Source organism: Gammaproteobacteria bacterium (assembly GCA_041395725.1).
In the GTDB taxonomy this organism is placed as follows: domain Bacteria; phylum Pseudomonadota; class Gammaproteobacteria; order Pseudomonadales; family Pseudohongiellaceae; genus NORP240.
In genome coordinates this window covers 403,700-460,468 of the sequence record JAWKZW010000001.1, presented here as the reverse complement: position 1 = coordinate 460,468, position 56,769 = coordinate 403,700, and the positions used below count along the sequence as shown (strand labels likewise).

Sequence of the window (56,769 nt, the reverse complement as noted above, 5' to 3'; positions counted from 1 at the left end):
TCCGATAGCACCGGTAAGTGCTGTGCGGGTGAGTGCGCTCAATGTCCTTTAGCCACTCCTCGATCAACTCTCGAATCGTTATCTGGGAATAGGCATGACCAAAGAGGCGGGCCCGCTTGGATTCCGGAAAGTATTCCTCGTATTTGAATGTCTGTCTGGCAATGGCGCCTTCGACTTCGGCCTTCAAATTGATGGCGTAGCGCTGATCGCTTTTCTTGGATGGGTCCAGTGAGGACAGGGTTTCCTTGCATTGCACACCGCGATACTGGAATTGTATCTCGATAGTCTGCGTGCCACTGGCGTAGGTGCGTACCCTTACGCCTTGCGCGAGCTTAACAGACCGTTCTCTACCCATTTCTCAACTGCCTCGACATTGATCCACAACGTGTGATTCCTCACCTGACAATGAACGCCATCCAACCAGAGCCCTTTTTTGCGGCGGGCATGAACCGCATTGGCGGTGTCACCGCTCAATTCGCAATATTTGGGTAGCTTTACCCATTTCATGATTCGGGTCCCTATGGTCGTTTACGACCCGGGGCCATCTTCCCGTTGTGCTAATGGTGAAGCTTTGGCCAGCCTGGTCTGGATGATCAAAACATTAGCACTGAGCTAATTATAACTTCAAGGGAAAAGGCTGGCTATCTTTTTATCAGGCAGCTAAATAGCGGGTCGTATCAGTTCACACCACTTCGCCCTTGAACACGATGACGCCGCAAATCGTCGCTTCTTCATCCACCTCGATGATCCGGTTCGGCCAGTCAGGATTGAGCGCTTTCAGGTACTGCTTACCTTCCTCGATGATGAGCTGCTTAAACGTTGCTTCGTTGGATTGTTCGAGGCGCACGACCACAAATTTGCCGTGATCCGGTGTGACACTGGGGTCGACAAAAATCAGGTCGCCTTCATGGAATTTCGGTTCCATGCTGCTCCCGCGAACCCTGAGCACGTAGGAATCCGGGCTGCACTTCACAGGGCAGGGTAAGAGTTCCGAGCCGTAAGCAGGTGCGAAACTTTCAGAGATCTCGTACCACTTACCGGCCTGCACCCAGGAGATCAGCGGGTGAAGGCCTCGTAAATCCGGACCTGCATGGGCGTTGTGCTCCTCAGCCTGCCCCGACTTCTCCGTATGTGGTGTATCCATCCATCCCTGGGGTTTCTTCATGGCCTTTTCCAGCTTTTCAGCCAGTTCGTCTCCAATCGAACGAGGCGTGCCCTTCTTGGTAGGCAGTTGGTTCCGCACCTGGCTCAAGTAGGAGCTATTAGTTCCGGCTGCGCGAGCCAGCTTGGCAGCTGACCCAGCCTCGCTAATCAGAATCTCAAGGTTGCTGAGCCGAACCTGGTTAAGTTTTAGCGTCATGCGAAACACTTTAGCAGAAAATTTAGCAGAATGATAAACAAAAAGCGGACTTCGCTCGTTGATGGCCTGTTTGCACGGTGCTAATGTTTCTAAGCATGGAGCTAAAGGAATTTCTAAAAATTGCAAGCAAACGGGAACGGGCCGATGTCGCTGCGGCGTGCAACGATTCGGTGTCTTACCTGTATCAGATTGCCGGCCAACATCGCTACGCCAGTCCGCTGATGGCGACCCAGATCGAGCGCTATACCCGCATCGTGGCAGGGCTGTCCGACGGTCGACTGGAAACGGTGCCCCGGGCCACGATGGTTCGTCACCCGGAAATTTTTTACGACGTGTCGCCAGCAGATGACGCGCAAGGTGCAGGTGGCGACGATGTCTGCGGTTGAGCAAACACCCACCACCGACAAGGTGGCACGCGTGGAGGTGAGCCGCATTCATCACTACGCCCGTAACCCGCGTCGCCAGCCAAACCCGGAGTACGCGCGGATCAAAGCGTCCATTCAGGCGGAAGGGTTGGATCAGCCGCTGGTGTTGTCGAAGAAGCCCGGAGAATCGGAGTACATCCTCCACAGTGGCGGCAACACGCGACTGAAAATCCTCAAAGAGCTGTGGGAGGAAACCGGGGAGGAGCGGTTCCGTTGGGTGGACTGTGTCATCAGAACCTGGTCGCAGGAATCCAAAGTGTTGTTTGCACACCTTCGCGAAAACGAATTGCGCGGAGGCCTGCCTTTTATCGACAAAGCTCTGGCCGTATTTGAAGCGAAGAACTTGTTGGAGCAGGAGCTGGCCGTCGACAGCTTGTCCCAGCGACAGTTGGAAGAGCTATTCAAAGAACGTGGTTTCGGTCTCAGCCACAGCATGATTTCCAAAATGGGTTATGCCGTTGACGTCCTGTGGCCATTGATGCCGAAAGCGTTGGCCGCTGGGTTGGGCCGACCCCAGGTGGAGAGAATTCGTGCCCTGCAGCGCGCGGCCCAGGCCATCTGGAATCGACGCGGATTGGGTGATGACGCCGACTTCGAAGGTGTCTTTGCCGAGTTGTGTCGTCGCCACGATGGTGCCGAGTGGGATATCCAGCCGCTGCACGATGCACTGGTTAACGAAATTGCAGTGGAATCCGAACAAAACCGGCAAGTAATTCATCTGGAGATGGATGCCTGCCTGGCCGGTCGGCCCTTCGACTTTCCTGATAACACCCTCGACGACCAGGACGATGGGCGAATGGAGGAAGTCGAGTCTGAGGCTTCCGCTGATAATGAGCAAAAAGCCGGCGAGGACATGCCAGCACAGGCTCCCGCTGCTGCGGACTCAACGGCTACACCTAACCGTACCGGTCAGTTCAAGGATATTGGTGCCCTGCGGGATCAGCTATGCCTTCAGGCTGCGGCATTGGCCGCTGCCCACGGGTTGAGTGCAGCACTCAAACCGCTTCCCGATCAGGGGTTGGGATTTTTGCTGATCGATGTACCACCACAGGAATTGCGTGATGTGCTTGATCCCGATGCCTTGGGCCTGGTGTCTGCACTCTGGTGGCAGCTGGCCGCCAGTTCGGAGTTGACCTCGGCACCGGTCGATTGTGTGCTGGCGCATCTCGATCAGGATTCGACGCTCTACCAGGCGTTGGCATCCCATGACGCCGAGCTTCTCTTTGGTAGCGTCTGGACACCGGATCCGGGCCACCTCAGTAGCCAGTTATGGCAGCAGCTCAATCCGCCGGACTGGCAGAGTCTGCTGCAAATGATGGAAGCCTACCGCTCACTCAAACGACTCGCCTTCGATACCGGCATCGAGCTATGGGAAAACGCAGAGACTGAATGCGATGTCGTCGAATAAGGAAGCCGACCTCACGACAGCCGTGCTGCTCTACGCCATGCGCTGTCTGGCAGAAGGCGATCAGCAGGCATTGCGTGCCATGAACTTTGGTCCCAAAGAGTTGGACGCCCTCAAGGAAATGAACCTCGCCGATCTGTATCGGGCCGATACGCTCCGAGTGCATTGTCTGAAGATTGCGCTTGATCGAACGGTTTTCTGGCCGATGCTCGATAATTTGCGTCATCAGCGGGAATCCGATGATCTGCAGCGTGAACTGTTGGTCGCCGATGCTCCCCTGGAGATGATGCAACAGTTGTTCGGTTGGAGCTCGCGGGAATACACGCGTTGGCGCCGACTGCTGACGTTGGCACCGTCTGTGGGTAGGCCCCCCGAGCTGAATGAAGCCGATACCCACGCACTCTGGTATGCGTGGCAGGGGCGGATCGAGGCACGAGAACAAAACGCCTTATCTGCTACTGACTATCTCGACCTACAGCAACAGACCGGCATCGGATTACGTTCGATCTGGGCGTTGGTGCAGCGTTGGGACGCCTACGGCGAAGGCCTCAGTGCCACTCCGCCCGACCGGGTTGCCGAGCATGGCGCATGACGAAGATGCGCTACGACCGGAGACGCTGGCGCTAGACGCACTGATCAAAGCGACCGTCGCCAAGGTCCGTGACCAGGGTGATCCATCGCTGCCGGATGCCATGTTGTTCATGGGTAATTGGCACCAGGCCGTGCCCGCCCTGGTCATTCAGGACCCGGTTCTGGAACCTGTCGATAAACTGGTGTGGATGGTCATCATGCTTCACGCCAGAGAGACCGGTGGGCGGACGGCGTTCCCCGATTACGACACCATCGCTGCGAAAACCAATGTGGCGTCCACCTCGACGATTTCCCGGGCCATTGCGATTCTGCGGCTGACGCGTTGGTTGACCTTGTGCGCGAGAGTCCGGCAGAAAAGCGGCCGCTTTACTGGCAACGTCTACAGCCTTCACGATGAACCCTTGCCGCTGGCCGATGCGCTTTTCCTGGACGAGGGTTACATGGCGTTCGTCACCCAGGCTCAGGACCACCACCATGCTCGCGTGCAGCGAGTGGCGCAGGCCGTACTCGCAAGTTTGGACAAAGACATACAGTCGGGAGATCTGGGCCGACAGGAATCGATCATCGAGCGCCGCTTACAGGCGGCGCAACATCTGTCAGGATCCAGCAGAAATCAAAACAAGGGCGGTCGCTATTTTACATTTCACGCCGCAAGCCTCGACCAACTGAAAAAGCCGGCTGACAGCCGGGTGGCTGAACCGCCGAGCCAGCACCAAATTTCAAAGGCGGAAGCAGAAAGACACTACAGTAGTGGTTGTAGTAGTGATTATAAAAAAACAACTACAACAACCTCTACAACAAATACCTACGTTGATAAGAAAGCATTTTCAGAATCGAGTTCACCAGGATCGCTGCCAGCGGATCAAGCACTGATTTACCCGCCGCGGTTGTCTGACAACCAGAAGCTCTTGGCTGATCGCTACCTGGCGATGATCAACGCCGAAGATCGGCAATTGGTGTTGGATGAATTGCAGGGGCGCCTGTCCTCTGAGCAGAAGGGCATGAAGCCCGTCTATGACGAGCTGCGGTTCCTGCACTCACTGTGCAAAGCCGCCCAGAAGGGCGAGTTCGTTCCCAACTTGGGGATCAAGGTCGTCGAAGCCCGACAGGAGCGAGCCTCCCATGTTCGGCCGCCGGAAGATGAAGCGCAGAAAGCCAAAACCGCCGAAGAGCGGGAACGCTCACAGGCCTATGGGCGCGAACAGTTGGCCAAGTTGCGGGCCTCGTTGAACCTGGACAAGTAACCCCATCCCCTCGATTGCCATCCTGGCATTCGCGAGACCGCTGCACTGTTTCCAGTGGAACCACTCGATTGCACTCCCCGGAAAACGACGGCCAAAACGAAAACAGTGCCCGGCTGAATATACCGTGGTTCGGTTCGACCGTTTGTGGATTCATAGACCCTGGCAAATAAACTCCAGGGGAGCGATATCCATGCAATCAACTGCTGAAACCTCTCTTCAATCAGCCGATTCGAATCACCGTGAGAGCGGACCTGGCGCCCTGCAGGGCGAAGTCTGGTTGACGATTCAAACGTATCAGGCACAGAGCCTCATCCGGGGTCGGCGAGCAGGAGAGGGTAAGGCCGCCATCATCGGCCTGATCGGCTTTGCCGATCGACTGAAGTCGCTCTGGCAGGCCATACGCTTTGACGATCCCTACGCGGACTGGTGGCTGCTCAAAGTGGAAGAGGGTATCGCCGATGTCCGCACACAGCTTCGCGAATTACAGCACCGCCTGGATGCATTGATGGCGCCGGCCAACAGCGCACTGGAATTTTCGGTAGCGCAATCCAGTCGTCCGCAGCGTGTATCACTGCAGTTCGCCAATCCCTACGCTTTTCGTGCAGCCCAGTTGCTGGGCGAATACGACCAGCTGATGTGCGCCGACTTGACGTTGCATCACCTGGGTCTCGACATCGGCAATGATCTCACCGAACAGCTATCGGGTAGCGGGCGCTGGGTTCGCCGGGTATTTGCGTTGCCCCAGGGGTACCACAGCCTGGATATTCGTCGTGCCGACATCCGACAAGGATCGCCAGCGGCGCTCAAAGCCATCGAACGGATGGGCGAGATTCCTCTGGATATTCTGACCGGTGACAGGCTACCCTCCTTGCGTCCCGTGGCATTTCAACCGACTGAGGAAAGCGTCCCTGCATTCACAGGTGATGCTTAATCGCCATGACCGCCAATGCGCTGCAGCAGATCAGCGTTTTGCTGGATACGCGTATTCCGCTGGAAGCGATGGTGCTCCAGCGTCTGTACCGGTTACCCAAAGACCGGCAAAGCGAGTGGTTGCGGCAGCTGGTGTTGACTGCGTTTCGCAGCGAATGTCAGGTCCTCAAATCCGAACCACCATTGTCAGCGGGTGCCTCGCTCAGGCGTCCCCCGGATCTGAACAGCCCCCGGCCAGGCAAACGTGCGTCTGACCAGACCAGTCAGCAAACCAGTAAGACCGTTGCCAGCTCGTCCTATGACTCACATAGCAGCACGCATCGCCTGGATAACACCAGTCCCACATCGATGGCCGATACCGCCAAACCCTTCACGCACCTGAGGCGAGTGATCGGTGAGTAAAACACAAACCTGGAATCACACGACATGACCGAATTGACTGACGAAAAATTTGCCGATACCGATGGGCCTTCCCCGTCGGCCCATGCCATGGAAGTGGGGCAGGCGGGCCTGGATGATGGCTACGCCTATACCAAAGTGGCTTTACCGGACGGACGCCTCGTTGCGGTCCCGTCACGGGCGCGCATGGGGTCGGCTGGCGTCACCTGGATTCGTGACGGCGAACAAAAGATTTTCGAGTACGAAACGGGCGGCACCGTCTATTCCGTCGGCGCCGTGGATGGCGAACCCACACAGTTCGATGAATACCCGGGCTCGGCACTGAATCGCGTGATCGTTCAGCATGCATTGCAGCAGGCAGGCTTTTCGGGTCGATCCGTCCATGTGGTGACGGGACTGCCGGTCTCTGCGTTTTACCGCAACGATGGCGAGCAGCGTCGACAGGTGATCCAGGCGAAAACGAATAGTCTGAAACTGACGGTCGAACCCGTTGTGTCTCACAAAGCAGCGCATCAAATGCGCAAGGTGAGTATTGCGTTTCACGAAGTCATTCCGGAAGCCCTGGCTGCCTGGTACGACTTCGTCATCGTCATGACCGACGATGGCGTGACCCTGGATGCGGATCGCGTCAACGCGCCCATTGCCATCGTCGATATCGGCGGGCGCACGACCGATTATGTCGTCGTTCAGGATCAGGGTATTGTTCACGGATCCTCGGGCTCGCTCAATTGTGGCATGTTGAATGTCAAACAGAGTGTGGCCAATGGCATACAGCAACGGTTCGAACTCGGCGAGCTGGGTGAGCAGAGCATCAGTCGCGCGGTCGAGACGAATCGATTGCGACTGCATGGCAAAGATCACGATGTCTCAATGATGGTGGCGGACGCCAAGCGCGAGTTGGTCGAGCGGCTCTATACCGAAACCCGCCGCAAACTCGGCCTTGGCGTGGAGCTCGATCGCGTGCTGTTTGTGGGAGGCGGTAGTGCCGCCCTGGCCGCCGATATCGCCAACTGGTTCCCCAACCAAACCATTGCCGACCATGCGGCCTTTGCCAATGCCCGGGGAATGCTCAAGTACCTGCAATTCGTTTGCGACAGCCCGGTAAAGGCGGGTTAACGACTTTGTACGTGGCCACTGCGGTCTCAGTGGCAAAGAAGATGTCTTCGGATTGTGCAATCGACATCGCGGGTCTTCCGTCAATCCAACGTCAGGGCTTGCCCTGATTTTACTCACCCTGCCGGGAACACGATCCCGCCAGGGTATCGCGGTCTCCGGCATTTCATTCTGTTCAAGGAGATTGTGTTATGACCAGTAGACAAACTACCCCTGAAAAATCGAAGTATTTCGATCTTGATATCCACGGCATCGGATACCTCAACCGGGTTCGTGAAGTGACGCCCGAGAATGGTTTCCCCTTTCTCAGTGTCACGATCGCGGCGCTACGAGGATCCGCCGATAACGTCCAGCACACTCATTTCGAGTGTGTCGTGGTCGGTGAAGAGGCGAAGGATCTGGTACGCCAGCTGATGCCCGCGGTGGAAGCTGACTTCAAAGTACTGGTGGGTTTCCACCTCAGTGATTTGCAGGTCGAATCGTTCACTTTCAAGAACGGGGATCGAGCCGGTACGACAGGCATCAGCCTAAAGTCCCGGTTACTCCGGTTCCACTGGATCAAGGTCGAAGGCCAGCCATTTCCGGCGCCCTCGTCTGAGAGCCGCGACGCTGTCGCCTGACGGCAACACCTGACCGCATCCACCGATGCGGTCAATCTTTCAACCCAGCGAGGGACACTCTCCCTTGCCGGGCGGGTTTCCTCGACTCTTCAAGGAGACCGCCCATGGCTTCCAAATCCTCACTGTCAAAAGTGAATCCTAAAAACCGTTTTACGGCCATTCGCGTGGCGTCGTTGAACGATCCTGAAAAACGATCGCTGCTGGAGCTGGCTTTTGCGGTACTGCAAGACCTGCACCAGCCGGGTGTAGAGCTGCCAAGTCCCAAACACACGCGTGATTATTTGCGGATGTTGTTGGCAGAACGCAAAGCAGAGGTCTTTGGTTGTTTGTTCCTGGATAACCGGCATCGCGTCATAGAGGCCGCCGAGTTGTTTCAGGGAACCATCGATGGTGCTGCGGTGTACCCCCGTGTGGTGGTGCAACAGGCGCTGAGCCTCAACGCAGCTGCGGTGATGTTTTTTCATAATCACCCGAGTGGCGTCGCCGAGCCCAGTCATGCGGACGAAGCGATCACCCGACGGCTGAAAGACGCGTTGGCGACTGTCGACATCCGAGTACTGGACCACTTTGTGGTCACCGTAGGCGAGTCGGTTTCGTTTGCAGAACGTGGATTGCTGTAGAGCTTTTCACTCAACCCATTGGGGAGTCCCTCTTCCCCAATGGGTAGGAGGTGCTCCCCGAACTTTGTTATTCATTTCTCCAGGGAGAACCCTTATGAACAATTCAGAAACTCAATCGTTGGAAGACGTCTTTGGTCCTGTGATCGCGAGCTACAGCCGTGCACAGGCGATCGATGACGGTGTGCTGATCGATGTCACACCTATGGCGCGAGAAGCCGGATTCAAGTGGCCAGTCGCACTCACGCACACTGCGTGGTGTGATTGTGTTGCCTGGACTGAGCGGGATAACCGCTCTCAGGTTTACCAGGATGAGTCCGGCCGGTTGTGGGATGTGCTGTTCATGGCGTTCTACGCCATTCGAACAGCGACGACGCCGGGTGATCGGCTGCGATTCTCGTTGTATCGCGTGCCGAAAGACGGGCGATCCACGGAAGCCCAGGAGTTGAGCTTGAAACTGATGGTCGGCCCCGGCGACGCCGGCGAACCGGTCGTCACGATCATGCTACCCAATGAAGATTGATATCGCCGACGAGAATCGGCTCCTTGCCCTGGCCACTTGGGATAAAGTGGCACCTCCCCCGCATCAGCTTGTCTGTTTCCTTGATCGCGCTTCCCGTTTGAAGTGCCAACGCTTTTCTTACTCCTCGTTTTGGCTATGGTTCCACTGTAACCAAGGCTCGAACCACTCTGTCTCCTCGACGGTCATGACAGGTTGCAGACCTGGCGTGGGCGTTGATGCGCACGAAGCCCTCGTCACTGCTGAGCGAAGCGGAGTAGTGACGAGGGCGGCGGAGCCCGGAAAGACAACGGCTTGCGCTCGAATTGATGCGTTCAGCGCGAATTCTGTCTGGCTATACTGGCGGCCATGCATCACAGAGAGCTTCATACGCGGCCACGGCGGTAACGTGGATGGGGGAAGTTGCCCTCGCCATCCAAAATGGCAAAAACAACAACAGCGTCGTCAGAGCTTCAACGGCGCACAGCCTCGGCTGCAGCTCATCTTCAACGCTTCTTCAATTGCAGGACGTTGTCCTCGCTTCAACCTGGCTATCGCCACGTCAAATCCGGCTGGCAATCAGCCGACTTTCAGCACGCCGTTACATCGACGGTTTCTTTCAACCTGCGGACCGATGGTTCCGCCCATTAAACAGGAGGTGAAACGCTCACCATCAACGACGGCTCTTCGAGCCCTTGGTTTACCCGGCACCATCTTCAACAGAAGAGCAGCCAGGTTGCCTGCGACCAGGCTTATCAGGTCGAACGGGGAGTAGTGTCCCTTGACCCTTCCGCCTCGGCGGACCCTGTCAGGCTACGTGCCTGCGGTTGGTCATAAACACTTACCAGTTTTGGAAGTACACGATGAGAGACCTGAACTACCAATTGAAACAATTGTGCAAACGCAACCGCGATGGCAGCTACAGCACGCAAGCCAACCGTGCGCGTATGCTCAACCAGATCGCGAATCAGTTGCAGGAGATGGGGTATCGGCGGATGACCACCCGATCGCTGAAGCCAAAGCATGTGGATGCCCTCGTAAAACGCTGGCTCGGTGAGGGCATGGCGGCCGGTACCATCAAGAACCGCATGAACTGCTTGCGGTGGTGGGCAGCGAAAGTGGATCGGCGCAATGTCATTGCCCGCTCGAACGAGTTCTACGGCATCCCCGACCGGCAATTCGTCAGTAACGAGTCTAAGGCGGTCGCAGTCGATAGCCAGGCACTGTCGAGTATCCAGGATGACCACGTACGTATGAGCCTGGAGCTGCAGCGCGCCTTCGGTTTGCGAAGAGAGGAGGCAATCAAATTCATGCCCGGTTTCGCCGATCAGGGCGATCATATCCGGCTCAAGGCGTCCTGGACCAAGGGCGGCAAGACGCGCGTCGTGCCGATCCTCCGTCAGGACCAGCGAGCCGTGCTGGATCGTGCGCACCGATTGGCCGGGAATGGATCCCTGATTCCTTTCGAGAAGAGCTACATCCAGCAGTTGAGAACCTACGAGCGCCATACCACACAAGCGGGTCTGTCGAAGCTGCATGGCCTGCGCCATGCCTACGCCCAGGCACGCTTTGAGCAATTGACCGGCTGGGCCTGTCCGGCCGCGGGTGGGCCGAGCGCTGTCAGTCTCAGCACCGACCAACGCAAGCTGGATCTCCAGGCACGACTCATTATCAGTCGCGAACTCGGCCATGCCCGCGAGCAGATCAGTGCTGTATATTTGGGAAGATAATTGGTTGCCTCATAGAGCCCAATCGAGAGAGCCCATCATATAAAGGAGTGCCGCAATTGCTAAGGTCAAGACTGGTGGAAATAGCGCTCCTTTGGCAGGAACGATATGGAGTCTCACCACAAATCACCACGCCGATTTCAGAGCTCGATGCATCAAGGTTGGTGGGGATGCCAGAGTCAGAGTACTCCGACTGCATGCAGGATAAAACTGCGGTCGCAAAAGGCGCAGATTTCGAGTGCCGCAAGATTCGATACCAGGTGAAAGCGAATCGTCCAAGTGGGAAACCGGGTAGTCGCGTCACCATGGTTCCTAAGGCGACAAACTATGACTGGGATCGTTTGATCTGGATTCTATACGACGAGAAGTTCAACATGTTGGAGGCATGGGAATGGGAGGTCGAAGAATATCGAAGGGCGTTTCACGATATAAAAAGGCTTTCGCCAAACCATTACCGCAAGGGTCGTCGGTTGTTCCCGTACCAGGCTTCAAATACGTAGGGTGACGGAGTAACTCGCTGTGGTGGATGAGAATATTGTTTGTGAATGTGCCCACGTACTATCTCGGTCCTCGTCTGTTCTGGTCATTACTGGAGCGGGTATTTCTGCGGAAAGCGGCGTTCAGACATATCGGGGGGCGAACGGTCTCTTCGAAAATACACCTTCTCTTACGTATACGCTGACCAAAAAGAATCTGGAGGGCAACGCTGATAGCGTTTGGAAGTACATTGACCAAATACGTATTCGCCTTAAATCGTGTGAGCCGAACGTTGCGCATCGTACCCTCGCAAAATGGGAGTCAGAGCGTCGGTTCGAGCGATTCTTGATCGCCACTCAAAATACCGATGGATTGCACCTGGAAGCGGGTAGCAAAGCGGTGACTCAGATACATGGTAGCGTGTGGCAGCTTGCCCGCCCCAAGCGCGTTGCTTATACAGAGGATGAGCAATTTTCGTCTGATTTTTCTGCTGCATTGTGCGACAGAAATAACGAGGAGCTACTGAAGCGGTGGAGCGAAGAGGACAACCGAGAAGTTTGGGAAGATAGAACAGTCCCGTTTCAGAGTATCCCGTTGTATTTGGACCCAGCTGTGCGCCCGAATGTATTGTTCTTTGGTGAACTCTACGGCAATCGCCTGCTCTGGGTTGAGCAATTTATCAAACGGCCTGTGGATTGTGTTCTGGTCATTGGTTGCTCCGGTGGCGTAGACATTTTGGAGCGTTTGATTTTTCAATGTCGATTAGGAAATGCAGGCTGTTCGATCATCAACGTCAATCCGTCCGATGATTGCATTACGAAGGAACATCTGTACCTGAGGTCAACAGCAGGAGCAGCTCTGTTATCAATCGATAAGGAACTAAGTCGTCGTTAGATTCAACGGCAAACAGACGGTGATATTGGTGCTTAGGAGAAAACCCGACACCCACGGAACGGATTGATCGTTCACGGGTGAGGATCGGTTGGCGATCATGACGACCATCATCATGATCGAGAGCCAAATATGTCTTCGTCCAAGCATTCCGTAATCCCGCGTCGCCTATCGATATGGTTGTGCTGCACTGGCGCGGCCATCGCGGGCCACTCCGCATGGGCAGAACAGCAACTGAGCTCAGCGATGAACACGCAAACTCAGATTGGCCGCTATTCCGTCATTGCTGTCGCGCCGACGACCGGACAGCAAGACCTTCTGTCGGTCACCCAGTCGATCACCATTCCGAACGACATCACTACTGTCGGTGATGCCTTGAACTGGTTGTTGCGCGATTCCGGTTATCGCCTGGCAGATCATGCCGTTCTGTCGGAGGAAACCATCGACATGCTCGATCTGCCGTTGCCAAATGCGCATCGCGCTTTCGAGCCGATGCCACTCAACGTGGTGATCGGGCTGATAGTGGGGCCTGCGTTTTACCTGGTCCAGGATTCCGTGCATCGCCTCATTGGCTTCGAGCGTTGTGCCGATGCATTGAACCCCACATCGACCGGAGGTACACACTAATGGAAGGGCTCTTTCTGATTATTGTGTTGGTCACTGCATTGCTGGTCGGCGTCGAGTCTGAGCGGCCTGATCAGGAGCAGCGTTCTGTCCATAAGGCTACGCTGACGAGCGAGCCGGGCGTCACCGGTCAATCCCCAGTACAACTTTGCGACCCGACGCATCGGACCATTGTTCAACGCGATCTGACCGTAACGGTCAATCAACAGGTCAACGACCATGACCACTGAGCGCAGAGTGCGACCCTCGCGCATCGGGATTCTCGGATTTTGGCTGTGCATCACATTGCCGATCAACGCAGACACGGGTCCGGGTTCGGACACTTCGAAGCTCCAGGCTGTCGAGCAGTCGACGACCCAACAGATCGAATCCCAGACTTACCGTGCAGAGCAGTGGGGTTTGGATGCCACCGAGTGGCAACGGTATGAATCCCTGATGCAGGGGATTCGCGGCAGTGTGAGCCCGGCGACCTTGTCACCTCTGGAGGTCCTGGGTATTCATGCACGCACTGACGACGAGCGTCGTCGCTACGCCGAACAGTGGGCCGTGATGATGCGTGACGACGCCGAGCGGATCCTGGCGTTCCAACGTGCTTACGACGATGCCCAGCAGCGCCTGTTCCCCAATGGCTTGCTGATCGATGCCAATGCCCTAGCCTCAGCCGCACCAAATCAAACGGCAACCGAAAAATTGACGTGGCGACCCGATGATCGGGTGTTGTTCTTTACCGAGACGCAGTGCCCGCGCTGCGACGCCGTATTGGAGAGACTGGTCAGTCAGATCAAACAATTTGCCGGCATCGATTTGTATCTGATCGATGTGTCGGTCGGCGAGGAATCCCGCATACGAGACTGGGCGGCAGCGAAACAGATCGATCCGCAGTGGGTCAGCGACCACCGAATGACGCTGAACATCGATGCCGGCGCGTTCGACCAGGTCGCTGGCCACACGGGCCAGCAGGGTCAGGATCTGCCGGTCCTGATACTGCGCCGGGAGGGCCAGTTGGCACCCCTGCCAGTATCGCGGTTTTGACGAGCGCCGGCCATGGCAAGTCGCTCGATCATCTTCTGTGCGGTCGGCCTACTGTGTGGGCCAATGATTGCGCAGTCGCAACCGGTACCTGCCGGGTATCAGCTGGTCGCCAGTGAATACGGTCTGCCGCCAGTGCTGCTCTATGCGGTAGCCCTCACCGAGAGCGGTCAAAGTTCACTGAGTCGTGGAGAGTTTCGCCCCTGGCCGTGGGCGCTGAATATCGACGGCAAGGGGCACTATTTTCCATCTCGCCAGAGCGCGTGGCAGGCCTTGCAGACGGCATTGGCGGAAACCGATGCGTCCGTGGATATCGGGCTGATGCAGGTCAGCTGGCGCTATCACCAGTCATCCCTGGGTTCATCCTGGCAGGCGCTCGATCCCTACCACAATATGCGGGTGGCGGCCGCGCTGTTGCGCGATTGCTTAATTGAACACCGTACCTGGATCGAGAGCGCCGGTTGTTACCACGCACCCAATGATCCAGCCCGCGCAAACCGCTATGGCCGCCGTGTACAGGAGCGCTGGGCGCAAGTGCTCGATGCGACCGAGGAGGTTCCCGATGATGCTCAGTAATCGATCGCTGTTGCTTATCTATGGGCTGGTACTGTCACTCTCGCTCGGCGTGAGTGCCAACGCATTCGCCGAGTTGACGCTCATTTACGACAACGGTCAAACGCGGCCGCTGGCACCATTGCTTGAGCCACTCCTGGCGGATGACTCGCCATCGTCCGGGCCAACCTTAAGCTCCACCCTCGATCCCTCGTCCAATCCCTTGTCCAGTGATGGCCCGGCGGACTTTCGCAATCTGTTGCCAGTACGCTCACCCGGTCTAACAGTCGGCGATATCGCTGAAAGTGCCTTGCGTCCCGAGGTGCTGGCGCGGCTGGCTCAAGGCAATCCACGGCCTTTTTTTCTGATCGGATCGGATGCCATGTCGTTGCAGTGGTTGGCCTCGCACCGAGACGTCCTGAAAGATCTTGGTGCCGTGGGCATGCTGATCCAAGCCGAGTCCGAGACGGATGTGCGACGGGTCGCGGAGGTGGCACAAGGCTTGTCTATCACCCTGGGATCCGGGAGTGACCTGGCCGCAGCTCTGGCCATCGATCGTTACCCGGTGTTGATCACCCCTGACGGTATCCGGCAGTGAGCACGCATCCGATGGAGGCTTTGTTGCGGCCTCCCGTCGAGTTGTGGTCCACCGCCACCGCATTTGCGGCGGGCACTCTGGCCTGGTTGGCACCCTGGGCTCTGATGATGCCACCGGGTATCGCGGCGGCCACCGGGTTGACCTTCTTCGGGTTTGGCGTGTGGCGGGGCCGTCAGGCCTGGCGCGTACTGCGCTACCAACATCACATGAAGCGGCTGCCGGAGTATCGCGTGCGGGCAGCGCAGATTCCCGTCAGTCGGCATAAGCTGTTTTTGGGCAAAGGCTTTCGCTGGACACAACAACATACGCAGCGGCTGCGCGATACGCTGAAGCCCGAGGTGCGGCGTTACGTGCAACCGGGCAGGCTCTATCAGTGGGCAAGACAAAAGGAGGTGGCCTGGGAGTCGATCCCCATACTCTCGGTTCTGGCCAAAGGCTTGCGCAGCCGTTCCCGCTGGAACCCATTGGCGCCGCTACCCGCGGTCGGCGGCAAGCCGGCGCTGCATGCCGTTGAACCCCTTGAGCAATCCGTGTGGATGGATCTCGGGGAACGCGTCGGGCACACACTGGTGCTCGGCACCACCCGCGTCGGCAAGACACGCTTGGCCGAACTGCTGATCACCCAGGACATTCGCCGGGGTGATGTCGTCATCGTCTTCGACCCCAAGGGCGATGCCGACCTGTTGCGCCGCATCTACGCCGAAGCCAAGCGCGCCGGCCGGCTGGACGACTTCTATCTGTTCCATCTCGGCTTCCCCGAACTGTCGGCGCGCTATAACGCCATTGGCAACTTCTCGCGCATCACCGAAGTCGCCACCCGTATCGCCAATCAGTTACCGAACGAGGGGAACTCGGCGGCCTTCAAGGAATTCGCCTGGCGCTTCGTCAATATCATTGCGCGTGCTCTGGTGGCCTTGAAGCGTAGACCGGACTATCAACAGATTCGCCGCTACATCAACGACATCGAACCCCTGTTTGTCGAATACGCCGGCCATTGCGCCGAGGTGGCCGGTATCGAAGCCTGGGCCTCGCTGGTGGAGGAGCGCGCCGCGGATATCAAAGAGCGCAACCTGCCCAATGCACTGCGTGGCCGGTCGATGGAAGCCATCGCCTGTATGCGCTTTCTACAGGAAAGGGCCATTTACGACCCCGTTCTGGATGGCCTGATTTCGGCGTTCAAATACGACAAGACCTATTTCGATAAGATCGTCAGCTCTGTCGGCCCACTGATGGAAAAGCTGACGACCGGCACCATCGCCGCGCTGATCTCGCCGGATTACCAGGACGAGCAGGATGCGAGGCCGATCTTCGAATGGATGGAAGTGGTGCGGCGCAAGGGTATCGTGTATGTCGGGCTCGATGCCCTCACAGACACCACGGTCGCCAGTGCCGTGGGCAACTCCATGTTCGCGGACCTGGTATCCGTCGCGGGCACGATCTATAAGCACGGTGTCGTGGCGCCGGGTTCCGATACGTCACTCCCGGAAAGCGCGCGACAGACGCTGCCCACCATCTCGTTGCACGCGGACGAGTTTAACGAGCTGATCGGGGACGAGTTCGTACCTCTGTTGAACAAGGCCGGTGGTGCCGGCTTCCAGGTCACGGCCTATACCCAGACCTGGTCCGATGTGGAAGCGCGGATCGGCAGTCGCGCCAAAGCCGGGCAAGTTGCGGGTAACTTCAATACGATGCTGATGCTGCGGGTGAAAGAACTGGATACAGCCGAGATGCTGACCGAGCAGTTGCCCCGTGTGGAGGTCTTCACCCTGATGAGCGTCTCCGGTGTCGATGATTCCTCGGATCCCGGTTCGGGCGTTGATTTCAAATCCCGCAATGAGGACCGGATCAGCGTCTCGGAAGTGCCGATGCTGACCGCGGCGGATATGGTCACGTTGCCCAAGGGACAGGCTTTCGCGTTACTGGAAGGGGGGCAGCTCTGGAAAATTCGTATTCCGTTGCCGGATGATCGCGCCGATGCCGCCATGCCAGGAAATTTTGAGGAAATGGCCGAGGCCATGCGACGCAGCTACATCACCAACGATCACTGGTATCGGGTGACTGAGCACTGGTGGCACAGCGTCTCTGAGGCGCCGGTTGAGCCTGCAGAATCGAGTGACTCAGTCTGAGCATGGCGGAACCGACCGATCCTCGCCGAACCGTTGCCCGTCCGGGAGCGATCTCCCTGGTATTGACGGGGTTCGCCCAGTGCCTCAAATGGCTGATCCTCTCCCTGGTCTTTTCCATCCTGATCGAATGGATCGGGATGGCATTCTGGTGGGAGGAGCAGGGCGTGGCGCACAGCCGACAGATGCTGGTGAATGAGCTGCAGTTCCTCGGGGCAGATTTTCATCGCAGTTGGTTGACCGCGCAGCCCATGCAGTTCGCCAGTGATTTGTCGGAACGCTTCTACACCATCGCCTTCGAGTGGACCGGCCTTGTCGATCTCATTCAGTGGGTCACGCCGGTTCCCTCCACCGAAGAGTCCGGTGTGCGCCCCCTGCTGCACCGGCTTTATCGGCCTGTGTCTGACTATGTGTTGGCCGGCATGCAGATCACCCAAGTATTTGCGGTGAGACTGGCCATTCTGGCCCTGGCCACCCCGGTATTTGGGCTTTTCACTCTGGTGGCACTGGTGGATGGTCTGGTGCGACGGGATTTACGGCGCTGGGGCGGGGGCCGGGAGAGCTCTTTTGTCTATCACTACGCCAAGAAAGCCGCTATTCCGCTGATCATCATGGCCTGGGTACTCTACCTGGCGCTGCCATTCAGCCTTCATCCGTCCTGGATCATCCTGCCGTTCGCTCTGGCCTTTGCCTTTGCCGTCACCATCACGGCCAGCACCTTCAAAAAGTATCTCTGATACACTTGACTGTACTATTACAGCTTGCTAGGCTGCATCAAAGCACTGTAAAGATACAGTACGGAGTTAAGCATGATCGCACAAGCCGAACAATTACTGCAGCGTGGTTCCAGTGTCACCAGTTCACTGCTGCCGGCGATTTTCGCTATTTTCAGCCAGTGGCGCCTGACCGGCGCTCAGCAGATGACTCTGTTGGGGCTCAGCAATGAGAAGACCCTCTACAACTGGAAGAGCCAGCCCGAAAAGGCCAAGCTGACCCGGGACTTGCTGGAGCGGGCGAGCTATATCCTGGGGATCTACAAATCTCTGCAGATTCTATTGCCCGACCAGGCATTGGCCGATCAGTGGCTGGCTACCCCCAATGACAATCCGCTGTTCAACGGCACGGCACCGCTGGATCGCATACTTGCCGGTCAGGTCGTGGACCTGGCTGTAGTCAGGAACTTCCTTGATGCGGAGCGGGGTGGCTGGTGATCGATATCACAACGCTACCCAGCAGCGAGGTCAATGAACCGGTTTACCGGATCATCCTCTCGCGCTACCCACAGATCCACCTGTTCGAGCGCGTCTCCAATCCCCAGGATTGGGATGTGTTGTACGCCGTGGAGTCACTGACCAATCCCAGGTTGCGCGATGAAGTGGGTGATATTCGCCTGGTGCCTCCGGAAGACCGTGTCTATGGTGATGGCGCCTCCTGGATCATGGCGGCATTTACCCACCCGCCTGTTGATGGTCGTGGGGGGCGCTTCAACCGGGACTTCGGTATCTATTACTGCGCCGCTGACGAGTCGATCGCTGTGGCCGAGTCCTCGTTTCATCGCGCACGATTCCTGAGAGAGTCTCGAATCGACAAGACCACCCAGGAAATGCGCGTTATCCGTGCACAACTGGGGCCGGCTACCCTGCACGATATACGACACCTGGTCGGTGAGGCGATTTACGATCCCGATGACTACCGCGAGGCACAGCAGCTCGGCTACAACTTGCGCGATGCAAACAGTTACGGTGTTCACTTTCGGAGCGTGAGAGCAGCGGGTGACTGCTTAGGCGTCATGCGTCCCAGGGTACTGTCGGATGCCATCCATTGGCGCTACCTGCGGTACCACTATGACCAGGGATCGATAGTCCAGGTTGAATCCCTCGATGGCAGCAGTAGACGGTGATGGCGATGTACAACGAACTGCTGTGGATATTCACACAACTCCCTGACGATTATATCGTCCTCGATACAGAGACCACGGGACTGCCGGACGAAAACGGCTTGCCTGATATTGTCACGCTCGGCATCACCGTGGTTAGGAATAGAGAGATCGCGGAAACCATCGAGTTCAAGACACAACCGCAAAAACGAATTTCAGAAGAAGCGCAGTCGATACACGGCATTACCAACGAACAGGCCGCCGCGTTCGAGTCCTTCGATTCGCAGTGGCAACGGATTGCTGGCTACCTGAAGGATCAGCTCATTGTCATTCACAACGCCAGTTTCGACTGGCCGATTCTCCTTGATCACGTTGAGCGATACGCATTGGTAATGCCACAGATTCAAGGGGTGTTCTGCAGTCAGAAAGCGGCCATCCCATGGGCGCAGGCAATGAATTTGCCATGCAGCAACCGGGGTCCATCATTGGATATTTTAACTAAAGTGCTTGGAGTAAATGATTCTAGGGCCGAGTCTGGTGGACATCATGGAGCGATGGTTGACAGCCTGCAAACGGCCAAAGTGGTTGGCATGATTAGAAAACAGAGAGTGCATAAATGAGCTTCCATGATGGAATTGTGCAGGATGATTCTTCTATCAATATGGGAGAAGGCCATATCAAAACAGACGAATTAATGTGTTGGTTTTCGCCTAATCGGACAATGATTAATCGCGTGAGGTTTTAGAAATGCGTCGTGTCACCTGGCTGCACATTTCAGACTTTCATTTGCGGGACAGCCATGCTTGGGCGCAGGACGTTGTACTTTCGTCAATGTGCAAGGATATCGAACGCTGTCGTCGAGAATTCGGTACGATCGATTTTGTACTTGTAACAGGTGATATTGCCTTCGCCGGAAAGCCTCACGAGTACGATATAGCAGCTGCTTTCTTTGAAGAGATTGTAAAGGTAACTGGCGTCCCTCGCGAACGAATTTTCTGCATACCTGGCAACCATGATGTAGACCGCGATCGACAACGAATGTGCTTCTTAGGTGCACGTCAGACACTTCAGAGCCAGAATGCCATAGATTCCTTTCTTGCAGCTCCAGAAGAATTAAAAACGCTACTCCAACGGCAAGAATCGTATCGAGAGTTTCAGGAGAGTTTCTTTGCTGAGCAGCAGAAAAAATGGACAGACGACATGCTGGGGTACGTTTCACTGATTAATGTCGAAAATCTATCCATTGCAATAGCAGGAATCAATACCGCATGGCTCTCTGAAGGCGGAGCATCAGATCATGGAAAACTGTTGGCCGGTGAAAGGCAGGTAATCAATGCACTTAGAATTGCTGTGGAGTCTGATGCTCACTTTGTTATCGCTATGGGGCATCACCCTTTCCATCTGCTCAACGATTTTGATCGTCGATCTGTTCAATGGCGTATTGAAGAATCTTGCCACTTCTACCACTGTGGACACTTACATGATCCTGAAACGAGAAATACTGTGAATTCAGGAGGACATTGCCTCTCAGTTGCTACTGGTGCAGCGTTTGAGTCGAGGCATTCACACAATGCCTTTTGTGTGGTGAGCCTGGATGTCATGCAGGCACAGCAATCTATTACGACATTTCAGTACAAGCCATCTGACGGTGCTTTTTCCTACGAGAAAAATAGTCTTCTGCCTTTTACGATCAATGCCACTGAGCTTTGCAAGGTCGCTGATCTTGGCAGTGCGATAGTAAATTTCAGTAACGAGTTATCGCCAGTTGCGTACTACCTGGCTGCGCTATTGACTGAAGTGCAATCTGAGATGCCTATTGAAGTAGGTAATGCGCATGTCTTCGGATCGTTCGATCTTTTGAGTAATCAATCGGAAAATCAACTCAAAACTGCGTCTATAGCATTTATGGCAGTGAGAAATCCAATGAGGTTGTTTGCAGGTCGAATGCCTCTAGCAGAATTCCTGACGTGCTACGGTGAGGCGGTGTTGCGGTACGGATTAATTTTGAAGGAACTGGGTGACGCACATCCGGAATTACGTGAAAAGTTAGCAGAAAGAGAATCTGATGCACAGATACTTTCCGGAGTCGAACCCTGCCAGCCATTTTCTCATACGTTGAAACTGTTGCGAGAACTGGCCGCAGATCACGATTGGGATGCCTTACGCTCACAGGCTGAGCGACATCTTGATTCGCCAGTGACGACTATTGCGATGGAGGCGCGCAGGATGCTGGCGCTGTCGCTTAGCCAATCCCCTGACAACGTAGAAAAAACGCGGGCGGTGGAGATATATAACCGGTTGGTAGAAGGAGAAGCAGCGAACGCTGCTGACTACGCACACCTTGCTTCATTGCTGATCGACAAAATCGACTACGAAGCGGCAAAGGTTGCCCTTTTCGATGGGATAAAAAAGTTTCCTGAAAATGAAAGGGCGTATCTTCAGATTGGTCAGGCAATTGTTGAAGCCACCGGTGATCGTAAATTGAGGGATGAATTGATTTCTCTGGGCAGAGGGAGGAGGGAAAAGTGAGCGGCAATTCATCATTCAAAGTTGGAATCGAATTCGAGAGCGTCTTGCGCGCAATCTCTAAGCAAATTTATGAAACACCAATGGCCTTCGTTCGGGAAAATGTACAGAATGCCGTCGACGCTATCCGGATTCAGGCATTGCGTGAAGGAGTGGATCCGAAGAATACGAATTATAAAATTAACGTCAGTGTTGATGATCGAAAGTTGGTCGTACAAGACAATGGGATTGGCATGTCGGAAACCGACCTACAGAATTTTTTTTGGACTATTGGGGCAAGTGGTAAACGAACGGGAGAAGCCCTAGAAGCAGGTTGTGTAGGTATGTTCGGAATCGGTGGGTTCGCCAATTTTGGTGTTTGCGACAAGTTAGAAGTTATATCGCAAACCCATGATGCCGAGCACGGAACTTATACATGCCTTTCCCAAGATGACATTAGAGCCGCTGGTATTGCCATTCCCTCCGTTACGCTCAGTCAAAGCGATGATGCCAAACCTCGCGGCACCATCGTAGTAGGTTACCTTCGTGAGGCTCCAAGTATTGAAGCCTTGCGGAATTATCTCAGAGATTTTGTACGTTTTGTGCCGATCTCAATTTCCTTTAACGGAGAGAAGATCTCGCAAGGTCAATTTTCCAACGTAGAAGATAAGGGCAACTTAACTGAAATTAGCAAAGGTACGCAGACATGGCGTGAAGGTAATCTCACCATTGATGGTCGCCTATATCAGGACAGGGGCCATTCACTTATTGCGGGAATTGAAGGGCTGAATGTTGGCGATGAAGCAATAGCTCTAACGGGGCAACTCAGATTTGAAAACGGTGCGATTGACGTTTTCAAGCGAGGTTTTAAGCTTTGCGCCACTCAGATTGGCAGCACAATTGGGGTGTCAGGGCGCCTTGACTGCGATCGCTTCGTTCCGACCGCGGGACGCGACTCACTTGATGGGACAACAACAAGCTTGTTGGGGCAGATTGTGGCCCTGTTAGAAAAAGTCGCTGTCGACGCTGTGCTGGAGTCCCCGGATCGCATTTCACAGCACACTCGGATTTTTAGGTATGTCGTAAAACGAGGCATGATCAGCAATCTTGACAATGTCCGAGTACGGCTTGCCGATGCGAACGAGATTACTCTTGGCGACATAAAACGTCGAGCAACGCTGGGCAATGTAAGTGTGTATTTCGGTATGGCGCAAAAACAAGCACTGAATCAGATCATGCAGGCTCGCGGGCATGTTGTCGTACTATTGTCGTCTGATCAGCATCGAAGAGATGCCGAACAAAAGTATCTTCAGCAGTTATGCGGCGCAAAGCCCTTCGATGGAATTATTGATTGCATTGAGCACTACGACGTTCTGACGCGTTTCGAGCGCGTATTCCTGAGCGAGCTAGAAATGACCATTGGAAAATCATACGAGGTCCATAACTTTCGTCTCGTGCCGGGAAAACTAACGGAGGACATCCCCGTATTCGTCAAAGAGCATAGTGGTGGTCAGATGATCGACATTTATGTCGATGTACGTCACCAAGAAGTTACCAAACTCGCGGACATCGGATTCAACCAGCTCTTATACTCCCTGATCGCATCTTTTTGCCGCGAATATTTAGGTTCCTCCCTCAAGAAATGGAGTCCGCGCTTCTTCGGTGATGGCGCAATCAATTTAGAGATGCTTGCCAAGCGTCGATCGGAACTATGGATTTTGCTCAAGGATGACATTGGTACTGTAAGAAAAGGCGGACGGCGACAAGTAGTGACTCGTTCGGACGTGCGGGTGGTCAATGTTGCCGGTAATGGAGTCACGGCTCAAACTGACGATCAGCCAGCTGGAAACGAGAAACCACGGATTTTGCAGATTATTGACGATACAGGGCAGACGGGGCTTGCGGGCTTTTATATTCGCCTGCCGGAATCAGCATATAAAGCCTATGGTGATCTACTGCCGGAATGTGAAAGTAGAGGCATAGTTTGGGCGGGAAACAAGATTCTTTATGTCGCTTCGGACACTGTTAGCGCTTCATTTCAGTATGAAATCCGTCTTGATGAAATAGTGAGCGCACAAGTGGATGGCGCGCCACGTGCGGAGGGAGCTCTGCCTCTGAACCGTCCATTTCAAGAAATGTATGGAGGAGCCTACTTTCCGATTCCCAATCAGCTCGAGCCGTATTTGGTGCCGGTTGGTAGCGGTGAAATAAGGGTTGAACTTCATTGTGATTGGATCGATATGCGTACATCTAAACACTGGGAGCCAAAAGATTCCGATGCAGTGGACGCTTAATAAGCTGAATTCTTTCATGAATCCTACGTGATAGACGACATTCATCCGATGATGCGGGGAATAATAGAAGAGCTATAGGATTCGAGATGTCCATATTCTGGATCGCTTCGTCGTCTAATAGCCTTTACACTTCAAGCGGAAAGCCCCAAAACCACCCCACCCACCGAATAGATTTCCCATCGTTCCTCGCCCCTGATTCTCGCACTATGCCCCGTAACAACACACGGGAGCAGCAGTGCCATGCAACGCCATCTCTGGCTACCTTCTTTTCTGATCGTCGGCTCGTTCATCACACCGGTGGCCTTTGCCGATGCAGATGCCGAGCGCGATGCGCTGGCAAAGATCATCCATGAACTGAATGCCCTTGAACCCCTGATCAAGCAGGCCGAGGCAAATGCCGATGAGGATGCCCGTGTTCGTTTTCGTTTTGACTGGCTGCGCCAGGACCTGAAGCAAATTAGGGACGGCGTTCAGTCACACATTGATGCACCTCGCGCTCAACCACGTTCCTTCCCGCCCCTGCGCGGCGATTACCGTCGCTAGGTTGAGCGATGACAGGGGCACAACAAGCAGCTTTCCAAGCCGGTTCCGGTATTACCCCAGCCACGATGCTGACCGCGGTCGCGTCGATGGTTCTGGTGCTGGCGTTTGTGTGGGTGATCTGGGTTGCCATCGGCACCTTTCGGGCTTGGCAGGAAGGTCAGGCCACGGTCTTCGACCTGACCTGGAGCACGTTGAGGGCAAGCATTGTGTTGATGGTGTTGGGTTTCTATTTGCGGTGAGTCAATCGAGTTGAGACCGAGAAAGCCCGGTAAGGGCAAGCGGAGGCGCATCGCGGTGGGATGCGGGGATAGGCCCCATTTTTATCAGCGTTACAGAAGAGGACATTTCCTATGGGTACATCAACTACAGAAAACAGGTTCAGCAAAACGTCCGTTGCCATTCGCAGGCCGCTATTGGCAACGGCCGCGGTGTTTTTTCCATTGCCGCTCTGGGCGGCATTGCCGACGCCGGTCGCGCCGAGTACCGCTCCGGGGGCGGGTGACTGGATCGGACTGATCCAGGGCTACATCAAGGACGGTGGTCTGGTGCTCGGACTCGCCATTGCGGTTCTGGGCTTTCTCTGGATCGCCTATCTGGGCTTCGCCAAATTCAATGAAGCCCGCCAGGGCAAAGCGGAATGGGCTGAAGTGGGCGTCTTGGGCATCGTTGGCGCCATCGTACTGATCTTCGCCAGCTATCTGCTGACCGAAGCAGCCGGTGTCATCTGATAGATACCTGACATCAATCACAGCACGTAGCAGGGGGTGTGAATGTCGAAAGGCCATGAAATCCTGGCGGACCGGCTCAATGCCGAGCCCGTCATCTTTAAAGGTTGCTCATCTTCAGAGCTCGGTATGATTGTGGGGTTGGCCATAGTGATCTGGCTGCCCCTCAGTCTGCTCCTGGCCTGGTTGCTCGGCGCCATCACCATGGGTTTCGGTATCGCCGGTGTCGGTGTGGTCGCCACCGTCGTGGTAATGGCGACCGTATTTCAGCGCATCAAGCGCGGGCGGCCTGACGGGTACTACCAGCAATGGTTGCGCGACCGCCTGCAGTCGACGGGTCTCTATCGGGCGCCCTGGGTATTGCGTTCGGGCGCCTGGGACATCGGGAGGACGCCGCATGCGCCGCTACCGTCTCGAAATCGATAACGTGCGCGCCCATTTGCGTTCCTTGTGGATCGTCATTGGTCTGCAAGGGCTGATCATCCTCGCGCTCTGGATCGGCTGGAGTCAGGCGCCCAAGCAATTGCGAGTCTACGTGCCGCCGGATCTGCGCTCCGGTGCGGTCCTTGCGGCTGAGGAAGTGCCTCCGGCCAATGTCTACGCCTTCGCGTTCTACATTTTCCAGCAACTCAATCGTTGGCCAGACAACGGCGCAACGGACTACGGCAGCGCGATTTTCCGCATCTCACCCTACCTGACACCGCGCTATCGCAATGACCTGATCGCTGACATGGAACTCAAAGCTCGCCGCGGCGAATTGACCTACCGGGTGCGCGGTGTTCATGAAGTGCCAGGGCATGGTTATGAAGAACGTCGCGTCGATGTGCTGTCACCCGATGTCTGGGTCGTCTGGCTGGATCTCGACCTGTTGGAGTCTGTAAAAGGCATGACAGTGAAGCAAACCACGATTCGCTACCCAATTCGCGTGGTGCGCCAGGCCATCGATCCGGAATCGAATCCCTGGGGCCTGGCGCTCGACGGCTACGCCAGTGATGGCCCGCGTCGATTGACCGATGCCGAGCTGACTGAACCCGGTGTGAACAGCGCCACTACAAATCAGGAAGCCTCCCAATGAATTCCCGCTTTTTTCTTGCGCCAGTTAGGTGGATCGCCTTGCTCGGTTTCTGTATTCCGCTGCTGTCCTTTGCACAAGTCGATGCAGTGTCAAATGCGCCTGAACGTGTTGTCTGGAACAAAACGCCCATCGCGATTCCGTTGGTCGTCGGCGAAGAACGTCTGGTGCATTTCCCGGATTCGGTGAGTATCGGCCTGCCGCAGTCACTGACAGTGCAGCTGCGCAGCCAAAGCATCAACGGCACCCTATACCTGTTGGCCAGAGAGCCATTCGAAACCACCCGCATCATGGTGCGATCGGAAACCGAGGGGCCGATGTATGTCCTCGATGTGTCAGCAGAACCTTCCGAGGCCGACAGCTACACGTTACCCGATGTGCAAATACTGCTGGATTCGGAACCGTACACGAATGCTGCCGAATCGCTATCTAACACCCAATCGCTGTCCTGGGGGTATGCCGCACTCACTCGCTATGCCGCGCAACAACTCTACGCACCCGCACGACTGATTCCTCGTCAGCCGGGTGTAGTCGCCATTCCCGTCAGCGCCGAACCGGTCGAGCTGGTGCATGGCGCACGGATCGAAGCGGTCCCCGTCGCCGCCTGGAAGGCGGGTTTACGTTATGTCACCGCCGTCAAGTTGACCAATCGAACCCAAAGGCCGGTGGTGCTGGATCCGCGTGAACTTCGCGGGGCCTGGTTAGCAGCAACGTTTCAGCACAACCGCTTGCTACCTGCGGGCGATGAAGCCGATACCACCGCGGTCTATCTGATCTCGGATCGGCCATTCGATGTGGCGCTTTGAGAGAGGAGTGGAATCTACCCCATGTCGATGGTCACCAGTAATCGCTTATTACCTCTACTTGCCGGCTCCGTTGTCTTGATGGCGGCGCTGGTTACCGTGAAGTCCTGCTCGCCGGATGAAGAGCAGGCTCAAGTTTTGGAGGCGGTGCCGCAGGCGCCGAAACCGGATGCCGATTCACCGGCAGACACCATCAAGACGCTGACCGCCAATGTCAGCGCCATGACCTCGGAGCTGAATGCCCTGCGTCGGGATAACACGGCGCTCAAACAAGAAAACCGCGAGTTGATCGAGGACCGCAAACAGATCGAAAACAATGTACTGACCCGAGTGCAGCAATCCCTGGCAGCCAAACGGAGCGACACCGCGTCACCGGAGACGAGCTCGGCCATTGCGGCCTTGACGGCCAGGGTGGACTCCCTGTCCAACCGCTACGGCCAGTCGGCAAAACCTTCATCGGCTGCGGGTTCTGACATTCCCGTCGGGCTCGGGCTAGATGGTGTCAGCGCACCCACTGCGAATTCGGAGTCGCTGGTTTGGGTCAATCCTTTGGAGCTCTCGCCATCGACCGGCGAGGATAAAGAGACGCTACTCAATCGATTCAGTCGCACCGGTCGTAGCGCGCTCGACAGCGCGGGTCCGCCGGTGCAATCGCTGGTTACCAAAGGCTCTGATGCCCTCAACAGCACTGTGCCGGTCTACACGGTGCCTCGCAATGCCACCCTGATTGGCTCCACCGGCATGACTGCCCTGGTCGGCAGGGTGCCTATTCAGGGGCAGGTGCGCGACCCCATGCCATTCAAGGTGATTACCGGTAAGGAAAACCTGGCAGCCAATGGCCTGCGCATTCCGGGCATCGAAGGCATGATCTGGAGTGGCACCGCGATCGGCGACTGGACCCTCTCCTGTGTGACCGGAAAATTGGAATCGGTGACCTTCGTGTTCGAGGACGGCACCATTCAGACCCTCGCTAGTGACGACAATCAACGGAGTGGTTCCAGTGGAAACAGCGCAGGGGGAGGCAACAACCGACCGCTGGGCTGGATTTCGGATGCGCGCGGTATTCCCTGTATCACAGGTGAGCGCAAGACCAACGCGCCTGCCTTCCTCACTCAGCGCATTGGCGTGATGGCGCTTGAAGCGGCGGGCGAAGCGGCCGCGCAGGCGGAAACCACAACCCTGATCAACGATGCCGGCACGGCAACGAGCGTCGTCTCTGGAGAGACCGGCAAATACGTGTTGGGCAAAACCCTGAGCGGCGGCAGCGAGGAAGTTGCCCAGTGGCTGCGGGAGCGCCAGGCGCAGAGTTTCGATGCGGTCTTTGTCCCCGCCGGCGTCGAGCTGGCGATCCATGTCGATCACGAACTTCCCATCGATTTCCATTCCAATGGCAGGAAACTTCACCATGAAGCGAATCTATTCCAACAAGCGACAACTACCACTGGTTCTGGTCTGGACTAGCCTATTGATGGGCGGCTGCGCCAGCACCAAAGAGACGGTGTTGCCCCAGGACGGCCCGACGATGAAGTCCATTTATGACCAGCACATGGTGGACGTTCAAAAGCCCGACCATCGTCGCGTGATCGGTGGTCAGTCGTTACCGCAATCGGGCATCGAGCACTACCGCGGCTTCGTGCGGGAAGCGGCCAATGAGATCGATACGGTATTTCCCCGCCTGCCCAATCCCACGCTGGTGATGTACATCTTTCCTCACCTGTCGGGCAGTGAGCGCACCCCGGTACCGGGTTATGTGACTACCTTTCCCCTCTATGAAACGGTGGAGTACGCCCTGCCCGGGGAAGTGGCGGGGGAAGTGTCCGGCGAGATGCCGTCTAAAAATAGTCAGTCGCTATCAGGCCAGTAGAGGTATCCATGGCAATCAATCAGCCCGAACATTCGGATGCATCCCCGCTCACTAACGCGACCATCAAGCGGCACTACGACCGCCCACCGTCGTTTACCGACCTGTTGCCCTGGATGGAATACATCCCTGAGTGCAAAGCCTTTGTGTTGGAGGACGGTGCCAGCCTGGGGGCGCTGTTCGAAGTCACACCGGTCGGTTGTGAAGCACGCACCCCGGCGTTTATGGCGCAGCTGCGAGATACCATCCAGACCGCGATCAATGAGGCTATTCCTGAACGCGACGATGCGCCCTGGGTATTACAGGTCTATGTGCAGGATGAACCGCGGCTCAATCAGTTCGATGCCTTGCTGGCCCGTTATCCGATGCCGGCTGTTCGCGTATCTGATTATTCGCAACACTATCAGGCCGTGATGTCGGCGCATTTGCAGGCGATTTCCCGACCGGGGGGCTTGTTTGACGATACCACGGTCACCGGTTCGCGTTGGCAGGGCCAGCAGCGTCGGATTCGGGTGGTGCTCTACCGGCGTTTGAAGCACAACGGCAAAACCCCGGCGGCCATCGAGGTGGAAGAGGCGCTCAATGACGTGGCGACCAAATGGATTGCCGCCCTGGCTTCTGCGGGGATCCACGTCCAGCGCGCAGACGGTAAGGCGTTTTATCACTGGTTGCTGAGCTGGTTTAACCCCAAGCCAGTATTTGCCGATGAAAGCCCGGAATCGTTGCTACAGATGGCGCCCTATCCGGGCGACGACGATTTACCCTTTGGTTACGACTTTGCGGAACAGTTGACGCTGTCGATGCCGCGTTCAGACGAGGCTTCGGCGAGCTGGCTATTCGATGATCTGCCGCACACGGTCGTGACGATTCAAAGCTTACGGCGGGCGCCGGACATTGGACATTTCACGGCGGAGCGCCAGGCCGGAGATCAGGTGTTCTCGCTCTTTGATCGTCTGCCTGAGCACACCATCATGGCAATAACGCTTACGCTGAAACCACAGGACACCACCCGCAATCATATCGCGCGAATCAAACGCGCATCGGTAGGCGACTCGGCGGAGGCGTCGATCACCCGAGAAGACGCAGAGCAAGTGGAGCGGGAGATGGCGCAGGGCAACAAACTCTATCCTGTCAGCCTGGCTTTCTATGTGCGCGGTGAGAATCAAAAGTCCCTGCGTCACAATTTGAATCGCCTCAACGCGCTGCTCCTTCCGAATGGATTGCAACCGATCACCCAGGAAGCAGACTTGCTGGCGCTCGATAGCTACATCCGCAACCTGCCCATGGCTTATGACGCGGAGCTGGATAAATCGCGGCGCAGGTCGCGGCTGATTTTCTCTCGCCATATTGCCAATCTGTTGCCGTTCTATGGTCGTTCGCGTGGAACCGGTCATCCGGGGTTGGTGTTCTATAACCGCGGTGCTGAGCCGCTGGTGTTCGACCCGTTACATCGGGAGGGTCGTAAGAAGAACGCTCACATGCTGATCCTGGGGCCAACGGGTGCAGGGAAGTCGGCACTACTGGTGTATCTGCTACAACAGATGATGGCGCGACACCGGCCTCGCATTTTCATTATCGAAGCGGGCGCGTCGTTTTCCCTGCTGGGGCAGCATTTTGCGCACCATGGCTTATCGGTCAACCAGATTACATTGAACCCCAATGTCGATGTCAGTCTGCCTCCCTTTGCCGATGCGCTGCGCCTGCTCGATCGGCGCCATGTGCTGAATCCGCTCGATACCGATGATCGCACTCTGGAAGAAACACTGGACGAAGACGACGAGATCGAGGATGAGGGTGGCGGGCGCGATATTCTCGGGGAAATGGAGATTGCAGCGCGAATCATGATCACCGGTGGCGATGAGCGCGAGGATGCGCGCTTGACTCGTGCCGACCGGCTGCTGATTCGCAATGCCATATTCCTTGCTGCGAAAACCGTGAAAGAAGCCGGCAATACCCAGGTGGTTACCCAGGACGTGGTCGATGCTTTTCAGGCCATCGCCACCAACACGGAGCTACCCGAGCATCGGCGCAATCGCGCACTGGAAATGGGTGATGGTATGGCGTTGTTCTGTTCGGGCTTGGCCGGTCATTTCTTCAATCGACCGGGACAGTCCTGGCCGGAGGCCGATGTCACCATCCTCGAAATGGGCATGCTGGCGCGGGAGGGTTACGAGGACCAACTGACAGTCGCTTACCTGTCGATGATGAGCCACATCAACGATCTGGTGGAACGCCACCAACACGATGATCGCCCCACACTGGTGGTTACCGACGAAGGTCATATCATTACCACCAATCCACTGCTGGCGCGTTACGTGGTCAAGATCACCAAGATGTGGCGCAAGCTCGGTGCCTGGTTCTGGATTGCCACCCAGAATCTGGAAGACTTCCCGGACGCGAGCCGCAAGATGCTCAATATGATGGAGTGGTGGCTGTGCCTGGTGATGCCGAAAGAGGAAGTTGAGCAGATTGCCCGCTTCAAGGATCTGAACGACGAACAGCGTAACCTGCTGCTGTCCGCCCGCAAGGAGCCGGGTAAATACGTGGAGGGCGTTGTGCTGGCCGATAAGGTCGAAGCCCTGTTTCGGAATGTGCCTCCTGCTTTGTCACTCGCACTGGCCATGACTGAAAAGCACGAGAAGGCCGAGCGCGCCGCCATTATGCGTGAAAAGCATTGCTCAGAGCTCGAAGCCGTTTATGAGGTTGCCCGGCGTATTGAGCAGTCGCGGTAGTCTCATTCAAGTTGGCGGTTCAGGGCAGCTGTACCACACCACGGCAGGCCGGAAACGTTGCACATCCCCAAAACTGATTGCCCGCATATTTTCCATTTTTAGTGGTACGAAGCACCATCTCGCTGCCGCACTTCGGGCACTGTTTTGGACTTTGGGGTGTGGCCGAGGGAGCGGCTGATGGGTTGGTGAGTGGCGTGGTGGAGGGCGTGACTGGAGATGCGACAGTCTGCTTCTGACGCAGATGACGGACGTGTTGGCGGTTGGTGGTCAGTCCGCGCTGCAATCGCAGCTGCACGATCTGCCTGATCACGGCATCGATGTCGGCCTGACTGAGTACCACTTCGCGCTTTGCCTTAATGTGGCGAATATAGCCACCGGCATAGGTCACGTTATCGGGCATCTCAGTCTTGAACGTAGAGTCACCGACAAACACCACCAGCGAGTGAATGGCAGAAGACGGAATATCCAACAGGGCTTCAAGCGTTTTGACGTGTTTGTAGTTCTGATGCAGCGGGTTTTGAAACTTGTTGGTGTGCTTGTAGATCTTCTGCGTCCAGGTCTTCTGGTTGGCCGAGCCGAATATCCATCCCTTCATGTTTTTGGTTTCAATTACGAACACGCCATAGCGCGACACAATAATATGGTCGATCTGCGTCGTGCCATCTTCTGACTGTAAGGTCACGTCCTTGATCAGGTGGTACTCGTCCTTGGGCAGGAATAGCCGAGCGGCTGTGTTCACCAAGAACTCACCGGTAATCCCTTTGAACCAGGGTGATTTGAGAATACCGGCCAGTATGGCCAGTGGGATGAGATACCACAGAACGCCGTAGACTTGCTGGATGATGGGGCTGAAGTCCATATCCGTATTTTGTTTCCTCTATCGATTTCCCGTGATTATAAAAATGGTGCTGTTTCTGTTCCAGAAACTTCGACCGCTTCCGTCTGAATAAACCGTGTTTCCCGAATCTGTAATCGCGCAGGATGGTGACTTTCTCAAAGCCCTCCAGGTTGGACGATCGTCAGTGAATGTCACAAAGGCTCAATTCATTATCTCGTTGCTGCTAACAGGAACACTCTGTACGTCTGTGCAAGCCAGCGAGATTGCCATCGAGCAGACCATCGAGCAGGCCCCGACGATCGAGGTGTTCACCGATTCGAGTCTTCAGATTGTGTCTGGAAATGGCCATTCGACCGTCTATCTGATCGATCGGATACACAAACTGCAGGAAGTACTCTCCATTGACCTGCCGGCAGATCCAGAGTCCGCCAAAGCGCTGGCCCTGCAACGATTCCAGCGGATGGACAGTCAGCTCAGCAGAGAACTGGAAAACGCCGCCAAAGGCCTGGTGCAGGCAATGCAGTACGGTATCGATCGTTACCCGGCCATTGTCTTTGATGGCCAGGCCGTGGTGTATGGCCTTACCGATATCTACGCTGCCACCCAGCTTTATCAGCGGCGGCAGGCAGAGAGTGCAGAACAATGAAAGCCGCCCTGTATCGTGGTTGGCTGATCCTGCTGCTGTTAATGCCACTGGTCGGCCACACAGGCACCATTACCACACCGGAAATCGTTGCACAGACCACCCGCGCGGCGCTCAGCTGTATGCGTTGGATGCCGGTGGGGATGTGCTTCTGGTTGCGTTGCTCCCTGTCCGGGTGCAGCGTGCGCACCTCGATCAAAGTAGGGCATTACCAACCCGACGCGGTGGTGAGTGCCTACAACGAACTCGGTGGTAATCCCTGGGTCGAGATTCGCAGGACGCTGGGCGTGGCACAACGAACCGCCGCCAATGGGCTACTCGGCAGCTTGCTGGCTGTGCCGATTGACAGCGCCGGCAATAGAACCGAAGGCGGGCAGGGCAACAAGGATCATCGCAACCTGGTTTTTCGGGAAACGGATGTCATCGGGCATCCGGTCAGCTCCCTGTCGAGCATCGTCGCCAGCACCGGCTACCTCTGTAATTCACAAACTACTTCCTTCTTTCCGTATTTCCTGTCGGGACTGGACGCACTCTCCTGGCGGATGGAAATCCCGGAGATGTTCTACCCGGCGAGCCTGATACCCGGTTTGCGGGAAATCGGCACCTGGCCACTGCAGACCTGGGGCGGCGTGTACCCACGCACCGGCTGGACGACGCAGGCGGAGGAACCCAAGGCGGCGGCCATCAATGCCCAGCGCGCAGGCGACATCGTGACCCGCCGGGGGCAACCCCATATTTACGTGCCGATAACTGGTGGTTCCAGTTCACGGCAGCGCGTGTGGCCTCCGGGACCTCTGATTGAAGACGATCCCGACACGGGCGAGTGGCAGATGCTTTTGCCCAGAGCGGAGTCGACCTGCAAGGTATTTGGCACCAATGACCTGGCCAGTTTCACCGGCTGGGGCGGCGGTCGAGTCGATGCCCAGGGCGACTATGCCTGGAATCTGTGGCGCCCCTACAGCTGTTGTCGGGATCGCGGCATCTTTCTGTTCAACGTCGACTGGATCAATTACCCACCATGAGCATGAAAGTGTCTGTTCGCACGATATTATTGTTTGGCGCCATGAGTGTGAGTCAGGTCCTTCACGCGGCCCTGGGTCCCACCGAAGATAGCTTGTGGTACTACGAAATCGGTGGGGCAGAGCCTGTCTCTGTACCTGCCAACCCCGCAGTAGTCTCCGTCACCCTGGGAGGCTCCGCCCAATTGGGGCTCGGGTACAGCTGCGGCAAATTTGATCCGGTGGCCGCGGTGACCAATACCCTGAATGACATCGGTGCCGGCGTCGATAACATGATGGCGGCGATGACCGCTGCGGCGACCAGCGCCATTGCGGCGTTGCCGGCATTAATCCTGCAGCGCGCCAACCCCGGCTTGTACGATCTTTTTCAGAACGCGCTGATCAAGGCCGAAGAAACCATGCAGCTGGCCACCAAGTCCTGCGAGCAGATGGAGGCCGAGATCGCCCAGGGCAAGAACCCCTATGCCGATCTGATCACTCTATCCAAAGGCAACGACTGGAAGGTGCAGATGGGGATTGGCGGCAATGATGCCGTCTCCGCCAAGGATACGGTGGAAACCTCCAATGGCGATAACGGTGTGCCCTGGATCGGCGGGCAGGCAGGCGGCAGTGGGCAACCGGTGCTGGAGTTCACCGGCGACATCGTCGAGGCCGGTTACAACATCAATATGAATCGGGCCGTCACTGATACCACGCCAGTGCCAGCGGCATCGGCCACGCGTCTTTCTGAAATCTGGTCATCCCCGGCGGAGGCCCGCGATTGGACGGTCGATGTGGTGGGCGAGAATATCGTTACTACCTGCGACACCTGCCGCAAAGACAGCATTCCCGGCACCGGGCTGTTACCCAAGCTCTACCAGGAGTCCGCTACCGTCACCACTGAAATCCAGAATCTGGTCAGTGGTGCGACACCGCCGACGCTGGCTAATCTCGATCAGATCACCGCGCCAGGCGTGGCCATCACCCGGCAGGTGATCGAAGCGATCCGTGAAATGCCACCGTCTGAGCAGAGCCTGATCATGGGGCGACTGGTCTCGGAAATCAGCACCGCGCGCACGGTCGAGAAGGCGCTGTTCGCACGGCGATTGTTATTGTCGGGCCGGCAGGTACCCGAGGTCTATGCCACCGAAGTCGCACGCGAGCATGCAGACACTTCTATTGCCGAGCTCGACAAAGAGATCGAGAACCTGCTGTTTGAGACCCGTGTGCGCAAAGAAGTGGTCTCCGACACCGTTGCCACTCTACTCGAACGCGCCGCGGCCAGAAGGCAGAGCTCCCTCACCGTACCGGAAGTGCCAACCATCGATCCAGACCCATTGCGAGGCGGTCGTGTTCAATAACAGTGGAGCAAAACGCAAGGGCTTCTTGTTTGCTTCATTGGCTGCCGCGCTGCTGACCGCACTGGTGGGCTATTGGCTGATGCATCGGTTACAGACCGACTCTGTACCGTCCATTCAGCAGGGTATCGACTCCTGGCGTCTAACACTCACGCTATGCCGGTGGACAGTGATCGCGCTGGTGGCGTTCGGTTGGAATGTCGGCGTTGAACACCTCGCCAAAATTGGAAAGATCCATTCCGCCCAGGCAGATCAGTTGCACCGGTATCGCTGGCGCGCCGTCGCCTGGCTGGTTATCCTCGAACTGGTGCTGGGTCAGGGGCTGGTTGTGAAGTTTCTCGGCATCACCGCAGGACAGATCGTCTGATGAGCGTCGACAGCTACCTGGAGCTATTTACCTCGCTGTTCGGCTGGGCCTTCTACGGCATTCTGTGGGATGTGCTGGTCAGTACCGGTATCGTCTATCTCCCGTTTTTGGGCATTCTGATCGATAACTGGCGCGAACCCGCGCAGGGCGGGGAAGTGGGCCATGCCAGCGGCCTGTCACTGCGGCGTATGGAGATCGAGCTCTTCATCGCACTATTGGTGGTCGTGCTCGCAGGGCAACCGGCTGCGCTCACTCCCCTCAACGCCGCAACGCTGTCGTATTCGCCACCGCCGACCCTGTTGGATCCGGCCCCGGCCGCCGCAACCGTGGCGGTGCCACAGAGTACCTATGGCACCACCGGCTTTACCGGCTCCGCCGCAACCGTCAATGTCCCGGTCTGGTGGTACGGTGTCATTGCGCTGAGTTCGGGTTTGAACCACGCCATCGTCGAAGGCCTGCCAACGGTGGCGGATATGCGCACCTTCGAGCAGCAGGCCCATCTTGCCACGATTGCGGATCCTCGCCTGCGGCAGGAGGTCAGCGATTTCTTCAGCCAGTGCTATATACCGGCCCGCTCCAAGTATCAGGCAGAACGGCCGGATACCCCGGCGATCAGTGGCATCCTTGCTACCTATGGCGCCGATGACCCGGACTGGATGGGCTCACACGTCTACCGGGATACCGCAGGCTTCTACGACACCTTGCGCCCAGCCAACCAAATTACCGGCTGGGCCTACAATGCGGCCAGGGATACGGAGTACGATCCGACAGCCCCGCCGCCCTGGGGCAAACCCTACTGCAAACAGTGGTGGGAAGATGCAGCGATCGGCCTAAGAGAGAAGCTGATCAATGAAGCAGACGCTACTTCTGCCGGCTTCTCTGGCCTGGTGGTTGCCATCGCACCGGCGCTGGCAGGTGAGCAGCAAAACGACGCCGTCGCCAAAACCGTGCTTACCAACGCGCCGCCTTCCTGGTCGAGCAACGAACTGATCGCCAACAACGCCTCTGGTTCGGGCTTGTTCAATACCGCGGGCAATATCGTCAAAGGGGGCCTCGCTGCCGGTGGCGTAATCACCGCATCAGCCTTGTTTTCCGTCACCATGACCGCCGTGCTGCAGTCACTGCCCATGGTCCAGGCCATCATGCTGCTGGGTATCTATGCACTGCTGCCGTTGGTGGTCGTTCTATCTCGGTATTCCATTGCCATGATGGTGGTCGCCGGCATGGCAATCTTCACCATCAAGTTCTGGACGGTACTCTGGTACCTGGCGATGTGGGTGGATCAGAACCTGATTCTTTCGATGTACCCGGACGTCAACGTGTTCCTGCAGATCTTCGCCAACCCCGGCGAACACGATGCCAAGCGCATGCTGCTGAATATGATCACCACCAGTCTCTATCTGGGATTGCCACTACTCTGGAGCGGAATGATGGCGTGGGCGGGGGTGCAGGTTGGTCGGTCGATCAACAACGCAGTGGCCCCGTTGGCGCGACCAGGAGAAGATGCTGGTCGCCAAGGCGGTTCGATTGGAAAGGCAGCGGTGAGCCGAGGAGTCCGCCGTTAGCGTCGCATCCTGCTAATCGTCGTACCAGCCGTAGGGATCAGTGCCTGCATCTAACCGACCGGTACGGTGATTCAACTCTCCCGATAAATCTGAATCGTGTAGCCGGCGTTCCGCGTCGTCTGGCTCCTCTGTCGAGGCAAAAATCTCAAGCAGCACGTTGTATATGGCTGCTGCGAATCCAACACAAACCGTCAAAAGCTTGCGAATGATAAGCGTCGCCTTGTGCGGTTGCGGATGGTTCAAGGCTTGATTGTCCATAGTCAGATGATAGCTGATGGTGAAAGAATGAAAAACCTAGGACTATGCATTTCAAGTGAATATGAATCACACCCTCAGCATGCGGCCCTGTACGACAAAAAACGGTAGACAAAAGGCTATTGCTGTAGTGGCCAAACCTTGCCCCAAGGCCTTGCTTTGGGCATTATAGCCATAATAGCTACTTTGAGTATTGATATTGTGAAGCGCATTTCTGCGAAGACCGCCAAAAACAGGTTCGGCCAGCTAGTCGATACGGCACGAGCAGAGCCGGTCACTATAGAAAAGCACGGCAGACCCGTAGTGGTCGTGCTCAGCATTGAAGAGTACGAACGCCTTACGGCTGCCACAAAGAAAACTATAAAGCCAACAACCTAGTCAGGGAATGCTGCTGGTTTTATGTCACGAATTTGAACTTGGGATTTTTACAATGATTGAGATGCATGAGTTACCGCCTGAATGGGGAGAAAAGAGGCCACCTATTCTGACTTTAAAAGCCTCCAGCAACTTGCAACTATAACTCCAGTCGGCTATGCACAGACATGAGTAAGAAACCAAGTCAATATCCGGTTGTGGACGTGTTCGCTGGCCCTGGGGGGTTGGGCGAAGGGTTTGCTTCATTCCTCGCTGATGAGAATCCCAGATTCCATAGTGTCGCTTCTATCGAGAGAGAAGAGTTTTCGCATCAGACGTTGTTGCTCAGACATTTTTTTCGCTGCTTCCCTCACGGAGAAGCACCAGATGAGTATTACAAATATCTTTCCAATGAAATCCGGATTGAAGACCTCTTCAACTGCTACAAGAACGAGTTCGACGAAGCGAAAAACAGCGCTCTTCGAATTTCGTTAGGTCCGGAAAATCACGATCAGGTGAAGCGGATAATTGGTAGCCGTATATCCGGAACAAACCAGTGGGCATTGGTTGGTGGTCCTCCCTGCCAGGCATACTCCCTGGTTGGAAGATCACGGATGATGGGAAATCCGGGATTTGAACGCGACGAGCGCCATTTTCTCTACCGGGAGTACCTGAAGATCATTGTAGATCACCAACCCCCTGTGTTTGTAATGGAGAACGTGAAGGGACTTCTTTCTGCCAAAATTAATGGAAAGCCGTTAATCAACCGAATTGTATCAGACCTCAGCCAACCGAAAGCTGCACTGGAGAAAGGTTCTAATGGCCTAGGCTACCGACTCTATTCGCTATCGGAAGAAGAAGCACCTGAAGGTGATATTGATCCGCGTCTCTTCCTAGTGCGAGCAGAAAACTATGGCGTGCCTCAAGCGCGTCATCGCATGTTTATAGTGGGTATCAGAAGCGATCTAGATATAAAACCACGAACACTTCGATCCCAGAGATCGCCTACTGTGGCTCAAACTATAGGCAACCTCCCGGAAATTCGAAGTGGAATATCTCGTGGTCGAGACAGTGCCGAAAAGTGGCAAAAGGAGATCGCCGCGCTATCGAAACTGAACCTAAAGAAACAACTGAATGGCAATCCTTTCTCCGGAGAGATTATTTCAGCGATCAATTCACTGTCGAATGAAAACAGCCACCCTGTAGAGCGAGTCTCATTAAGGTATCCAGGCCGTCCAAGGGCAAGGCACGAGAGCCTAAACAGCACCTATGATCGCCGACTGACAGTGCTCACCGGTCACGAGGCAAGGGCGCATATGCCTTCAGATTTGCGAAGGTATATGTTTGCTTCAGTGTATGCTTCGACAGTCGGGAAAAGCCCTAAACTAGTCGATTTCCCCAGGTCATTGCTCCCCGCTCACAAAAATGTGGAACAGGGACGATCTGGAACTATGTTCTCAGATCGGTTTCGGGTTCAGCTCCCCGACCAGGTATCGACTACGATTACCTCCCACATCTCAAAAGACGGGCATTACTTCATTCACTACGATCCTTCACAGTGTCGAAGCCTGACAGTGCGAGAGGCAGCGCGCTTGCAGACGTTTCCGGATAATTACAAATTCGAAGGTCCAAGGACATCGCAGTATCACCAGGTAGGGAATGCGGTCCCACCTTATCTCGCGAGACAAATAGCGGAGATCATCGCTGAAGTACTGGATTCCATGAAAGGGAAACCATGATGGCGGATAGAATCTCAAAAGAACGGCGAAGCTGGAACATGTCCCGGATAAAGGGAAAAGATACCAAGCCGGAAAAACAGCTCCGCTCACTACTACACCTCGCAGGGTTTCGTTTTCGCCTTCACCGACCTGGATTACCGGGACGCCCGGACATCGTGTTGCCGAAATATCATTCTGTAGTATTTGTTCATGGCTGCTATTGGCATCGACACAAAGGATGCCCTAACACGACCACGCCGAAGTCACGCACCGAGTTTTGGGACAAGAAATTCAAAGAAACAGTCAAGAGAGATGAGAAGAAAGCAAAAGAGCTGAAACAGTCGGGATGGAATGTCATTACGGTCTGGGAATGCGAACTTGATAAAAACCCTCAAAGAGTTTTAGAAAAAGTCACCAAACGATTGAAGGAGGGACATGATGGCTCGTGAGCATCGACTTCCTCCAAGTGCCGCTGCCCTATTGGCATCAATGCGTGACATTGGATACTCCCTTGAAACTGCAATCGCTGATCTGATCGACAACAGTATTTCTGCGAATGCCACAAAGGTAGAGATTTTCTGCGTACCGTCTGATTCAGAACCAACGCTCGCAATCGTGGATAACGGCGACGGGATGACACAGGACGAAGTCGTCGCCGCCATGCGCCACGGCGCGACCAATCCTAAAGAGACCAGAGACCCTGATGATCTCGGACGGTTCGGGCTGGGATTAAAAACCGCATCATTCTCACAGTGCAGAAAACTGACGGTTGTAAGCGCACAGAAAGGCAAACTATCCGGCGCCGAATGGGACATGAACCTCGTCGACAGAGAAGACGACTGGTTGATTACAATCCCTGATCCACATGAAATCGAGGAATTACCTTTTATAGAATGCCTGGGTGACAATGGAACCATAGTGATCTGGCGCTCTCTTGATCGTCTGTTTGAAGAGGAAACAGGAAAGAAGAGAGAAGAAATCGTGAATGAAAAGCTCGATATTGTTGAAAAGCATCTCGCGCTCGTTTTTCATCGTTTTCTTTCAGGAGAAGTTAAGCGACGAAAGAAGATAACCATAACCCTCAACAATCATGTAATCGAGCCGTTTGACCCTTTCTGCCGTAAAAACTCGGCCACGCAAATGCTACCGGAAGAAATTATCCGCATCTCAGGGACCACGGTGCGGATGCAGCCATACATTCTTCCACATCACAGCAAATTGACGGCGACAGAATACGATTACTATCAGACCAGAAGTGACTTTATTTCCAACCAGGGCGCATACATCTACCGGAATGGTCGCCTCATGGCATGGGGCGACTGGTTCAGGCTGATTTCCAAGGGAGAGGCCACAAAACTTGCCCGCGTTCAAATCGACTTTCCAAGCAGTCTTGATGAATCATGGACGATCGACATTAAGAAATCCCGTGCCAGACCTCCTCACGCCGTTCGTGAAAGACTGCGTCAGGTGATTGCGCGCATCACTGGAAGGAGCACCTCGGTGCATCGTGGTCGCGGGAAAAAACTGTTTGAAGAAATCGAAGCGCCTGTTTGGGAGCGCTATGCAGACCAGGGGCGTATCCGATACGCCCTCAACGGCGAACACCCACTAATCGAAGCGCTTGGTGCGGACCTGGATAAAGACGAACGCCGCAAGCTTGAACTGTTGCTTAGGGCGATATCGTCCTCTTTGCCAGTGGAAATGATCTATTCGGATTTTTCTACACATCCCAGAGACATCAAGCAGGTTGACACCGACAAAGAGGCGGTGATTGACAGCCTTCAAGAATTGAAAAATTGTCTGTTCAGCAACTCAACCGGAGATGCACAGAGTTTCCGTCAGATAATGCGCTCGACACGTCTATTTGAAAATGATCTTGATATTGCAGAAGACTTCATCCGTGAGGCATTTAAATGAGCATTAACCGTGTGGAACACGAAAAGAACTTCACGAGCGCACTGATTACTGCTCTATCACTGCTACCGGAAGCTCCAACGAGAACCGAAGTAGAGGAAAAGGCCGCAAGCCTCGCTAGTGTCTTTGGCTATACCGGTAGTCTCGAAACAATCGTTGAAGACGCTATGATTGCCATTGATACCCGAATGGGGGCCGGCGTATCTCTCATCGATGTAGAAGCTGAACACGATGAAGAATGGGTGTTCAAGCGCGGCGACATAGAATGGACGTATTCTGACGCATACGAAAAGTATCTCAAGGGGGAGCGGTGGCATCCCAATGTTGTTCAGTCGTTGAGTGACGTAGGAACACGTATTCTTGGGCACCTCCAGGACCCCACGAGCGAAGGGTCCTGGGATCGGCGCGGCTTGGTAATAGGCCACGTCCAGTCAGGAAAGACCGCCAATTACATGGGCGTCATCGCCAAAGCCGCTGATGCAGGATACAGGTTCATTATTGTTATCGCTGGCATTCACAACAACCTTAGAAAGCAGACTCAAGAGCGAATAGACGAGGGTTTTGTAGGAAGATCAAGCGATCCCGAAAACAGAGTGCCTATTGGGGTCGGTCTTGATGCCCACTATCCGCACCCTGCGACACTTACCAATATCAATGATGATTTCAACAAAAGGACGGCCAGCCAGAGCGGCTGGAAGCTGAACGATTTCAGTAAACCCATCATCATCGTCATCAAGAAGAATGTTTGGACTCTTGATGCTCTTTTTAAGTGGCTAAAGGAAATGAACGCTCAAGGCGATGGGCATATCTCCGATGTGCCCATGCTGATGATCGATGATGAGGCAGATAACGCCTCCATCAACACGAACAAACCCGAATTGGACCCGACACGGACCAACTCCATGATCCGTCGCATATTGGGACTTTTCGCTAAATCCTGTTACGTCGGCTATACGGCCACGCCGTTTGCCAACATCTTCATCAATCCGGAGGCGTATGATGAAGACGTTCTTGACGAGCTGTTTCCGCGTGATTTCATTTATTGTCTGGATGCTCCAAACACCTACTTTGGCCCCGAAACTGTCTTTCTGAATGAGGTCAGCAGCTCAAGGGTCGTTGAACCAATAACGGATTGCGAAGACTACCTTCCTTTTTCTCATAAAAAAGACCATGAGGTATTTGAACTACCACCGAGCTTATATCATGCGATCAACCAGTTTGTCGTAGCCCGAGCTATCCGGAATTTACGGGGCCACGAAAATAAGCACTGCTCCATGATGGTAAATGTTTCCCGCTTCGTGGCGGTTCAGAAATCGGTTCGGGACTATATAAGCATCTACGAAAAGAAACTACGAGAAGCCGTAAAAGCGAATTACGCCATGCCTGATAAAGTGGCGGATCGTAATTCATACATGCAAGCTCTGAAGAGCGTATTTTTAAATGACTTCGCGGGCAGTGGAGTTGAATGGCATGAAGTCAAGGCAGCGCTCTTTGGGGTTTTCGACAATCTCAGGCTGTACGTAATCAACAGCAAATCTGACGAAGCCTTAGACTACAAAAAGTATGAAAAGGACGGTATAGGTCTGAGCGCAATTGCAGTCGGCGGCCTTAGTCTCTCACGTGGCCTTACTATAGAAGGCTTATGCATCAGCTACATGTATCGGAACACCCGGATGTATGACACTTTGATGCAAATGGGCAGATGGTTTGGATATCGTCCAGGCTTTGATGATCTGTGCAGGGTCTATTTGTCGCCTGATTCAATTGACTGGTATGCACATATTGCCGAGGCATCCGAAGAGCTACGGCAACAAATCAAGCGAATGAGACGGGATCGCTTGAGCCCAAAACAGTTCGGCTTGTATGTCAAAGCACACCCCGACAGGTTGCTGATTACTGCTGCAAACAAGATGCGTAGCGGTGAGAAAATTACCGTCAGTCAGAACTTCAGCGGGAAGCTTCGCGAAAGCTACCTTTTAACGTCTGATGAGACCATCAACCGCGAGAACGAAGAACTTATAGCAGAGTATTGGAAGGACGGGTTCGGCGGAAAAGACATCGTGGACTCTGGTAAAGGTTGGTTCATCGAGGACGTTTCTATTTCCGTCATTGAGGACTTTCTTACCCGATTTCAAACGCACAGCGAATACGCCGGACAGAAATCTGCTTCTGCGGACTACCTCCATCAGTTAGCTGAAGAACATCCTGTTGGAGACGTTCTTCTGGTCTCTATCAAGGAAAATGGCGAAGACGAAGCGAATTGCCGACTGGGCTTCCAGGAACGTAAAAGCCGTGAGGTAAAAGGTGGTTGGTTGACCGGCGGCTATCGTGTAGCGAGCCGCGGAGACGAGAAGCTTGGGCTTTCTGAAACTCAGAGAGATAAAGCAACCACAATTGCGATTAATAGTGGCGCGGACGCCCCCTCGGATGTCCATTATCGAGAAGTCCGAAAAAAGCCGTTATTGATGCTTCACATACTGAAAGTCTTCAGCAAAAAGAAAACACAAGAGCGTGTTCCAGCGATTGGCGTAAGTTTCCCAGGCGGTCACTACAGCAAGACTGTATCGGTTGTAGCCAATGCCGTCTGGATCGATCTGATGCTCGGGGCTCCGATAGATAATCCAGATGACGAGGACGATTATGACGAATAGGTTGGCTCCATGGGATGACATCAAAACGCCCAGTTCAGATTACAACGTCCGTCTGATTGCAAGCAGCAAAGCGGTTCCTTTGTTTTGGGGGAAGGATACTGAAGGTCATTGTCTGTTTATTGTTGAACTGGAAGGCGACCACGGCGAACAGTTTCAGAAATCCAGAGTGAGCATTCGGGGGATCGGAGTAGACCTTAGGATGCTGACGGGATCGGGCAAACAAGGACTTGTGCTGAGGCTGGAGCAACAGGTCGACCGTGACCTGTTCTTTGGGCTTTGTGAAACACTGTCTGCCAGCCTTCAGGAATCCCCTGACTCGGCGACAGCGGTATCTATAACCCTTGCCCACCTTAAACGCTGGAAGACATTCCTCGCAGGAAAAAAAGCCCGCCTACTGTCGCCTGAAGAAATTCGTGGCTTATTTGCTGAGCTACAGTTTCTTCGTGGCTTGTATCAGGAAAAGCTGTCAGAGGAAGAGGCTTTGAACGCCTGGTGCGGTCCGGAAGGCGGTCATCAGGATTTTATGTTTGGGAATACTGCTGTTGAAATCAAGGCTCTGTCCGGAAAGGAACGAAGCACTGTCAAGATTTCATCAGAAGACCAGTTGCAGGCCGTTTGTGACAATCTGTTTCTTAAAATCTACAGACTGAGCGATATGCCGGAGGCCGACCAGGCGGCCTCCCTAAACGAAATCGTTCAACAAGTGGAGCATGAACTAACCGACCCGAGCGCTATAGATTTGCTCTACGACAAGCTGATCGCTTATGGCTATGTGGAGATGCGTGATTATGATAAGCCGAAACTGGTTGTAACCGGCCAGCAGGTTTACAGCGTGGAAGAAGAATTCCCGAAACTTATCAGATCGCAACTTCCGCCGGGCCTGGCGCGCGTAAGTTACGAAATAGAACTGGAAACAATCGCCAAATTTGAGCGTGACGAAACGGAAGTATGGAAGGAGGAGTAATTGGAACTCACGGCAGAAGAATTTTTTCATGATTTCAGACAGGAACTGATGGCTGGAGCGGAAGCGAATAGCGCTTTTCAGCTCGCCGAGTTCATGGAAGCAATTGCGAACGAACTGATCGAGACAGGCTTTATCGAGGGTTACGAATTTTGTCACTACCGCGCCCAACGAGGAATGCGCGTAGATGGACACTGGTTTTCAGATGAAGACACTCTGGACCTCTTTGTGGCTGACTTTGAAAGCAGAGGCGAATTGGCTTCTCTTACTCAGACAGATACATCTTCAATCTTTAAGCGGATCACCAATTTTTTCGAAGCCAGCCGCAACAAGGAACTATACCGGGAGCTGGAAGAAACATCCCCGGAGTATGGCCTCGCACGACAGATTTCTGACCGTCGAAACCAGATTCGCCGCGTAAACTTTTATCTCGTATCCGAGCGCATTCTTAGTGAAAGGCTTCAGACAGTAGAGGATAACGAGGTTGGCGGGATACCCGCCACCTATCACATCTGGGATATTTCAAGGCTTCAACGTCAAAGAAGTTCCCGTGGTCACAAAGAGGCTTTGGACCTTGATCTTGTGGAAGTGTTCGGAGAAGGAATTCCCTGCCTCCGCGCTCACCTTCGTTCAGACGCCTACCCTTCCTACCTGGTTGTGATGCCAGGGCAGATACTATCTGAACTATACGGTAAGTATGGGGCGAGGCTACTGGAGCAAAATGTCCGGTCATTCCTTCAGGCTCGCGGAAAAGTGAACAAAGGTATTCGAGCGACAATTCTCAACGAGCCCGACATGTTTTTCGCATACAACAATGGTATTACCGCGACGGCTCAAGAGATAGAAGTTCAGACAACAGCATCGGGCCTGGAAATTTCCCGCATCAAAGACCTCCAGATTGTAAATGGCGGTCAGACCACAGCCTCACTCTTTCACACGGCCCGTCGAGACAAAGCCTCGCTAGACGGAGTTTTTGTCCAAATGAAGCTGTCTGTAGTAGATAGTGCCGATAGTGAAACTGTAGTCCCTCGAATTTCTGAATATGCCAACACGCAGAACAGGGTGAATGCTGCGGACTTCTTCTCGAACCACCCATTCCATATCAGAATAGAGGAATTCTCTCGACGCATCTGGGCTCCCGCTCAACAGGGCGCGCAACGTGAGACAAAATGGTTTTATGAGAGAGCACGGGGCCAGTACGCGGATGCTCAATCCAAGCTTACGCAGGGAGAGACGCGAAGGTTCAAGGCAGAATATCCCAAACCCCAGATGTTCACGAAGACGGACCTGGCAAAATTTGAGAATGTCTGGGACGAACACCCGAGGTGGGTAAACCTTGGAGCACAAAAGAACTTTGCGCGATACGCCGCCCGAATTGGTAAAGAGTGGGGAAAATCTACGGAAGCATTTAATGAGTTCTATTATCGTAGAGCAATCGCACGTGCGATTGTCTTTCGCAGGACAGAGAAAATGGTATCTGACCAGCCCTGGTATAACGGTGGTTACAGGGCCAATATCGTAGCGTATGCAATCGCAGCTATAGGCGAATGTTCTAAAAGAAAAAATATGTCTGTAGACTGCGGCAGAATCTGGAATGATCAAGCGCTTCCCAAGTCTCTTATGGAAGCTCTTACGATAGCGGCAAAGTTTGTCAATGACGACATTTCGGCGCCGCCAGATGGAATATCCAACATATCAGAATGGTGTAAAAAGGAAGGTTGCTGGCAAAGGATTTTGGCAAAAATTCCTCAACTAGAAAAGCAACTACCTGAGAAATTCTGGAAGGAACTCGTCTCTGTTGAACAGGAGATGCAGGAACAGAAATCCGCCAAGAAAACTCAAAAAATTGACGATGGGATTGAAGCCCAGAAAAAGGTTTTTGAGATCGCGTCCGAGACCTGGAATCAGATACTGGTAGAAGGTGAGCGCAAGCAAGTCTTTTCCCCAAAAGAGATCAGCATACTCAATATTGCAAAGAAAATTCCGTCAAAAATACCTACAGAAAAGCAAAGTAGCGTGCTTCTTGAAATCCTGGAAAAAGCCAAGCTCGAAGGAATTTACGACCACAATGAGTAATGTGATTATACGTGGACAATCCAATACAAAATTTTCTGAAAGCGGCCGAGAAGGAAGAGGATGAATTCAGATCATTCTTTGCCAAGGACGAAGCAGGCATTGTCCTTCGTTCAATCATAAATGAATTTGACTGGTTCCATTATAACTTCACGAAGCAGGAAACTCGGACAACTGAACAGGCTGAACAATACTATATTCTGCGATTGGGGATGACCCGAGCAATATACCTGGCATTTAATTCGAGGTCTTCATACAAATTCCCAGTCGTCATGTTCGAGAGGAATAAAGAGCTTTCTCTCACCGCTTTGGAGATCGCGGCCGGGCTGGGTATGATTGAACATGGGCGGCGGATCGCGCACAGCACAAAGACCGGACAATGCGAAATATCGCAAGTGGACGATGCAAATTTTGAATTTACACTCCCTTCATTCCTCCCCAATGAAAGCCATCATGAAGAAGCGATGTCGGAGTATTACAGGAGTGAAACACGAAAAATATTTGCCAAAGAACAAGAAAAAATACTGACTGACAAAATTAGCAAGTCTATCGAAACGTTGTTAGATGAGCTCGTATACGTCTTTCGTGAAAAGTACATAGGCTACGCAGCCGACCCGCTATTAGACGATTACTTCTTTGGGCTGGCGTACCATGAAATACACCTTCAAGATGGCTTCGACACCTTCCACTATTCGACAAAATTCGGTGGCATCGAGTATCAGAAGTACATTTTATCTACGGTATTTTTTTCTTCTTGGTCCATGAAACATCTAAATTTCTGCGAGGCTCTGGTAAAAAAGGCCCCTCAGATCAGAATGGAGAATATTCTGACAATTTCTGCTGACCGATCCGAGCTAGTACAAAGCCTGGCTTACGGGCTGAACTCTTTCGGTTCTACTTTTGAGGGGTTTACACAGACAAGTATTGAAGAAGCCGACCGGATAATAGATGTTATTTCACTTTCGCGAGACAATATCGAGATGGCTGCTCGCCCGGTGGCACCAATCCCCTATCTTATTCAGCCATCCAAAACAGGCCTAATTAAACTTCTTGCCGGAGCTTCAAGTGAACCCATTCATTTTCTTTTGCATTCTCTTCGACACCACTTCCCAAAAGAATATGATAAGCACCAGCGCCAACGCGAAGGACCTTTCCGAAGAGCAGTCGAAAAAACACTCAAGGGCGCTTTCGAAAATCTTGAATTCAGAAACAACATTAAGGTCAAACAGGGCGGTAAGACATTAACTGATATAGACCTGGTAGTAATTGATAAATCGATGGGAGCATTAATCCTTTGCCAGCTAAAATATCAGGACCTTTATGGCGGAGATATTCTAGCGGCAAGCAGCCGACATACGCGCCTGCGAGAGGAAACCGAACGATGGCTCGATACAATAGAGGATTGGCAGGATAAAATAGGAGAGCAGGAGCTGCGAGCAACTCTCCGCCTTCCGAAAAATTTTTCAATAAAATCAGTCTATCAATTGGTTCTATCGAAACATTACGCATATCCACTCAAAGACATCGTAAAAGGTGAAAGTGCCGCCTATGCGAATTGGCTTCAGTTTATGAATGCCGTTGAGCTAATGAAGATTACCCAAGGTACTATCCGCACAACTCCAGGATTGGTCAAATTGCTTCAAAAGCAAAATTTGGAAGCAAAGACAATAGAACATATGTCAGAACCAGATACCCTTTATTCCATAGGCGAATTTAAGTTTTCTGTTCGACAAACTGAACCTTCTTGACGAAGGCACGGCTGCCGGGTTCTCGGCCAGCCTTGAGTGGTAGGTGCAACACATGTGCTATCGGTGCCGGCTGTTTTGTCGTGTAGGCGTGTGATCCCATCCAGTGTGCCACGCCTTCGTTTTCGAAGTTCATCAAACCGGTATGAGGGAATTTTCGGGAATGAATAAACGGAGTTCTGAAGTATGGCAAGTTTTGAGTATTACGCTTTTGTATGGGTGAGTACGTGACGCATAAATGGATCTTCCCCGCACGCTTTCGTGCAGGAGCCTATGGCTGGAAATCTTCGCGCCTGGCGTGTCAGCGGCTTCGCGAAGCCGTTTCCGAGATCAAGAAGGTTGCGAAAAAGGAATCTGTCCTTGGTGCTGAGGGCGCCGTCCGCCTGATGGAAAAGCTCTGGCCCGCGCTGGAACATGTCGACAGTTCCAGCGGCGCCTTGGGTTCCGCGGTGAACAAAACACTTGATGAACTGATTCCGCTGATCATCCAAGCCCCGGCCGATGCCAAAACTCGTAACAAATGGCTCGAACACCTGTGGCAGGCCATGGAAGATGATGGCGTCGACTATCTGGGGCCGGTGGGTGATCGCTGGGGCGAGTTATGCGGTTCGGTGGAAACGGCCAATCAGTGGGCGGAGGAACTGATGCCGACACTGCGATCGTGTTGGACCGACCCGAACCCCGGAAACTATTTTCACGGCACAACGGCCTGTCTGTCCTGTCTACTGGTGGCGGGGCGTTACCAGGAGCTGCTTGATCTGTTGGCGCTGGACCGCAAACCTTTCTGGCATTACCGTCGCTACGGTGTCGAGGCCTTACTGGCGATGGGCAGGAAGTCAGAAGCCCTGAAATACGCCGAGGCCTCCAGAGGGCTCAACCAACCGGATTCGATGATTGACCAGGCCTGCGAAGAGATCCTGATTTCCTCGGGTCTCCACGACGAGGCTTATCGGCGCTATGGGTTAAGGGCGGCCCAGGGCAACTCGTATCTCGCAAGGTTTCGTTCCGTGGCAAAACGCTATCCAATGATCGCGCCGGCAGACATTCTCTCGGATTTGATCAAGACCACGCCGGGGGACGAGGGTAAGTGGTTTGCGACGGCCAAGGATTTGAAACTCTACGAACTCGCCCTTCAGCTTGCCGAACAAAGCCCATGCGAGCCGAAGACGCTGACCCGGGCAGCGAGAGATTTTCTTGAGACGGAGCCTGAGTTTGCTCTCGGTGCGGCAATGGCGGCGCTTTTCTGGTTGAACGAGGGGTGGGGTTACGAGGTGACGGGCATCGATGTGATCGATGCCTATGAGCTTGCTCTGGCTGCGGCCGAGAGAGTCCACATAGCTGATGTGTTAGATCAGGTTCGCGCGCTGCTCGACCAGAAGAAGGGCACCGGGAACGCGTTCGTCAGGCAGTCCCTGGCGCGCAGATTATGATGATGCAGAAAGGCGTAGAAAGGGTAACAGAACGACGGTGTGTGAGTCGGAAACAGGCGCTGAATTTCCGATTCTGCGTTCCACTCACGTTCCACTGGCGTTCCACAGAAGGGACAATTTGAGACGATGAGAGACAAGCGGTCGAGATGCTATAAACAAAAAAACCATTTAAGAATCAGCATCTTAAATGGTCTCTCGTGGTCTTTCGACGTTTTTCAAAATGGTGCCCAGGAGAGGACTTGAACCTCCACGACCTTTCGATCACTAGCACCTGAAGCTAGCGTGTCTACCAATTTCACCACCTGGGCACAGGCGTTTTTCAGACAGGGACGCAACTGTACCCAGACCATTGAGTGCTGTCAATATGTTGCCGCAGCTGTGTATACTGGCTGCTGAATTCACAAACTGGCGGTAAATAGCAGTTTTTTATGAAAAAATCCCGAAAAAGTAATGATCCCTTCGCGGCGCGAGAAGCGCAGAATTATGACGAACCCATACCCAGTCGTGAGTTCATTCTCAGCGTTCTGGCCGAGGTGGGAGTGCCCGTCGACCATCCCGGCCTCTGTGAGAAACTGGGGCTGAAAACGGATACCCAGGTCGAGGCATTGCGTCGACGCCTTCGCGCCATGACTCGCGACGGCCAGCTGATCAGCAATCGCCGGGGCTTTTACGGGTTACCGGATCGGATGGAGCTGATCAAGGGGCGGGTTCAGGGTAACCGGGACGGAGCGGGCTACTTTATACCCACTGATGGTTCAGGCGACCTTTATCTGAACTTCTCCGAAATGCAGAAAGTTTTTGACGGTGACACGGTACTGGCCAGATTTGTCGGCGTTGGGAGCCGGGGTCGCCGCGAAGGCATGATCGTGGAGGTCCTGCAACGGCAGTTCGCACAGATTGTCGGCCGCTATTATTCTGATCAGGGGATCGGTGTGCTGGTGCCAGCAAACCGACGCATTGCCCAGGAAATCCTCGTCCCGGAAAAAGAGAACCGGGGTGCGCGGGACGGGCAGTTTGTGGTGGGCGAAATCACCACCTACCCGTCGCCCCGACAAAAGCCGGTGGCCAGGGTGGTGGAAATCCTGGGCGACACCGCGACGCCAGGGCTGGAAATCGATATCGCGGTCCGCAGCTATAACCTGCCTCATCAGTGGCCTGCCGAGGCCAGTAAACAGGCTGGCGACATTGATGGATCCATCCAGGATCGTGATCTGCAGGGCCGACAGGATCTGCGCCATCTGCCGTTCGTAACCATCGACGGCGAGGATGCCAAGGATTTCGACGACGCTATTTTTGCCCAGGCGGAGGGGAAAGGCTGGCGCCTGTTCGTTGCCATCGCGGATGTGTCTCATTATGTCGGAGTTGGTTCCGCGCTGGATGCAGAAGCCATCAACCGTGGTAACTCAGTTTACTTTCCCGGCCATGTCATACCTATGCTGCCGGAGACTCTATCCAACGGTATCTGTTCTCTGAAGCCGGAAGAAGATCGCCTGGTCATGGTGTGTGAGATGACAGTCGGTGCCCGCGGTGAAGTGGAGGATTACCGCTTTTTCGAGGGTGTGATTCATTCCCATGCACGGCTGACCTATACCGAGGTGGCTGATCTTCTGGAGCCGGAGGATGCCGAACTTGGCAGACGGCTTCAGCAGCGCCTGGAAAAGCGCCACGAATCTCTGGTTGGCCACCTGCAGACCCTGTACCAACTTTATCAGCGACTGCGGGAGGCGCGGGAACGCGGCGGCGCGCTGGATTTCGACACCACGGAAACCCGCATCGTGTTCGGGGAAGACCGGCGCATCAAGGAGATCGTGCCGGTGGTCAGGACCTGCGCCCACCGGATGGTCGAGGAATGCATGCTGTGCGCCAACGTGGCAACCGCCAGGCTGCTCCAGGACTCGGGACTTCCGGTTCTGTACCGGGTACATGCCGGGCCCAGTGCGGAAAAGCTGGAAAGCCTGCGTGAATACCTGGCGGAGATGGGGCTGCATCTGGGAGGCGGAGATGCCCCCCGGTCAGTGGATTATCAGAAACTGCTGCAGAGTCTGGCTGAGCGGCCCGATGCCCATCTGCTGCACACCATGGTCATACGTTCCATGATGCAGGCAGTCTATCAGGCCGAGAACATCGGTCACTTCGGGCTGGGGTTTGCGGTCTATACACACTTCACCTCGCCGATCCGGCGCTACCCGGATCTGCTGGTGCATCGGGCAATACGTTTCCTTTTACGTGGCAAAAAGAAGAGCCGGCACCTGTTCCGGGCAGGCGCTGTGCCAAGCCTGACCAGAGCAGAAATCTATCCGTACAATACCAGTGACATGGTGCAGCTGGGTGAGAACTGCTCGGTCTCTGAACGCCGTGCCGATTCTGCCAGCTACGAGGTGGTCGACTGGCTTAAGTGTGAGTACATGCAAAGCCGGGTGGGTGATGAGTTTGATGGCACGGTTGCCAGTGTGACCGGATTCGGTCTGTTCGTGGAACTGGACGGTATTTATATCGAAGGGCTGGTGCACATCACCGCACTGGACAACGACTACTACCATTTTGATGCCATCAGTCACGTGCTCACCGGTGAACGGACCGGCAGGCGTTACCACATGGGGGACAGTGTCCGGGTGCAGGTGGCGGCAGTCAGCCTGGACGAGCGCAAGATCGACCTCATTATGGTGGGGGCGGGCGCTGGCGGCGGAAAAGCGCCAGGAAGAACAGCCAGGGGTGGAGGCAGGAAAGCCGCCGGCTCAGACGCGGAAAAACGCTCGGGGAAATCACGCCGATCGGGCGACAAAAGTGGCAGACGCGACGGTAGCGACAAAGCCAGCAAGGGCAACAAAAGCAACAAGGGCAGGAAAGGTAGCAATGGCAGCCAGGGCAGCAAAGGCAAAAGCCAGGCCAAGGCCACACCTGGCAGTTCAGCCGCACCGAAAGGTCAGGCCGATAAGAGCAAGTCGCGGACCAAACCAGGAGCGGGAAAACCCGCTGCCCCGGCCAGCCCCTCCAGCAACGCGGCCGGTAAAGCTGGAAAGAAAACCGCCGTCAATAAAGGCGCTGCCGGGCGATCTTCCAAACGCTCTTCCGGCAGGAAGTAGTGGTGCGGCTGAATGGCGAATGAGGGTAAATTAAAAGACAGCTGGGTTGCCGGCATTCACTCGGTCAGGGAACTGCTGCGCCAGCATCCCGATGCGGTGCTGCAACTGCATGTGCTCAGCGGCCGCCAGGATGCCAGAATCGAAGAGCTGACGCAGCTTGCTGCCGGGGCGGGTATCCGGGTAGAGCCACTCTCCCGGCGGGCGCTGGACGACCTGGTCGGTGGGCGCCACCAGGGGGTGGCGGCACGAATTTCCCTGCCTGATACCAGTAAGACCGAGGCGGATCTGCGCAGTTTGCTGGATGCGCTGGATCATGACCCATTGCTGCTGGTGCTCGATGAAGTGTCCGACCCCCACAACCTGGGGGCCTGCCTGCGCAGTGCCGAGGCCGCCGGTGTGGACGCGGTTATAGTCCCCAAAGACCGCTCCGCGCCCCTGAACCTCACGGTCAGAAAAGTGGCCAGTGGAGCTGCCGAGACAGTCCCACTGGTAGTGGTTACCAATCTGAGCCGTACTCTGCAGGATCTGCAGCAGCGTGGAATCTGGCTTTGTGGCGCCGCTGGCGAGGCCGATAAGACCTTGTATCAACAGGATCTTACCGGTCCGTTGGCGTTATTGATGGGGTCGGAGGGCAGGGGGCTGCGCCGCCTGACGCGAGAGACCTGCGACTACCTGGTGGCTATTCCCATGGCGGGGGCGGTGAGCAGTCTCAACGTGTCGGTCGCCACCGGGGTGTGCCTTTTTGAAGCGGTCCGCCAGCGGCGCAAGCTGTCAGACTGACCCGGCGGCTTCGCCGGTCTCCATACCGGTAAGCCAAAAACGTTGCATATTGGTAGCAGTTTCTCTAGAATTCCCGCTCTTTTAATCCGGGAACAGGGAAACCTGAACCCGAAAAACCTATCAACTCCTTGTCTTACCGCGCATTTTTTGGTGCTCGACGGAAGACTTTGAACCGGAAGGAGAGTCAATGAGACACTACGAAGTAGTTTTTCTCGTGCACCCTGATCAAAGTGACCAGGTCTCGGGAATGATCGAGAAATACTCCCAGCTTGTCGGCGAAAGCGGCGGCAAAATGCATCGCCTGGAAGATTGGGGTCGGCGTCAGCTTGCCTACCCGATCAACAAGATCCACAAGGCACATTACGTGCTCATGAATATCGAGTGTGATCAGACAACCCTGGACGAGATAACCACATTGTTCCGCTATAACGATGCGGTAATTCGTAATCTGGTCATCAAGACTAAAGAGGCTGTTACTGAAGAGTCGCTGATTCTCAAGCAGGAACGGGAATCCAAGGAGCGTCGGGCACGGGCCGAGCAACGCCGTAAGATGGAAGAGCAGGCCGCCGCCGCTGCAGAGCAGGCCTCTGCAGACAAGGCTGAGGCTGAGGAAGCTTCCGACGACGAGTCAGATGAATCTGACGACAGCGAACCGGCAGTTGCTGATAGTGGCGACGACGAGAAAGACTCTTAATCGATTAGTGAGTGACTGATTATGGCGCGTTATTTCAGACGACGAAAATTTTGTAAATTTACCGCGGAAGGGACTAAAGAGATCGATTACAAGGATCTCGAGACCCTGAAAGCCTATGTGTCCGAAACCGGCAAGATTGTTCCCAGCCGCATTACCGGTACCAAGGCAAGGTATCAGCGACAGCTGGCCACGGCGGTAAAGAGAGCACGTTACCTGGCACTGATCCCTTATACGGACAGCCATCAGGTTTAATTGAACAGACAGCCGATGCGCAGCCTTGCCGAATTTGTAATGAAAGGACGCAGGCAGGCCATCCTGGCGGTGGTGCTGACGGGCGCTATCCCTCCTGTGTACTTTATCAGCCCGGTGATAGTGGGGCTGGTGGTTTTGCGGAAAGGATTACAGGAAGCTTTCCTGATCCTGATCTGGGCTTTGCTGGCGCTGGGGCTGTGGACTGTTTACCCCAGTATAGCGATGGAGCAGCCGGTCAACCTGCTGCCCTTTCTGCTGGTGTTGGCCGTGACCGGCCTGGCAGTGGCTCTGCGCGTATCGCAGTCCTGGCAAGTAACGTTACTGGTATCGGTCGCAGTGGGGCTGGGGTTCGAGATTTATCTGCGGATCCAGCCGGCGGCGGTAGACACATTGTTAGGTCAGCTTGCGCCGCTGTTCGAACAGAACAATCTTGAGCCTTTGGTTCGCGGCGAACTTATTGCGCTGATCGCGACGATACAGACGGCAATGGCCGTGTTGCTGCTGATCTGGGCCCGCTGGTTGCAGGCAATGTTGTATAACCCGGGTGGTTTCCGGGAAGAGTTTCACGGGCTGCGGATAGAGGCCAGAGCGGCTCTGCCTCTGGCGCTGTTATTGCTGCTGTCGGGGCTTGGGGTCGGCGTGCCGGAACCCTGGTACGGGTATTTTGCCCTGCCATTCCTGTTTGCCGGTACCGCGCTGGTTCACGGAACCATCGCACTCAGACAGCTGTCGCCGTTATGGCTGGTGGCGTTTTATGTGGTGATTCCGGTGATAGCGCAATTGCTGGTGTTATTGGCACTGTTTGACAGCTGGTACGATTTTAGAAAACAAATGCGCAAGACTTCCTAGCGTTTGCGCGGCAAGGAATTGATAGTAAGAGGTTTCTACCATGAACGTAATATTGCTGGAAAAGCTCGGTAAACTTGGGAATATCGGCGACGTGGCCGATGTGAAAGCCGGTTATGCCAGGAATTACCTGTTTCCATCCGGAATCGCCATTCCTGCGACCAAGAGTAACCTGGTCGAATTCGAACATCGCAGGGCCGGGCTGATGGCCGCCCATAACGAAAAAGTGGCTGCCGCTCAGAAGCGCGCTGCCAAGATCGAGGGCCTGAAGCTCAGCATCGAAGTGAATGCTTCCGACGAAGGCAAGCTGTTCGGTTCGGTTGGGACCAAGGAAATTGCCGAAGTGATTGTTGCCGCGGGCGGCGACACCGACAAGAGTGAAGTGCAGTTGCCGCACGGCGTCATTCGCGAAACCGGCAACTATGAGATTGCCATTGATCTGGGTTTCGACACCGTCGCTACAGTATCGCTGGCAGTAGTCAGCGAATCCGGTGCAGTGGCACCATTGGTTGAGCCGGAGACCGGCGACGAGATTGGGCTTGATGCAGACCTCAGTGCCGAGGAGGCAGAGGGCGAGCAGGCCTAGGGTTGATACGGCAATGACCATGG

General features: G+C 54.8%; 59 protein-coding genes and 1 tRNA gene (1 of these 60 running past the window's edge). 54 read left to right on the top strand and 6 right to left on the bottom strand.

The window, feature by feature from the left end; translation table 11 throughout:
• The 3 genes from R3F50_01985 to R3F50_01975 all read right to left on the bottom strand — a co-directional run.
• Positions 1 to 355, bottom strand: the beginning of a protein-coding gene (locus R3F50_01985; GenBank protein ID MEZ5489072.1) for a tyrosine-type recombinase/integrase. It extends 914 nt beyond the left edge of the window; only the first 355 of its 1,269 coding nucleotides appear in the window; its start codon is at positions 353 to 355; its stop codon lies beyond the left edge, outside the window.
• A complete protein-coding gene (locus tag R3F50_01980; GenBank protein ID MEZ5489071.1) occupies positions 316 to 507 on the bottom strand; it encodes an excisionase in 192 nt (63 codons plus the stop codon). Before R3F50_01980 ends, R3F50_01985 begins: the two co-directional genes overlap by 40 nt.
• Positions 508 to 682: 175 nt before the next feature.
• Entirely contained in the window at positions 683 to 1,360 is a 678-nt protein-coding gene (locus R3F50_01975) for a S24 family peptidase (GenBank protein MEZ5489070.1), read from the bottom strand.
• Between the two features lie 95 nt (positions 1,361 to 1,455).
• Here R3F50_01975 and R3F50_01970 point away from each other — a divergent pair, with 95 nt between their 5' ends.
• The 34 genes from R3F50_01970 to R3F50_01805 all read left to right on the top strand — a co-directional run bounded on the left by R3F50_01970 (position 1,456) and on the right by R3F50_01805 (position 31,635).
• Positions 1,456 to 1,746, top strand: coding sequence for a hypothetical protein (locus R3F50_01970; GenBank protein ID MEZ5489069.1), 291 nt, complete (start codon positions 1,456 to 1,458; stop codon positions 1,744 to 1,746).
• Positions 1,733 to 3,193, top strand: coding sequence for a ParB N-terminal domain-containing protein (locus R3F50_01965; protein ID MEZ5489068.1), 1,461 nt, complete (start codon positions 1,733 to 1,735; stop codon positions 3,191 to 3,193). The genes R3F50_01970 and R3F50_01965 overlap by 14 nt, the downstream gene beginning before the upstream one ends.
• Positions 3,180 to 3,782 carry a DUF2857 domain-containing protein gene (locus R3F50_01960; GenBank protein MEZ5489067.1) on the top strand — a complete coding sequence of 201 codons (603 nt, stop codon included), beginning with the start codon at positions 3,180 to 3,182 and terminating at the stop codon, positions 3,780 to 3,782. Before R3F50_01965 ends, R3F50_01960 begins: the two co-directional genes overlap by 14 nt.
• Complete coding sequence (locus tag R3F50_01955) at positions 3,772 to 5,025, top strand: STY4528 family pathogenicity island replication protein (protein MEZ5489066.1); 1,254 nt, start codon at positions 3,772 to 3,774, stop codon at positions 5,023 to 5,025. Before R3F50_01960 ends, R3F50_01955 begins: the two co-directional genes overlap by 11 nt.
• Before the next feature lie 190 nt (positions 5,026 to 5,215).
• Complete coding sequence (locus R3F50_01950) at positions 5,216 to 5,956, top strand: TIGR03761 family integrating conjugative element protein (GenBank protein MEZ5489065.1); 741 nt, start codon at positions 5,216 to 5,218, stop codon at positions 5,954 to 5,956.
• 5 nt (positions 5,957 to 5,961) lie between these two features.
• On the top strand, positions 5,962 to 6,357 hold the full coding sequence (locus R3F50_01945) for a hypothetical protein (protein ID MEZ5489064.1): 396 nt from the start codon (positions 5,962 to 5,964) through the stop codon (positions 6,355 to 6,357).
• 24 nt (positions 6,358 to 6,381) lie between these two features.
• Positions 6,382 to 7,470 (top strand): ParM/StbA family protein, encoded by a 1,089-nt coding sequence (locus R3F50_01940; protein MEZ5489063.1) that lies wholly within the window; start codon positions 6,382 to 6,384, stop codon positions 7,468 to 7,470.
• A 188-nt stretch (positions 7,471 to 7,658) separates the two neighbouring features.
• Positions 7,659 to 8,087, top strand: coding sequence for a DUF3577 domain-containing protein (locus R3F50_01935; protein ID MEZ5489062.1), 429 nt, complete (start codon positions 7,659 to 7,661; stop codon positions 8,085 to 8,087).
• A gap of 104 nt (positions 8,088 to 8,191) precedes the next feature.
• Positions 8,192 to 8,707 carry a JAB domain-containing protein gene (locus tag R3F50_01930; GenBank protein ID MEZ5489061.1) on the top strand — a complete coding sequence of 172 codons (516 nt, stop codon included), beginning with the start codon at positions 8,192 to 8,194 and terminating at the stop codon, positions 8,705 to 8,707.
• A 94-nt stretch (positions 8,708 to 8,801) separates the two neighbouring features.
• The gene (locus R3F50_01925; protein ID MEZ5489060.1) at positions 8,802 to 9,227 is read left to right on the top strand and encodes a DUF6573 family protein; all 426 of its coding nucleotides are present in this window, start codon (positions 8,802 to 8,804) and stop codon (positions 9,225 to 9,227) included.
• An 839-nt stretch (positions 9,228 to 10,066) separates the two neighbouring features.
• Positions 10,067 to 10,933 (top strand): integrase domain-containing protein, encoded by an 867-nt coding sequence (locus R3F50_01920; protein ID MEZ5489059.1) that lies wholly within the window; start codon positions 10,067 to 10,069, stop codon positions 10,931 to 10,933.
• 74 nt (positions 10,934 to 11,007) lie between these two features.
• Positions 11,008 to 11,430: a hypothetical protein gene (locus R3F50_01915; protein MEZ5489058.1), complete on the top strand. Its 423-nt coding sequence runs from the start codon at positions 11,008 to 11,010 to the stop codon at positions 11,428 to 11,430.
• A gap of 19 nt (positions 11,431 to 11,449) precedes the next feature.
• Entirely contained in the window at positions 11,450 to 12,301 is an 852-nt protein-coding gene (locus R3F50_01910) for a Sir2 family NAD-dependent protein deacetylase (protein MEZ5489057.1), read from the top strand.
• Between the two features lie 243 nt (positions 12,302 to 12,544).
• The gene (locus R3F50_01905; protein ID MEZ5489056.1) at positions 12,545 to 12,925 is read left to right on the top strand and encodes a pili assembly chaperone; all 381 of its coding nucleotides are present in this window, start codon (positions 12,545 to 12,547) and stop codon (positions 12,923 to 12,925) included.
• Positions 12,925 to 13,152, top strand: a complete 228-nt coding sequence (locus R3F50_01900) for a hypothetical protein (GenBank protein ID MEZ5489055.1) — start codon at positions 12,925 to 12,927, stop codon at positions 13,150 to 13,152. Before R3F50_01905 ends, R3F50_01900 begins: the two co-directional genes overlap by 1 nt.
• Positions 13,142 to 13,954, top strand: a complete 813-nt coding sequence (locus R3F50_01895) for a TIGR03759 family integrating conjugative element protein (protein ID MEZ5489054.1) — start codon at positions 13,142 to 13,144, stop codon at positions 13,952 to 13,954. The genes R3F50_01900 and R3F50_01895 overlap by 11 nt, the downstream gene beginning before the upstream one ends.
• A gap of 12 nt (positions 13,955 to 13,966) precedes the next feature.
• Positions 13,967 to 14,527 carry a lytic transglycosylase domain-containing protein gene (locus R3F50_01890; GenBank protein ID MEZ5489053.1) on the top strand — a complete coding sequence of 187 codons (561 nt, stop codon included), beginning with the start codon at positions 13,967 to 13,969 and terminating at the stop codon, positions 14,525 to 14,527.
• Entirely contained in the window at positions 14,514 to 15,101 is a 588-nt protein-coding gene (locus R3F50_01885; GenBank protein MEZ5489052.1) for an integrating conjugative element protein, read from the top strand. Before R3F50_01890 ends, R3F50_01885 begins: the two co-directional genes overlap by 14 nt.
• 11 nt (positions 15,102 to 15,112) lie before the next feature.
• The gene (gene traD, locus R3F50_01880; protein ID MEZ5489051.1) at positions 15,113 to 17,227 is read left to right on the top strand and encodes a type IV conjugative transfer system coupling protein TraD; all 2,115 of its coding nucleotides are present in this window, start codon (positions 15,113 to 15,115) and stop codon (positions 17,225 to 17,227) included.
• A gap of 2 nt (positions 17,228 to 17,229) precedes the next feature.
• Positions 17,230 to 17,961: a TIGR03747 family integrating conjugative element membrane protein gene (locus R3F50_01875; GenBank protein ID MEZ5489050.1), complete on the top strand. Its 732-nt coding sequence runs from the start codon at positions 17,230 to 17,232 to the stop codon at positions 17,959 to 17,961.
• 72 nt (positions 17,962 to 18,033) lie between these two features.
• Positions 18,034 to 18,435, top strand: coding sequence for an MbcA/ParS/Xre antitoxin family protein (locus R3F50_01870; protein ID MEZ5489049.1), 402 nt, complete (start codon positions 18,034 to 18,036; stop codon positions 18,433 to 18,435).
• A complete protein-coding gene (locus R3F50_01865) occupies positions 18,432 to 19,124 on the top strand; it encodes an RES family NAD+ phosphorylase (GenBank protein MEZ5489048.1) in 693 nt (230 codons plus the stop codon). Before R3F50_01870 ends, R3F50_01865 begins: the two co-directional genes overlap by 4 nt.
• 5 nt (positions 19,125 to 19,129) lie before the next feature.
• A complete protein-coding gene (locus tag R3F50_01860; protein ID MEZ5489047.1) occupies positions 19,130 to 19,720 on the top strand; it encodes a 3'-5' exonuclease in 591 nt (196 codons plus the stop codon).
• A gap of 127 nt (positions 19,721 to 19,847) precedes the next feature.
• Complete coding sequence (locus R3F50_01855; protein ID MEZ5489046.1) at positions 19,848 to 21,629, top strand: metallophosphoesterase; 1,782 nt, start codon at positions 19,848 to 19,850, stop codon at positions 21,627 to 21,629.
• Complete coding sequence (locus R3F50_01850; protein ID MEZ5489045.1) at positions 21,626 to 23,899, top strand: ATP-binding protein; 2,274 nt, start codon at positions 21,626 to 21,628, stop codon at positions 23,897 to 23,899. The genes R3F50_01855 and R3F50_01850 overlap by 4 nt, the downstream gene beginning before the upstream one ends.
• A gap of 240 nt (positions 23,900 to 24,139) precedes the next feature.
• Entirely contained in the window at positions 24,140 to 24,442 is a 303-nt protein-coding gene (locus R3F50_01845; protein ID MEZ5489044.1) for an RAQPRD family integrative conjugative element protein, read from the top strand.
• Positions 24,443 to 24,450: 8 nt separating this feature from the next.
• A complete protein-coding gene (locus R3F50_01840; protein ID MEZ5489043.1) occupies positions 24,451 to 24,681 on the top strand; it encodes a TIGR03758 family integrating conjugative element protein in 231 nt (76 codons plus the stop codon).
• A 111-nt stretch (positions 24,682 to 24,792) separates the two neighbouring features.
• Complete coding sequence (locus R3F50_01835; protein MEZ5489042.1) at positions 24,793 to 25,170, top strand: TIGR03745 family integrating conjugative element membrane protein; 378 nt, start codon at positions 24,793 to 24,795, stop codon at positions 25,168 to 25,170.
• A 42-nt stretch (positions 25,171 to 25,212) separates the two neighbouring features.
• On the top strand, positions 25,213 to 25,593 hold the full coding sequence (locus R3F50_01830) for a TIGR03750 family conjugal transfer protein (protein MEZ5489041.1): 381 nt from the start codon (positions 25,213 to 25,215) through the stop codon (positions 25,591 to 25,593).
• Positions 25,565 to 26,242 carry a TIGR03746 family integrating conjugative element protein gene (locus tag R3F50_01825; GenBank protein MEZ5489040.1) on the top strand — a complete coding sequence of 226 codons (678 nt, stop codon included), beginning with the start codon at positions 25,565 to 25,567 and terminating at the stop codon, positions 26,240 to 26,242. Before R3F50_01830 ends, R3F50_01825 begins: the two co-directional genes overlap by 29 nt.
• Positions 26,239 to 27,045: a TIGR03749 family integrating conjugative element protein gene (locus R3F50_01820; GenBank protein MEZ5489039.1), complete on the top strand. Its 807-nt coding sequence runs from the start codon at positions 26,239 to 26,241 to the stop codon at positions 27,043 to 27,045. Before R3F50_01825 ends, R3F50_01820 begins: the two co-directional genes overlap by 4 nt.
• A 21-nt stretch (positions 27,046 to 27,066) precedes the next feature.
• On the top strand, positions 27,067 to 28,503 hold the full coding sequence (locus tag R3F50_01815; protein ID MEZ5489038.1) for a TIGR03752 family integrating conjugative element protein: 1,437 nt from the start codon (positions 27,067 to 27,069) through the stop codon (positions 28,501 to 28,503).
• A complete protein-coding gene (locus R3F50_01810) occupies positions 28,448 to 28,906 on the top strand; it encodes a TIGR03751 family conjugal transfer lipoprotein (GenBank protein ID MEZ5489037.1) in 459 nt (152 codons plus the stop codon). Before R3F50_01815 ends, R3F50_01810 begins: the two co-directional genes overlap by 56 nt.
• Before the next feature lie 8 nt (positions 28,907 to 28,914).
• Positions 28,915 to 31,635 carry a conjugative transfer ATPase gene (locus R3F50_01805; protein ID MEZ5489036.1) on the top strand — a complete coding sequence of 907 codons (2,721 nt, stop codon included), beginning with the start codon at positions 28,915 to 28,917 and terminating at the stop codon, positions 31,633 to 31,635.
• A gap of 19 nt (positions 31,636 to 31,654) precedes the next feature.
• On the opposite strand, the gene R3F50_01800 is transcribed toward R3F50_01805, so the two are convergent.
• A complete protein-coding gene (locus tag R3F50_01800; GenBank protein MEZ5489035.1) occupies positions 31,655 to 32,494 on the bottom strand; it encodes an NERD domain-containing protein in 840 nt (279 codons plus the stop codon).
• Between the two features lie 226 nt (positions 32,495 to 32,720).
• Here R3F50_01800 and R3F50_01795 point away from each other — a divergent pair, with 226 nt between their 5' ends.
• Genes R3F50_01795 through R3F50_01775 form a run of 5 tightly spaced genes read left to right on the top strand, consistent with a single transcriptional unit; the run spans position 32,721 to position 37,404 of the window.
• The gene (locus R3F50_01795) at positions 32,721 to 33,119 is read left to right on the top strand and encodes a TIGR03757 family integrating conjugative element protein (GenBank protein MEZ5489034.1); all 399 of its coding nucleotides are present in this window, start codon (positions 32,721 to 32,723) and stop codon (positions 33,117 to 33,119) included.
• Positions 33,116 to 34,138, top strand: coding sequence for a TIGR03756 family integrating conjugative element protein (locus R3F50_01790; protein MEZ5489033.1), 1,023 nt, complete (start codon positions 33,116 to 33,118; stop codon positions 34,136 to 34,138). Before R3F50_01795 ends, R3F50_01790 begins: the two co-directional genes overlap by 4 nt.
• Positions 34,135 to 35,475, top strand: coding sequence for an integrating conjugative element protein (locus R3F50_01785; protein ID MEZ5489032.1), 1,341 nt, complete (start codon positions 34,135 to 34,137; stop codon positions 35,473 to 35,475). Before R3F50_01790 ends, R3F50_01785 begins: the two co-directional genes overlap by 4 nt.
• Positions 35,476 to 35,500: 25 nt before the next feature.
• Positions 35,501 to 35,839 (top strand): hypothetical protein, encoded by a 339-nt coding sequence (locus tag R3F50_01780; GenBank protein ID MEZ5489031.1) that lies wholly within the window; start codon positions 35,501 to 35,503, stop codon positions 35,837 to 35,839.
• Entirely contained in the window at positions 35,839 to 37,404 is a 1,566-nt protein-coding gene (locus R3F50_01775) for a conjugal transfer protein TraG N-terminal domain-containing protein (protein MEZ5489030.1), read from the top strand. Before R3F50_01780 ends, R3F50_01775 begins: the two co-directional genes overlap by 1 nt.
• A 12-nt stretch (positions 37,405 to 37,416) precedes the next feature.
• On the opposite strand, the gene R3F50_01770 is transcribed toward R3F50_01775, so the two are convergent.
• The gene (locus R3F50_01770) at positions 37,417 to 37,662 is read right to left on the bottom strand and encodes a hypothetical protein (protein MEZ5489029.1); all 246 of its coding nucleotides are present in this window, start codon (positions 37,660 to 37,662) and stop codon (positions 37,417 to 37,419) included.
• 198 nt (positions 37,663 to 37,860) lie between these two features.
• Here R3F50_01770 and R3F50_01765 point away from each other — a divergent pair, with 198 nt between their 5' ends.
• The 9 genes from R3F50_01765 to R3F50_01725 all read left to right on the top strand — a co-directional run bounded on the left by R3F50_01765 (position 37,861) and on the right by R3F50_01725 (position 50,505).
• Complete coding sequence (locus R3F50_01765) at positions 37,861 to 38,037, top strand: type II toxin-antitoxin system Phd/YefM family antitoxin (protein ID MEZ5489028.1); 177 nt, start codon at positions 37,861 to 37,863, stop codon at positions 38,035 to 38,037.
• Between the two features lie 164 nt (positions 38,038 to 38,201).
• The gene (locus tag R3F50_01760; GenBank protein ID MEZ5489027.1) at positions 38,202 to 39,752 is read left to right on the top strand and encodes a DNA cytosine methyltransferase; all 1,551 of its coding nucleotides are present in this window, start codon (positions 38,202 to 38,204) and stop codon (positions 39,750 to 39,752) included.
• Entirely contained in the window at positions 39,752 to 40,180 is a 429-nt protein-coding gene (locus R3F50_01755) for a very short patch repair endonuclease (protein MEZ5489026.1), read from the top strand. Before R3F50_01760 ends, R3F50_01755 begins: the two co-directional genes overlap by 1 nt.
• Complete coding sequence (locus R3F50_01750) at positions 40,170 to 41,648, top strand: ATP-binding protein (protein MEZ5489025.1); 1,479 nt, start codon at positions 40,170 to 40,172, stop codon at positions 41,646 to 41,648. The genes R3F50_01755 and R3F50_01750 overlap by 11 nt, the downstream gene beginning before the upstream one ends.
• Entirely contained in the window at positions 41,645 to 44,296 is a 2,652-nt protein-coding gene (locus R3F50_01745) for a Z1 domain-containing protein (protein ID MEZ5489024.1), read from the top strand. Before R3F50_01750 ends, R3F50_01745 begins: the two co-directional genes overlap by 4 nt.
• A complete protein-coding gene (locus tag R3F50_01740) occupies positions 44,286 to 45,260 on the top strand; it encodes a PD-(D/E)XK motif protein (protein ID MEZ5489023.1) in 975 nt (324 codons plus the stop codon). Before R3F50_01745 ends, R3F50_01740 begins: the two co-directional genes overlap by 11 nt.
• Positions 45,261 to 47,333: an AIPR family protein gene (locus tag R3F50_01735; GenBank protein MEZ5489022.1), complete on the top strand. Its 2,073-nt coding sequence runs from the start codon at positions 45,261 to 45,263 to the stop codon at positions 47,331 to 47,333.
• 11 nt (positions 47,334 to 47,344) lie between these two features.
• Positions 47,345 to 49,078 (top strand): hypothetical protein, encoded by a 1,734-nt coding sequence (locus tag R3F50_01730; protein ID MEZ5489021.1) that lies wholly within the window; start codon positions 47,345 to 47,347, stop codon positions 49,076 to 49,078.
• A 224-nt stretch (positions 49,079 to 49,302) separates the two neighbouring features.
• The gene (locus R3F50_01725; protein MEZ5489020.1) at positions 49,303 to 50,505 is read left to right on the top strand and encodes a hypothetical protein; all 1,203 of its coding nucleotides are present in this window, start codon (positions 49,303 to 49,305) and stop codon (positions 50,503 to 50,505) included.
• 221 nt (positions 50,506 to 50,726) lie between these two features.
• Here the strand turns inward: R3F50_01725 and R3F50_01720 are convergent.
• Positions 50,727 to 50,813 (bottom strand) — tRNA-Leu (locus R3F50_01720).
• 120 nt (positions 50,814 to 50,933) lie between these two features.
• Here R3F50_01720 and rnr point away from each other — a divergent pair.
• The 6 genes from rnr (at position 50,934) to rplI (ending at position 56,746) form a co-directional block, all read left to right on the top strand.
• Positions 50,934 to 53,588, top strand: coding sequence for a ribonuclease R (rnr, locus tag R3F50_01715; protein ID MEZ5489019.1), 2,655 nt, complete (start codon positions 50,934 to 50,936; stop codon positions 53,586 to 53,588).
• Positions 53,589 to 53,600: 12 nt separating this feature from the next.
• A complete protein-coding gene (gene rlmB, locus R3F50_01710) occupies positions 53,601 to 54,368 on the top strand; it encodes a 23S rRNA (guanosine(2251)-2'-O)-methyltransferase RlmB (GenBank protein ID MEZ5489018.1) in 768 nt (255 codons plus the stop codon).
• A gap of 187 nt (positions 54,369 to 54,555) precedes the next feature.
• Complete coding sequence (rpsF, locus tag R3F50_01705) at positions 54,556 to 55,062, top strand: 30S ribosomal protein S6 (GenBank protein MEZ5489017.1); 507 nt, start codon at positions 54,556 to 54,558, stop codon at positions 55,060 to 55,062.
• 21 nt (positions 55,063 to 55,083) lie between these two features.
• Positions 55,084 to 55,314 (top strand): 30S ribosomal protein S18, encoded by a 231-nt coding sequence (gene rpsR, locus R3F50_01700; protein MEZ5489016.1) that lies wholly within the window; start codon positions 55,084 to 55,086, stop codon positions 55,312 to 55,314.
• A gap of 39 nt (positions 55,315 to 55,353) precedes the next feature.
• A complete protein-coding gene (locus R3F50_01695; protein ID MEZ5489015.1) occupies positions 55,354 to 56,163 on the top strand; it encodes a hypothetical protein in 810 nt (269 codons plus the stop codon).
• Positions 56,164 to 56,203: 40 nt separating this feature from the next.
• Positions 56,204 to 56,746 (top strand): 50S ribosomal protein L9, encoded by a 543-nt coding sequence (gene rplI, locus R3F50_01690; GenBank protein ID MEZ5489014.1) that lies wholly within the window; start codon positions 56,204 to 56,206, stop codon positions 56,744 to 56,746.
• Positions 56,747 to 56,769: the final 23 nt, after the last annotated feature.

What these genes read in the sequence shown, in the direction of transcription:
- R3F50_01830 (MEZ5489041.1), top strand. Translation starts at nt 25,213, where the DNA reads ATGTCGAAAGGCCATGAAATCCTGGCGGACCGGCTCAATGCCGAGCCC.
- R3F50_01940 (MEZ5489063.1), top strand. Translation starts at nt 6,382, where the DNA reads ATGACCGAATTGACTGACGAAAAATTTGCCGATACCGATGGGCCTTCC.
- R3F50_01840 (MEZ5489043.1), top strand. Translation starts at nt 24,451, where the DNA reads ATGACAGGGGCACAACAAGCAGCTTTCCAAGCCGGTTCCGGTATTACC.
- R3F50_01810 (MEZ5489037.1), top strand. Translation starts at nt 28,448, where the DNA reads ATGAAGCGAATCTATTCCAACAAGCGACAACTACCACTGGTTCTGGTC.
- R3F50_01875 (MEZ5489050.1), top strand. Translation starts at nt 17,230, where the DNA reads ATGGCGGAACCGACCGATCCTCGCCGAACCGTTGCCCGTCCGGGAGCG.
- R3F50_01920 (MEZ5489059.1), top strand. Translation starts at nt 10,067, where the DNA reads ATGAGAGACCTGAACTACCAATTGAAACAATTGTGCAAACGCAACCGC.
- R3F50_01845 (MEZ5489044.1), top strand. Translation starts at nt 24,140, where the DNA reads ATGCAACGCCATCTCTGGCTACCTTCTTTTCTGATCGTCGGCTCGTTC.
- R3F50_01890 (MEZ5489053.1), top strand. Translation starts at nt 13,967, where the DNA reads ATGGCAAGTCGCTCGATCATCTTCTGTGCGGTCGGCCTACTGTGTGGG.
- R3F50_01950 (MEZ5489065.1), top strand. Translation starts at nt 5,216, where the DNA reads ATGCAATCAACTGCTGAAACCTCTCTTCAATCAGCCGATTCGAATCAC.
- R3F50_01970 (MEZ5489069.1), top strand. Translation starts at nt 1,456, where the DNA reads ATGGAGCTAAAGGAATTTCTAAAAATTGCAAGCAAACGGGAACGGGCC.
- R3F50_01755 (MEZ5489026.1), top strand. Translation starts at nt 39,752, where the DNA reads ATGGCGGATAGAATCTCAAAAGAACGGCGAAGCTGGAACATGTCCCGG.
- R3F50_01925 (MEZ5489060.1), top strand. Translation starts at nt 8,802, where the DNA reads ATGAACAATTCAGAAACTCAATCGTTGGAAGACGTCTTTGGTCCTGTG.
- R3F50_01965 (MEZ5489068.1), top strand. Translation starts at nt 1,733, where the DNA reads ATGTCTGCGGTTGAGCAAACACCCACCACCGACAAGGTGGCACGCGTG.
- R3F50_01935 (MEZ5489062.1), top strand. Translation starts at nt 7,659, where the DNA reads ATGACCAGTAGACAAACTACCCCTGAAAAATCGAAGTATTTCGATCTT.
- rpsF (MEZ5489017.1), top strand. Translation starts at nt 54,556, where the DNA reads ATGAGACACTACGAAGTAGTTTTTCTCGTGCACCCTGATCAAAGTGAC.
- R3F50_01855 (MEZ5489046.1), top strand. Translation starts at nt 19,848, where the DNA reads ATGCGTCGTGTCACCTGGCTGCACATTTCAGACTTTCATTTGCGGGAC.
- R3F50_01945 (MEZ5489064.1), top strand. Translation starts at nt 5,962, where the DNA reads ATGACCGCCAATGCGCTGCAGCAGATCAGCGTTTTGCTGGATACGCGT.
- R3F50_01975 (MEZ5489070.1), bottom strand. Translation starts at nt 1,360, where the DNA reads ATGACGCTAAAACTTAACCAGGTTCGGCTCAGCAACCTTGAGATTCTG.
- R3F50_01900 (MEZ5489055.1), top strand. Translation starts at nt 12,925, where the DNA reads ATGGAAGGGCTCTTTCTGATTATTGTGTTGGTCACTGCATTGCTGGTC.
- R3F50_01955 (MEZ5489066.1), top strand. Translation starts at nt 3,772, where the DNA reads ATGGCGCATGACGAAGATGCGCTACGACCGGAGACGCTGGCGCTAGAC.
- R3F50_01785 (MEZ5489032.1), top strand. Translation starts at nt 34,135, where the DNA reads ATGAGCATGAAAGTGTCTGTTCGCACGATATTATTGTTTGGCGCCATG.
- R3F50_01750 (MEZ5489025.1), top strand. Translation starts at nt 40,170, where the DNA reads ATGGCTCGTGAGCATCGACTTCCTCCAAGTGCCGCTGCCCTATTGGCA.
- R3F50_01860 (MEZ5489047.1), top strand. Translation starts at nt 19,130, where the DNA reads ATGTACAACGAACTGCTGTGGATATTCACACAACTCCCTGACGATTAT.
- traD (MEZ5489051.1), top strand. Translation starts at nt 15,113, where the DNA reads ATGGAGGCTTTGTTGCGGCCTCCCGTCGAGTTGTGGTCCACCGCCACC.
- R3F50_01805 (MEZ5489036.1), top strand. Translation starts at nt 28,915, where the DNA reads ATGGCAATCAATCAGCCCGAACATTCGGATGCATCCCCGCTCACTAAC.
- R3F50_01695 (MEZ5489015.1), top strand. Translation starts at nt 55,354, where the DNA reads ATGAAAGGACGCAGGCAGGCCATCCTGGCGGTGGTGCTGACGGGCGCT.
- R3F50_01960 (MEZ5489067.1), top strand. Translation starts at nt 3,180, where the DNA reads ATGTCGTCGAATAAGGAAGCCGACCTCACGACAGCCGTGCTGCTCTAC.
- R3F50_01870 (MEZ5489049.1), top strand. Translation starts at nt 18,034, where the DNA reads ATGATCGCACAAGCCGAACAATTACTGCAGCGTGGTTCCAGTGTCACC.
- R3F50_01835 (MEZ5489042.1), top strand. Translation starts at nt 24,793, where the DNA reads ATGGGTACATCAACTACAGAAAACAGGTTCAGCAAAACGTCCGTTGCC.
- R3F50_01930 (MEZ5489061.1), top strand. Translation starts at nt 8,192, where the DNA reads ATGGCTTCCAAATCCTCACTGTCAAAAGTGAATCCTAAAAACCGTTTT.
- R3F50_01905 (MEZ5489056.1), top strand. Translation starts at nt 12,545, where the DNA reads ATGAACACGCAAACTCAGATTGGCCGCTATTCCGTCATTGCTGTCGCG.
- R3F50_01745 (MEZ5489024.1), top strand. Translation starts at nt 41,645, where the DNA reads ATGAGCATTAACCGTGTGGAACACGAAAAGAACTTCACGAGCGCACTG.
- R3F50_01760 (MEZ5489027.1), top strand. Translation starts at nt 38,202, where the DNA reads ATGAGTAAGAAACCAAGTCAATATCCGGTTGTGGACGTGTTCGCTGGC.
- R3F50_01790 (MEZ5489033.1), top strand. Translation starts at nt 33,116, where the DNA reads ATGAAAGCCGCCCTGTATCGTGGTTGGCTGATCCTGCTGCTGTTAATG.
- R3F50_01775 (MEZ5489030.1), top strand. Translation starts at nt 35,839, where the DNA reads ATGAGCGTCGACAGCTACCTGGAGCTATTTACCTCGCTGTTCGGCTGG.
- R3F50_01980 (MEZ5489071.1), bottom strand. Translation starts at nt 507, where the DNA reads ATGAAATGGGTAAAGCTACCCAAATATTGCGAATTGAGCGGTGACACC.
- R3F50_01820 (MEZ5489039.1), top strand. Translation starts at nt 26,239, where the DNA reads ATGAATTCCCGCTTTTTTCTTGCGCCAGTTAGGTGGATCGCCTTGCTC.
- R3F50_01895 (MEZ5489054.1), top strand. Translation starts at nt 13,142, where the DNA reads ATGACCACTGAGCGCAGAGTGCGACCCTCGCGCATCGGGATTCTCGGA.
- R3F50_01740 (MEZ5489023.1), top strand. Translation starts at nt 44,286, where the DNA reads ATGACGAATAGGTTGGCTCCATGGGATGACATCAAAACGCCCAGTTCA.
- rnr (MEZ5489019.1), top strand. Translation starts at nt 50,934, where the DNA reads ATGAAAAAATCCCGAAAAAGTAATGATCCCTTCGCGGCGCGAGAAGCG.
- R3F50_01770 (MEZ5489029.1), bottom strand. Translation starts at nt 37,662, where the DNA reads ATGGACAATCAAGCCTTGAACCATCCGCAACCGCACAAGGCGACGCTT.
- R3F50_01825 (MEZ5489040.1), top strand. Translation starts at nt 25,565, where the DNA reads ATGCGCCGCTACCGTCTCGAAATCGATAACGTGCGCGCCCATTTGCGT.
- R3F50_01800 (MEZ5489035.1), bottom strand. Translation starts at nt 32,494, where the DNA reads ATGGACTTCAGCCCCATCATCCAGCAAGTCTACGGCGTTCTGTGGTAT.
- rlmB (MEZ5489018.1), top strand. Translation starts at nt 53,601, where the DNA reads ATGGCGAATGAGGGTAAATTAAAAGACAGCTGGGTTGCCGGCATTCAC.
- R3F50_01815 (MEZ5489038.1), top strand. Translation starts at nt 27,067, where the DNA reads ATGTCGATGGTCACCAGTAATCGCTTATTACCTCTACTTGCCGGCTCC.
- rpsR (MEZ5489016.1), top strand. Translation starts at nt 55,084, where the DNA reads ATGGCGCGTTATTTCAGACGACGAAAATTTTGTAAATTTACCGCGGAA.
- R3F50_01885 (MEZ5489052.1), top strand. Translation starts at nt 14,514, where the DNA reads ATGATGCTCAGTAATCGATCGCTGTTGCTTATCTATGGGCTGGTACTG.
- rplI (MEZ5489014.1), top strand. Translation starts at nt 56,204, where the DNA reads ATGAACGTAATATTGCTGGAAAAGCTCGGTAAACTTGGGAATATCGGC.